The organism is Paracoccus thiocyanatus, assembly GCF_900156255.1.
Lineage (GTDB): Bacteria > Pseudomonadota > Alphaproteobacteria > Rhodobacterales > Rhodobacteraceae > Paracoccus > Paracoccus thiocyanatus.
On record NZ_FTMK01000008.1, the window covers coordinates 1 to 54,917 of the forward strand.

Annotated in this window: 56 protein-coding genes and 1 tRNA gene (1 of these 57 running past the window's edge); 41 read left to right on the top strand and 16 right to left on the bottom strand. The window is 68.1% G+C overall.

Features of this window, described 5'->3' with window-relative positions:
* The 3 genes from F3H32_RS07705 to F3H32_RS17860 all read right to left on the bottom strand — a co-directional run.
* The coding region (locus F3H32_RS07705) for a transposase (protein ID WP_149765335.1) at nucleotides 1–256 on the bottom strand (256 nt) is incomplete at its 3' end.
* Nucleotides 257–411: 155 nt separating this feature from the next.
* Nucleotides 412–726: a hypothetical protein gene (locus F3H32_RS07710; protein ID WP_149765336.1), complete on the bottom strand. Its 315-nt coding sequence runs from the start codon at nucleotides 724–726 to the stop codon at nucleotides 412–414.
* Complete coding sequence (locus tag F3H32_RS17860; RefSeq protein ID WP_223191379.1) at nucleotides 723–971, bottom strand: rod-binding protein; 249 nt, start codon at nucleotides 969–971, stop codon at nucleotides 723–725. The genes F3H32_RS07710 and F3H32_RS17860 overlap by 4 nt, the downstream gene beginning before the upstream one ends.
* Nucleotides 972–1,091: 120 nt before the next feature.
* Here F3H32_RS17860 and fliK point away from each other — a divergent pair, with 120 nt between their 5' ends.
* A complete protein-coding gene (gene fliK / locus F3H32_RS07720) occupies nucleotides 1,092–2,240 on the top strand; it encodes a flagellar hook-length control protein FliK (RefSeq protein ID WP_149765337.1) in 1,149 nt (382 codons plus the stop codon).
* Between the two features lie 16 nt (nucleotides 2,241–2,256).
* The gene (locus F3H32_RS07725) at nucleotides 2,257–2,910 is read left to right on the top strand and encodes a flagellar hook capping FlgD N-terminal domain-containing protein (protein WP_223191380.1); all 654 of its coding nucleotides are present in this window, start codon (nucleotides 2,257–2,259) and stop codon (nucleotides 2,908–2,910) included.
* A 51-nt stretch (nucleotides 2,911–2,961) separates the two neighbouring features.
* Here F3H32_RS07725 and F3H32_RS07730 read toward each other — a convergent pair whose 3' ends face one another.
* The 3 genes from F3H32_RS07730 to F3H32_RS07740 are packed head-to-tail and all read right to left on the bottom strand — an operon-like array spanning nucleotide 2,962 to nucleotide 5,356.
* Nucleotides 2,962–4,302, bottom strand: a complete 1,341-nt coding sequence (locus F3H32_RS07730) for an ATP-binding protein (RefSeq protein ID WP_149765338.1) — start codon at nucleotides 4,300–4,302, stop codon at nucleotides 2,962–2,964.
* Complete coding sequence (locus F3H32_RS07735; protein ID WP_149765339.1) at nucleotides 4,299–4,961, bottom strand: response regulator transcription factor; 663 nt, start codon at nucleotides 4,959–4,961, stop codon at nucleotides 4,299–4,301. The genes F3H32_RS07730 and F3H32_RS07735 overlap by 4 nt, the downstream gene beginning before the upstream one ends.
* Nucleotides 4,958–5,356 (bottom strand): hypothetical protein, encoded by a 399-nt coding sequence (locus F3H32_RS07740; protein WP_149765340.1) that lies wholly within the window; start codon nucleotides 5,354–5,356, stop codon nucleotides 4,958–4,960. Before F3H32_RS07740 ends, F3H32_RS07735 begins: the two co-directional genes overlap by 4 nt.
* A 128-nt stretch (nucleotides 5,357–5,484) precedes the next feature.
* On the opposite strand from F3H32_RS07740, the gene F3H32_RS07745 reads away from it, so the two are divergent.
* The 7 genes from F3H32_RS07745 (at nucleotide 5,485) to F3H32_RS07775 (ending at nucleotide 15,233) form a co-directional block, all read left to right on the top strand.
* Nucleotides 5,485–6,369 (top strand): hypothetical protein, encoded by an 885-nt coding sequence (locus F3H32_RS07745; RefSeq protein ID WP_149765341.1) that lies wholly within the window; start codon nucleotides 5,485–5,487, stop codon nucleotides 6,367–6,369.
* Nucleotides 6,370–6,554: 185 nt separating this feature from the next.
* The gene (locus F3H32_RS07750) at nucleotides 6,555–8,135 is read left to right on the top strand and encodes a glucan biosynthesis protein (protein WP_149765342.1); all 1,581 of its coding nucleotides are present in this window, start codon (nucleotides 6,555–6,557) and stop codon (nucleotides 8,133–8,135) included.
* A 5-nt stretch (nucleotides 8,136–8,140) separates the two neighbouring features.
* A complete protein-coding gene (gene mdoH, locus F3H32_RS07755) occupies nucleotides 8,141–10,309 on the top strand; it encodes a glucans biosynthesis glucosyltransferase MdoH (protein ID WP_223191381.1) in 2,169 nt (722 codons plus the stop codon).
* The gene (locus F3H32_RS07760; RefSeq protein WP_149765344.1) at nucleotides 10,306–11,439 is read left to right on the top strand and encodes an OpgC domain-containing protein; all 1,134 of its coding nucleotides are present in this window, start codon (nucleotides 10,306–10,308) and stop codon (nucleotides 11,437–11,439) included. The genes mdoH and F3H32_RS07760 overlap by 4 nt, the downstream gene beginning before the upstream one ends.
* 66 nt (nucleotides 11,440–11,505) lie before the next feature.
* Nucleotides 11,506–13,173, top strand: coding sequence for a formate--tetrahydrofolate ligase (locus F3H32_RS07765; protein ID WP_149765345.1), 1,668 nt, complete (start codon nucleotides 11,506–11,508; stop codon nucleotides 13,171–13,173).
* Nucleotides 13,174–13,176: 3 nt separating this feature from the next.
* Nucleotides 13,177–13,779, top strand: coding sequence for a nicotinate-nucleotide adenylyltransferase (locus F3H32_RS07770; protein ID WP_149765346.1), 603 nt, complete (start codon nucleotides 13,177–13,179; stop codon nucleotides 13,777–13,779).
* A complete protein-coding gene (locus F3H32_RS07775; protein ID WP_149765347.1) occupies nucleotides 13,779–15,233 on the top strand; it encodes a D-alanyl-D-alanine carboxypeptidase in 1,455 nt (484 codons plus the stop codon). Before F3H32_RS07770 ends, F3H32_RS07775 begins: the two co-directional genes overlap by 1 nt.
* Here F3H32_RS07775 and F3H32_RS07780 read toward each other — a convergent pair.
* Nucleotides 15,230–15,652 (bottom strand): tellurite resistance TerB family protein, encoded by a 423-nt coding sequence (locus F3H32_RS07780; RefSeq protein WP_115756497.1) that lies wholly within the window; start codon nucleotides 15,650–15,652, stop codon nucleotides 15,230–15,232. The two genes, F3H32_RS07775 and F3H32_RS07780, sit on opposite strands and share 4 nt — an antisense overlap.
* A gap of 91 nt (nucleotides 15,653–15,743) precedes the next feature.
* Here F3H32_RS07780 and F3H32_RS07785 point away from each other — a divergent pair, with 91 nt between their 5' ends.
* Both F3H32_RS07785 and F3H32_RS07790 read left to right on the top strand, forming a co-directional pair.
* A complete protein-coding gene (locus tag F3H32_RS07785) occupies nucleotides 15,744–17,336 on the top strand; it encodes a lysine--tRNA ligase (protein WP_149765348.1) in 1,593 nt (530 codons plus the stop codon).
* A 144-nt stretch (nucleotides 17,337–17,480) separates the two neighbouring features.
* A complete protein-coding gene (locus F3H32_RS07790) occupies nucleotides 17,481–19,775 on the top strand; it encodes a glycosyl hydrolase family 28-related protein (RefSeq protein WP_149765349.1) in 2,295 nt (764 codons plus the stop codon).
* A 36-nt stretch (nucleotides 19,776–19,811) separates the two neighbouring features.
* Here F3H32_RS07790 and F3H32_RS07795 read toward each other — a convergent pair whose 3' ends face one another.
* Nucleotides 19,812–20,297 (bottom strand): HugZ family pyridoxamine 5'-phosphate oxidase, encoded by a 486-nt coding sequence (locus F3H32_RS07795; RefSeq protein ID WP_149765350.1) that lies wholly within the window; start codon nucleotides 20,295–20,297, stop codon nucleotides 19,812–19,814.
* A 108-nt stretch (nucleotides 20,298–20,405) separates the two neighbouring features.
* Here F3H32_RS07795 and cobU point away from each other — a divergent pair, with 108 nt between their 5' ends.
* From cobU to F3H32_RS07820, 5 genes are all read left to right on the top strand, one after another.
* Entirely contained in the window at nucleotides 20,406–20,939 is a 534-nt protein-coding gene (gene cobU / locus F3H32_RS07800; protein WP_149765351.1) for a bifunctional adenosylcobinamide kinase/adenosylcobinamide-phosphate guanylyltransferase, read from the top strand.
* Entirely contained in the window at nucleotides 20,936–21,892 is a 957-nt protein-coding gene (gene cobT / locus F3H32_RS07805) for a nicotinate-nucleotide--dimethylbenzimidazole phosphoribosyltransferase (RefSeq protein ID WP_188128620.1), read from the top strand. Before cobU ends, cobT begins: the two co-directional genes overlap by 4 nt.
* The gene (locus F3H32_RS07810; protein WP_149765352.1) at nucleotides 21,885–22,652 is read left to right on the top strand and encodes an adenosylcobinamide-GDP ribazoletransferase; all 768 of its coding nucleotides are present in this window, start codon (nucleotides 21,885–21,887) and stop codon (nucleotides 22,650–22,652) included. Before cobT ends, F3H32_RS07810 begins: the two co-directional genes overlap by 8 nt.
* 101 nt (nucleotides 22,653–22,753) lie before the next feature.
* A complete protein-coding gene (locus tag F3H32_RS07815; RefSeq protein ID WP_149765353.1) occupies nucleotides 22,754–23,377 on the top strand; it encodes a TRAP transporter small permease subunit in 624 nt (207 codons plus the stop codon).
* Entirely contained in the window at nucleotides 23,374–25,176 is a 1,803-nt protein-coding gene (locus F3H32_RS07820) for a TRAP transporter large permease (protein WP_149765354.1), read from the top strand. The genes F3H32_RS07815 and F3H32_RS07820 overlap by 4 nt, the downstream gene beginning before the upstream one ends.
* Before the next feature lie 63 nt (nucleotides 25,177–25,239).
* Here F3H32_RS07820 and F3H32_RS07825 read toward each other — a convergent pair whose 3' ends face one another.
* Entirely contained in the window at nucleotides 25,240–26,364 is a 1,125-nt protein-coding gene (locus F3H32_RS07825; RefSeq protein WP_149765355.1) for a TRAP transporter substrate-binding protein, read from the bottom strand.
* A 246-nt stretch (nucleotides 26,365–26,610) separates the two neighbouring features.
* On the opposite strand from F3H32_RS07825, the gene nrdR reads away from it, so the two are divergent.
* Both nrdR and ribD read left to right on the top strand, forming a co-directional pair.
* Nucleotides 26,611–27,075 carry a transcriptional regulator NrdR gene (gene nrdR / locus F3H32_RS07830; protein ID WP_149765356.1) on the top strand — a complete coding sequence of 155 codons (465 nt, stop codon included), beginning with the start codon at nucleotides 26,611–26,613 and terminating at the stop codon, nucleotides 27,073–27,075.
* Nucleotides 27,072–28,067, top strand: a complete 996-nt coding sequence (gene ribD / locus F3H32_RS07835) for a bifunctional diaminohydroxyphosphoribosylaminopyrimidine deaminase/5-amino-6-(5-phosphoribosylamino)uracil reductase RibD (RefSeq protein WP_394349613.1) — start codon at nucleotides 27,072–27,074, stop codon at nucleotides 28,065–28,067. Before nrdR ends, ribD begins: the two co-directional genes overlap by 4 nt.
* On the opposite strand, the gene F3H32_RS07840 is transcribed toward ribD, so the two are convergent.
* The 3 genes from F3H32_RS07840 to F3H32_RS07850 all read right to left on the bottom strand — a co-directional run bounded on the left by F3H32_RS07840 (nucleotide 28,064) and on the right by F3H32_RS07850 (nucleotide 32,650).
* A complete protein-coding gene (locus tag F3H32_RS07840; protein WP_149765357.1) occupies nucleotides 28,064–30,055 on the bottom strand; it encodes a capsular polysaccharide biosynthesis protein in 1,992 nt (663 codons plus the stop codon). The two genes, ribD and F3H32_RS07840, sit on opposite strands and share 4 nt — an antisense overlap.
* 4 nt (nucleotides 30,056–30,059) lie before the next feature.
* Nucleotides 30,060–31,163, bottom strand: a complete 1,104-nt coding sequence (locus F3H32_RS07845; protein WP_394349615.1) for a polysaccharide biosynthesis/export family protein — start codon at nucleotides 31,161–31,163, stop codon at nucleotides 30,060–30,062.
* A 170-nt stretch (nucleotides 31,164–31,333) separates the two neighbouring features.
* Nucleotides 31,334–32,650: a capsule biosynthesis protein gene (locus F3H32_RS07850; RefSeq protein WP_115757036.1), complete on the bottom strand. Its 1,317-nt coding sequence runs from the start codon at nucleotides 32,648–32,650 to the stop codon at nucleotides 31,334–31,336.
* A 332-nt stretch (nucleotides 32,651–32,982) separates the two neighbouring features.
* Between F3H32_RS07850 and F3H32_RS07855 the strand changes: the two genes are divergently transcribed.
* The 7 genes from F3H32_RS07855 to F3H32_RS07890 all read left to right on the top strand — a co-directional run bounded on the left by F3H32_RS07855 (nucleotide 32,983) and on the right by F3H32_RS07890 (nucleotide 38,514).
* Entirely contained in the window at nucleotides 32,983–33,576 is a 594-nt protein-coding gene (locus F3H32_RS07855; protein ID WP_149765358.1) for a riboflavin synthase, read from the top strand.
* A gap of 225 nt (nucleotides 33,577–33,801) precedes the next feature.
* Nucleotides 33,802–34,920, top strand: coding sequence for a 3,4-dihydroxy-2-butanone-4-phosphate synthase (gene ribB / locus F3H32_RS07865; protein WP_115757031.1), 1,119 nt, complete (start codon nucleotides 33,802–33,804; stop codon nucleotides 34,918–34,920).
* A gap of 4 nt (nucleotides 34,921–34,924) precedes the next feature.
* Entirely contained in the window at nucleotides 34,925–35,473 is a 549-nt protein-coding gene (locus tag F3H32_RS07870; protein ID WP_149765360.1) for a 6,7-dimethyl-8-ribityllumazine synthase, read from the top strand.
* Nucleotides 35,470–35,970 carry a transcription antitermination factor NusB gene (nusB, locus tag F3H32_RS07875; protein WP_149765361.1) on the top strand — a complete coding sequence of 167 codons (501 nt, stop codon included), beginning with the start codon at nucleotides 35,470–35,472 and terminating at the stop codon, nucleotides 35,968–35,970. The genes F3H32_RS07870 and nusB overlap by 4 nt, the downstream gene beginning before the upstream one ends.
* Before the next feature lie 111 nt (nucleotides 35,971–36,081).
* The gene (locus F3H32_RS07880) at nucleotides 36,082–36,387 is read left to right on the top strand and encodes a hypothetical protein (protein WP_149765362.1); all 306 of its coding nucleotides are present in this window, start codon (nucleotides 36,082–36,084) and stop codon (nucleotides 36,385–36,387) included.
* A gap of 425 nt (nucleotides 36,388–36,812) precedes the next feature.
* Nucleotides 36,813–37,712: a DUF481 domain-containing protein gene (locus F3H32_RS07885; RefSeq protein ID WP_115757306.1), complete on the top strand. Its 900-nt coding sequence runs from the start codon at nucleotides 36,813–36,815 to the stop codon at nucleotides 37,710–37,712.
* A gap of 331 nt (nucleotides 37,713–38,043) precedes the next feature.
* Complete coding sequence (locus F3H32_RS07890) at nucleotides 38,044–38,514, top strand: MmcB family DNA repair protein (protein ID WP_394349614.1); 471 nt, start codon at nucleotides 38,044–38,046, stop codon at nucleotides 38,512–38,514.
* Here F3H32_RS07890 and F3H32_RS07895 read toward each other — a convergent pair.
* A complete protein-coding gene (locus F3H32_RS07895) occupies nucleotides 38,495–38,722 on the bottom strand; it encodes a DUF6324 family protein (RefSeq protein ID WP_115757298.1) in 228 nt (75 codons plus the stop codon). The genes F3H32_RS07890 and F3H32_RS07895 overlap by 20 nt on opposite strands.
* Before the next feature lie 114 nt (nucleotides 38,723–38,836).
* Between F3H32_RS07895 and F3H32_RS07900 the strand changes: the two genes are divergently transcribed.
* Nucleotides 38,837–38,913, top strand: a tRNA-His gene (locus tag F3H32_RS07900).
* Nucleotides 38,914–38,936: 23 nt separating this feature from the next.
* Nucleotides 38,937–39,944, top strand: coding sequence for a tRNA dihydrouridine(20/20a) synthase DusA (dusA, locus tag F3H32_RS07905; RefSeq protein ID WP_149765364.1), 1,008 nt, complete (start codon nucleotides 38,937–38,939; stop codon nucleotides 39,942–39,944).
* Here the strand turns inward: dusA and F3H32_RS07910 are convergent.
* Together F3H32_RS07910 and mazG are read right to left on the bottom strand one after the other, a co-directional pair.
* Entirely contained in the window at nucleotides 39,928–40,854 is a 927-nt protein-coding gene (locus F3H32_RS07910) for a phosphotransferase (protein ID WP_223191383.1), read from the bottom strand. The genes dusA and F3H32_RS07910 overlap by 17 nt on opposite strands.
* Nucleotides 40,838–41,677 carry a nucleoside triphosphate pyrophosphohydrolase gene (gene mazG / locus F3H32_RS07915; RefSeq protein WP_149765365.1) on the bottom strand — a complete coding sequence of 280 codons (840 nt, stop codon included), beginning with the start codon at nucleotides 41,675–41,677 and terminating at the stop codon, nucleotides 40,838–40,840. Before mazG ends, F3H32_RS07910 begins: the two co-directional genes overlap by 17 nt.
* Before the next feature lie 338 nt (nucleotides 41,678–42,015).
* On the opposite strand from mazG, the gene yajC reads away from it, so the two are divergent.
* The 11 genes from yajC to F3H32_RS07970 all read left to right on the top strand — a co-directional run bounded on the left by yajC (nucleotide 42,016) and on the right by F3H32_RS07970 (nucleotide 50,394).
* Nucleotides 42,016–42,348, top strand: a complete 333-nt coding sequence (gene yajC / locus F3H32_RS07920; RefSeq protein ID WP_149765366.1) for a preprotein translocase subunit YajC — start codon at nucleotides 42,016–42,018, stop codon at nucleotides 42,346–42,348.
* A 15-nt stretch (nucleotides 42,349–42,363) separates the two neighbouring features.
* Nucleotides 42,364–44,028: a protein translocase subunit SecD gene (gene secD, locus F3H32_RS07925; protein ID WP_149765367.1), complete on the top strand. Its 1,665-nt coding sequence runs from the start codon at nucleotides 42,364–42,366 to the stop codon at nucleotides 44,026–44,028.
* 12 nt (nucleotides 44,029–44,040) lie between these two features.
* Nucleotides 44,041–45,033: a protein translocase subunit SecF gene (secF, locus tag F3H32_RS07930; protein ID WP_149765368.1), complete on the top strand. Its 993-nt coding sequence runs from the start codon at nucleotides 44,041–44,043 to the stop codon at nucleotides 45,031–45,033.
* Nucleotides 45,033–45,389, top strand: coding sequence for an Mth938-like domain-containing protein (locus tag F3H32_RS07935; RefSeq protein WP_149765369.1), 357 nt, complete (start codon nucleotides 45,033–45,035; stop codon nucleotides 45,387–45,389). The genes secF and F3H32_RS07935 overlap by 1 nt, the downstream gene beginning before the upstream one ends.
* Nucleotides 45,386–46,018 (top strand): heme ABC exporter ATP-binding protein CcmA, encoded by a 633-nt coding sequence (gene ccmA, locus F3H32_RS07940; protein ID WP_149765370.1) that lies wholly within the window; start codon nucleotides 45,386–45,388, stop codon nucleotides 46,016–46,018. The genes F3H32_RS07935 and ccmA overlap by 4 nt, the downstream gene beginning before the upstream one ends.
* Before the next feature lie 40 nt (nucleotides 46,019–46,058).
* Complete coding sequence (ccmB, locus tag F3H32_RS07945) at nucleotides 46,059–46,715, top strand: heme exporter protein CcmB (RefSeq protein WP_149765371.1); 657 nt, start codon at nucleotides 46,059–46,061, stop codon at nucleotides 46,713–46,715.
* 52 nt (nucleotides 46,716–46,767) lie between these two features.
* A complete protein-coding gene (locus F3H32_RS07950) occupies nucleotides 46,768–47,493 on the top strand; it encodes a heme ABC transporter permease (protein WP_115755809.1) in 726 nt (241 codons plus the stop codon).
* Nucleotides 47,490–47,633 carry a heme exporter protein CcmD gene (gene ccmD / locus F3H32_RS07955; protein ID WP_149765372.1) on the top strand — a complete coding sequence of 48 codons (144 nt, stop codon included), beginning with the start codon at nucleotides 47,490–47,492 and terminating at the stop codon, nucleotides 47,631–47,633. The genes F3H32_RS07950 and ccmD overlap by 4 nt, the downstream gene beginning before the upstream one ends.
* Before the next feature lie 13 nt (nucleotides 47,634–47,646).
* The gene (locus F3H32_RS07960; protein WP_149765452.1) at nucleotides 47,647–48,165 is read left to right on the top strand and encodes a DsbE family thiol:disulfide interchange protein; all 519 of its coding nucleotides are present in this window, start codon (nucleotides 47,647–47,649) and stop codon (nucleotides 48,163–48,165) included.
* 190 nt (nucleotides 48,166–48,355) lie between these two features.
* Nucleotides 48,356–49,459 carry a histidinol-phosphate transaminase gene (hisC, locus tag F3H32_RS07965; RefSeq protein WP_149765373.1) on the top strand — a complete coding sequence of 368 codons (1,104 nt, stop codon included), beginning with the start codon at nucleotides 48,356–48,358 and terminating at the stop codon, nucleotides 49,457–49,459.
* Entirely contained in the window at nucleotides 49,459–50,394 is a 936-nt protein-coding gene (locus F3H32_RS07970) for a prephenate/arogenate dehydrogenase family protein (protein ID WP_149765374.1), read from the top strand. The genes hisC and F3H32_RS07970 overlap by 1 nt, the downstream gene beginning before the upstream one ends.
* Before the next feature lie 11 nt (nucleotides 50,395–50,405).
* Here the strand turns inward: F3H32_RS07970 and F3H32_RS07975 are convergent, their stop codons facing one another.
* Nucleotides 50,406–51,431 carry a DUF2125 domain-containing protein gene (locus tag F3H32_RS07975; RefSeq protein ID WP_149765375.1) on the bottom strand — a complete coding sequence of 342 codons (1,026 nt, stop codon included), beginning with the start codon at nucleotides 51,429–51,431 and terminating at the stop codon, nucleotides 50,406–50,408.
* A gap of 92 nt (nucleotides 51,432–51,523) precedes the next feature.
* Here F3H32_RS07975 and F3H32_RS07980 point away from each other — a divergent pair, with 92 nt between their 5' ends.
* From F3H32_RS07980 to F3H32_RS07990, 3 genes are all read left to right on the top strand, one after another.
* Complete coding sequence (locus F3H32_RS07980; RefSeq protein ID WP_149765376.1) at nucleotides 51,524–52,081, top strand: gamma-glutamylcyclotransferase; 558 nt, start codon at nucleotides 51,524–51,526, stop codon at nucleotides 52,079–52,081.
* A gap of 80 nt (nucleotides 52,082–52,161) precedes the next feature.
* Nucleotides 52,162–53,754: a hypothetical protein gene (locus F3H32_RS07985; protein ID WP_149765377.1), complete on the top strand. Its 1,593-nt coding sequence runs from the start codon at nucleotides 52,162–52,164 to the stop codon at nucleotides 53,752–53,754.
* Nucleotides 53,744–54,917: the 5' portion of a peptidoglycan -binding protein gene (locus tag F3H32_RS07990; RefSeq protein WP_149765378.1), read on the top strand. It continues 218 nt past the right edge of the window; only the first 1,174 of its 1,392 coding nucleotides appear in the window; it begins with the start codon at nucleotides 53,744–53,746; its stop codon lies off the right edge, out of view. Before F3H32_RS07985 ends, F3H32_RS07990 begins: the two co-directional genes overlap by 11 nt.

Consider the following 54,917-nt stretch of genomic DNA (forward strand, 5'->3'; position numbering starts at 1 on the left):
CGAAGAACGGCAAGGCCGCCACGCTTTCGGGCACCACCAAATTACCTTTGCGTATCTGCTTGCGCCAATCGTAAATCTGCCAGCGGGTCGTGCCGTGCTTGCGCGCAGTATCTGCGACCGTCACCCCGGGCATCATGCTCTCCGCCGCGATCCGCGCCCGCTCTGCCTTCGTCCGCCGCCGACGACCGCTTGGCCCCCCGATCACCTCAAGCCGCGAGACCCCGACGCCTATAGAGCCGTCCAATTGGACGCCCATTTTGCCGTCTCTCTCCAAATCCAAAACCTCCGCCGCACATGTGCGTGGAGAATGAAGGCATCAACTCAAAAATGGCAGGAGGGGATCGGCGTCGCGCTTACAAATAAACTCCTGCTCCGGGGTTGTTGGCAATCATGGAGTGTCAGCAATTTTATTCAAAACCTTCCTTCATGCTGGTTTCGGATGGCATTCCCAACCCGGCGGCCGCGTTCATCATAGGTCTCTAGACGGCGCGACAGTGACGCGATTTCAACGAGTTGTCGCTTTGCCGCTGCGACGCCTTCGCTAGCGGCGCTGGCCAATGCCTGAATGTCGTGCAAGGCATTCTCGCATTTCTGCGCGCATGCCGAGTCGAGGCCCGACCTTTCCAGGATCTTTTCGAATTTCTGAATTTTCTGCAAGGCTGCGTCGGCGCGCAATGCAATAAGCTCGGCCTTTGCCTGCTTTAGCAGGGACAGCGGCGGGGTCATCCGCGCACCTTGCGGGCTGGCTGAAGTCCAAGGTCGATTCGCTCGGCAATGGCTTGCGCGTAAGCATCATTGAGCATGCTGGCGAACTGCGTTTCGCCCGCGCCGCCGCCGAACTCGCCCACAGCAGCGGTCGATCCGGCGTATTTTAACATCTCGGAAAGAAATGCCTGTTCCAGACCATCGACCGGACTTTTTCCCAACAAACGTGGGGCGCTGGCCGCTGTTGTTGCTTGTATCCGCTCCAAGTTCCGCTCCTCAAAACTAAAATTTTCTACAGAACGCGACTTTACGGCTCAGAGGTAAATATTTGGTAATCTTGCTGTGACAATGTGCAGGTGGCTCTGGATCAAGACCGAGGTGAGCGAGTGGAGACGGAATTGGTATGGAGGCATGCAGGCGTGGCGGCCAAAGAGGTGGCCAACAGCAAGCTGGCAAAGCCGACTCCGCAAGATGTTGCGGCTTTCGGCCTATTGGTCGACGGGCCGCTGAACCAGGTCCTGGGACGCGCGGAAGAAGAATCGCCGGCGAAGGGCGAAGCCGAGGATGTGCCGGAATCGGACGGTCCCGACGAGCTACAGGTCGATGCGCACCCAGCGGCTATCGAGGAAAGACCCGAGAGTCGGAAGCAACCGGAAGGCGAGGCCGAACTGCTGCCCGCGGCCGCGCCTCATGTAAGTCGCGACAGCATGGAATCGCAGTCAGACGAAGTGCGTGACGCCCCGCCGCGGACCGTGCTTTCTGATTATGATCCGGTTCGCATTTCCTTCAAGAAGGCGGAGGAGGGTCCGTTATTTCCAGCTGAAGTGGACGGGTTGTTGCTGGGTGATGATCTTGGGGAGCAGGAAGAACCGAAAGCGGATTATCGCGGAGCTTCAACCCCAAGCGATGCCCAGGGTGAACAACCGGAAGGCAAGAGGGTTCGGGCAGGTGCCGAAGATCCCGCGGAAATTCCCGTGCTTACTGGCCGCCCGACATTGGCTGCCCAGGACGAATCGCTGAACGGCATTACGGGCGAGCTTTCGTTTCAATCCGCGGCATTAACTGAGGTCGGCGGCCGCGATCTTCAGCCGCAGGGGGGCCGTGACCAGGCACAAGTCTTTCATATGGCCGAGCTGGAGCCGCATCGGGTTCTGCGCCAACTTGCTGTCAGGATCACCCCCGGCGAGGCTGGGCCCATCGAGATTATGCTGGACCCCGTGGAGTTGGGGAAGGTGCGGATCGTCATATCGGCGGGGGAAACCCCGACCGTGGCGGTTCTGGCCGAGCGGCCCGAGACCTTTGATTTTCTGAAACGCCATGCGGAGTTATTGGAAAAGGAGCTTCGCCATGCCGGATTTGAAGGAGCAGATGTTTCGTTTTTCGACGACGACAAGGAACGACGACGCCAGGCGTTTCTGCCGGGGAAAGGCGCGATTCGGGCGATCGACCTTGAAACATCTTCGCAGTCTGTCCCGCTTAAACGCGCCATGGCGACCGAGGCGGCCGTGACTGGTGGTATCGATATAAGGATATAGGAACGATATGGTGAGCATGAACACAGCGCCGGCCGTGAATGTTGCGGCTGCGGCCATGGGGCAGGGCGCCTATTCCTCTGCCGAGGCGGCATCGACAAGCCAGTTCGAGGTCTTTTTGAAGATGCTGACGACCCAGATCAAGAACCAGGATCCGCTGAATCCAATGGAAAGCACCGAGTTCGCGGTCCAGCTTGCAACTTTCTCGGGGGTCGAGCAGCAGGTGCAGACCAACGCGCTGCTGGCGAACTTGCTGAACAACATCAATGGTGGCGAATTGGGGCAACTGTCGAACTGGATCGGCCGGGAGGTGCGCAGCAGCGCCCCGGTTTGGTTCGAGGACGCGCCCCTGACCTTGGCGGTGGAAAACAACGGCGGGCCGGCGACGCTGGTCACGCGGGATGCTTCGGGAAATGCCGTCCTTCGGCAGGATGTCGGGACATTTTCCGGCGAGATGACATGGACTGGCATGAAGGACAATGGCAGCCGGCTGCCTGGCGGCTTCTACAGCTTCCAGATCGAGGAAACCGGAAGCGATGGAGGCATCACCACCCGAAATGTGGAAGCCTATAGCCGTGTGGTCGGGGTCGAATTGAAGCCGGCGGGGGCCGAATTGCTGGTCAGCGGCGGCGGCCTGCTGGCCGCCAGCGAAGTCACCGCCCTGCGAGAGTAGGCCAGGATGACTTTGCCCTCCATGCCGTTCCCAAGCTTGGGTCGCGCCGTTTCAGCGCCCGCGCCCAGCCGGCGATACCGCTGCCGGAAGCCGCAGCCTGGCCCTCAGCCCGCCCAGTGCCGCGCGTTCCAGCGCCAGATCTCCGCCGTGCAGCGCGGCCAGATCCGTGACGATGGCAAGGCCCAAGCCGGTGCCCGGCGGGCCGGTTTCATCAAGCCGGGCGCCGCGGGTCCGCGCCAGCGCATGATCCTGATCCGACACGCCGGGGCCGTCATCCTCGATCAGGATCCGCAGCTCTTCCCCAGCGGTTCGGACGGTGATGCGGATTCGGGTAGCGGCCCATTTCACCGCGTTCTCGACCAGATTGCCGATCATCTCTTCAAGATCCTGGCGCTCACCGGCAAAGGCGGCATCGGCGTCGGCGCTGATCTCGACCGCAAGGGCGGAGTCGCGGATCGGTCCCCGCAACACCAGCAGGATGTCCTGGATCACCGATTCGACCGGGGTGCGCTGGCCCAAAAGCCGCGGCGCGGCCGAGCTGCGGGCGCGGCGCAGATGCCAGCCAATCTGGCGGTCCATGCGCGCGATCAACTCATGGCCCGGATGTTCGGGCGGCAGCGCATTGTCCAGCGCGGCCAGCGGTGTCTTCAGCGAATGCGCCAGATTGCCCACATGGTCGCGTGCGCGGCCAAGAACAGCGCGGTTCTGTTCCAGCAGCGCGTTGATCTCGGTCGCCACGGGCCGCAGTTCGGCGACGGCGGGCAGAGGCAATGCCTCTGCCTGGCCGTCCCGGATGCGGCGCAGGTCGCGGCCCAGCCGGTCAAGGCTGCGCAGCCCCGCCGCCACTTGCAGCATGCTGGCCGCCGCCAGCGCCACCCCCAGCACCGCAAGCGAGACGGCGAGCGGCCGTCGCAGGCGCGCCATTGCGTCGTCGATCTCGGCCCGCGGCGCGGTCACGGCGACCGCCAGGTCCGAAGCCGAACCCGGCAGGGTAAAGCTATGCCGGGTCACGCGCAGCGGCTCGCCCGCCGGGCCAAGGCCGGCCCCGCCCTGAAAATCGGCATCGGGCGGGTTCAACAGGTTGTCAAAGAGCGAGGGGGATTTTGCTGCCACCTGGCCATCTTGGGTCAACTGCCAGAACCAGCCGGAAAGCGGCATCTGAAAGCGCGGATCGGTCGGGGCGGGACCGGCGACCAGTTGGCCGTCGGCGTCGATGGTGGCGCCGGCGATCAGCGCATCGGCCACGGCGCCGGTTTCGGCGTCGAAGCGGCCGGTGATGAAATCTTCCAGGATCGCGGCAATCGCCAGATATCCCGCCGCCAGCGCAACACCCGTAAGCAGGGCCGCCAGCCCGATCAGACGGGCGCGGATCGAATCGCGCGGCAGGATCACGCGGCGGTCCTTAGCACATAGCCCTCGCCGCGCCGGGTCTCGATCAGCCCCTCGCCGATCTTCTTGCGCAGCCGGCCGATCACCACCTCGATCGACTTGAAATCGCGGTCGGCCGCGGCATCATAAAGATGATCGGACAATTCGCTGCGGCTGATCACGCGGTTCTGGTGATGGATCAGATAGGCAAGGATGCGGGTTTCGAACGCTGTCAGCCGAAGCGCCAGCCCATTGCGGGTGATGATGCCAAGCTGGGTGTCGAGCCGCAGGGGACCCGCCTTGATCACCGCCTGGGCGTGGCCGGCGGCGCGGCGCACCAGGGTCTGGGCGCGGATCACCACCTCTTCCAGGCGAAAGGGCTTGACTGCGTAATCATCGGCACCGGCGCGAAAGCCCGCCACCTTGTCGGTCCAGTCGCCGCGCGCGGTCAGGATCAGCACCGGCATGGTCGCGCCGCCCTCGCGCCAGCGCGTCAGGACCTCGATCCCCGGCATTCCGGGCAGGCCGAGGTCCAGGATCGCCAGGTCATAGGTTTCGGTCGAGCCGAGGAACTCGCCCTGCCGGCCATCCGCGGCCACGTCGCAGGTAAAGCCGCCGTCGCGCAGGGCGGCGGCCAGTTGCGAGGACAGGGTCGGGTCATCCTCGACGATCAGGCATCTCATGGCTTGGCCTCTTTCCTGCGGGCATCGGTCAATCCGGCGCCGGCCACTTCGAGGAAGGCGCCGCTATGCGCGTCCAGCCGGATCAGCAGCACGTCGCGCCGCGGCGTCAACAGGCGCAGTTCCTGCACGAGGATCGCGCCGCGCGCGCGTTCTGCCGGAGTGGGCGGAACGATGCGCGCGGCGATCAGCCGGCCGCGAAACCGTTCCGCGACGATCTGGGCTGCCCGTTTCAGCGGCAGGATGCGGAAATCCTGCCGCTGGAGGCTTTCGAATTCCGCCGACCAGTCCTCGGGCCATGGCGCGTCCCGGCCCGGCCGCGGCCCGTCGCCCCAGGCGGGCACGCCCAGGGCCAGCGCCGCCAGCAGCGGCAGGGATATGATGCGCAGACGGTCCATGACATTGCTGTAATGAGGGAAATCCAAACGAATGCCAAACGGATCGTTGGCCTTTGGTTGGAGCGGCGGGGCCTATTACCGATTCGTCCGGGGCCGCTGTGCATGCCCCAAGAAGGAAGGAACCAGAGATGAGCAGAAAACTCTCGACCTCGATCGCACTTTCCGCCCTGCTGGCTGCGGTCTCGATCCCGGCTTTCGCCCAGGATGCGGCCCCGCCCCCCGCCGCCGAGGCCCAGGCACAGCCCCAGGCCCCGGCCCCGGTCGCGCTGCCGCAGGCGCTGAAGGACGCGGGCCTGAGCGATGTGACAAGCAAGCGCGGCCCGCGCGGCACGACGCGGCTTTTCGGCAAGCTGGCCGATGGCGCGCAGATCGACGCCATGCTGGACGACAAGGGCCAGTTGCGTGGCGTGCGGGCGCGTGGCGACGCCCCCTTGCCGGCCGGGCTGGTCGATGCGCTGGTGCCGCAGGCCGTCCGCGACAGCGCGGTATTTGGCGAACTGGGCCAACTCCAGGCGGTATTTTCGGGCGAGCGCGGGGTGATGCTGGCCGGCCAGGATGGCGACAAGGCCAAGGTCCGCGCTGCCTTTGCCCAGGATGGCACGCTGCTGCGCTTTGGTCGGGGCGACACCGACCGCGGCGATGGCTGGCAGGGCAAGCGCCAGCATGAGCGCGGCGACAAGGGCCGCGACCACCACCGCGGCGCCGACCGGCGCGACGGCCATCGCGGCTGGGACGACGGCCGGGGTCCGGGCCCGCGCGGCGACCGCGGCGCGCCGGGCCGCGACATGCCGCCGCCCCCGCCGCCGGCCGAAGCCGCGCCGCAGCGCCAGGGCGCGGTGCAGCTTGACCGGGGCGAGATGCGCATGGCGCTGACCTCGGCCGGCTACAGCAGCATCGGCGAGATCTCCGCCGACGGCCCGCGCGTCATGGCGCAGGCCGTGAACCCCGAAGGGGAGCCGGTGGTCGTCGAACTGGATCCGAAGGGTCGGGTCATGCGGGAAATCAACCGCTGATCAGCCTGCCGATCCCGCGGGCTGCGGCGGCTTTCGGCCGGCGCGGCCCCTTGCGGGGGCTCTTTTCGATCAACTCTCGGCAAGACCCTGCCTTCCGGCGCGAAAAGGCTTGCCTGATGCGCGCGGCAATGCGAAATCCCCTCGGAATTTCCGGGCTTTCCTGCCCGATATATTGGGGTCGATCTATGCATCGTCGCGAATTTGTCATCTCTGCCGGCGTGGCCATGACGGCCGCCGGCGCGCTGTCATCCCCGTTGGGGGCGGCCTGGGCGCAGGACCCCCCCCAAGCCTTGCCGCAAGCCGCCGACGTGCCGGCCGCCGGGGCGGAGGCCAAGCCGTTTGGCTTCGAGGACGTGGCGGACATGGCCAGGGACCTGGCCGCCAAGCCCTATGAATATCGCGATGCCGAACTGATCGGCAGTTTCGGCAACCTGACCTATGACCAATATCGCGGCATCCGCTTTCGGCGCGACCGCGATCCCTGGGCCGGCAGCAGCGATTTTGCGCTGGACCTGCTGCCCCCCGGCGCCATCTTCCACGAGCCGGTGGATATCAGCCTGGTCGACGAGGGCGTGGTGATCCCCGTGCGGTTCGATCCGCATATGTTCGACTTCGATCCCGCGCAGTTCCCCGACGGCGTCGATTACGAGACGCTGGGCAATATGGGCTGGTCGGGCTTTCGCATTCGCGCGCCGCTGAACCGGCCCGACGTGCTGGACGAAATCGCGGTCTTCCAGGGCGCCAGCTATTTCCGCGCCGTGTCGCGCGGCACGCTTTACGGCCTTTCGGCCCGCGGGCTTGCCATCGGCACCGGCAGCGCCGAGGGCGAGGAGTTCCCGCTGTTCCGCGGCTTCTGGATCCACAAGCCCGGCCCGCAGGAACGTTCGGTGCTGATCCACGCGCTTTTGGACAGCCGCTCGGTCTCGGGCGCGTTCGAGTTCCGCATCACCCCCGGCGCGGAAACGGTCTTTGATACCCGTGTCTCGCTGTTTCCGCGCCAAGAGATGCGCAACGCCGGCATCGCGCCGCTGACCTCGATGTATTGGTTCGGTCCGACCGACCGTTCGCGCGTGGATGATTACCGGCCGGCCGTGCATGACAGTGACGGGCTTCAGATGCTGACCGGCAGCGAGCAGCGGCTTTGGCGGGTGCTGTCGGGGCATGGCACCTTGCAGGTCTCGGCTTTCGCGGACAATGATCCGCTGGGCTTTGGCCTGGCGCAGCGGGCGCGGGATTTCGAATCCTACAAGGATGCCGAGGCGCGCTATGAAAGGCGGCCCTCGGCCTGGATCGCGCCGCAGGACGGCTGGGGCAAGGGCGCGGTCACGCTGATCGAGATCCCGGTCGAGAACGAGTTCAACGACAATATCGTCTCGTTCTGGCAGCCGGCCGAGCCGCTGGCCGCGGGCAATCGCTACGACTTCAACTATATCCTGTCCTTCGCGGGCGAAGTCCCCGACAGCGCGCCGATTTCGCGGGTGGTCGAGACGATGTCGGGCAAGGCGATCAACAATCCCAACGCCCGGACCTATATGATCGACTTCGATCTTGGGCTGTTCGGCTCCGAGGATCCGGTGCCGCAACTGCGCGCCTCGGCCGGGCGGATCGGGCACAGCTACCTGCTGCGCCTGCCCGAGCAGGGCCGGATGCGGCTGGCCTTTGAATACCTTCCCGAGGGCGCCAAGCTGGCGGATCTGTCGGCGGTGCTGAACGGGCCGAACGGCCCGCTAAGCGAGACCTGGATCGCCCGCTGGACGCGCGAGTAGGCATCGTGAGCGCGCCCACCAGCCAGCCGGGCGGGCTTTCGCCCAGCGAGCCGCGCTTTCCGCCGCTTTCGGCCGAGGATGGCTGGGACGGGGCGGACGGCCGGCGCATCCCGCCGGGCCCGGCCGCCCCGCCCGAGGCGCCGCTGGACATGCCCGAACAGGATTTCCGCGCCCGTCCGCCGCTTGGTCCCGACAGCCGCTGGCCCGGCCTGGGCACCATCGCCGCGCGCCTGACCGCGTTCGGCGGCGCGGCGGCGATCGGCTGGCTGGGCTGGCGGCAGATGGTGCTGACCTTCGGCGCCAACACGACCTTGCTGCAATCGGTGCTGCTGGTGCTTTTCGCACTGACCTTCACCTGGGTCGGGTTTTCCTTTACCTCCATGATCTCGGGTCTTTTCGCCCGGCGGCTGCGCAGCCCGGACGGCCCGAACCAGGCCAGGATCGCCGTGGTCATGCCGGTCTATCACGAAAGGGCGGCGGCCACGGCGGGGCTTTTGGCGGCCCTGGCGCGCGACCTTCACCGCCAGGGTTTGGGAGAGCGGGCCGAGATCTTCGTGCTGTCCGACAGCTATGAGCCGCGCGCCGTCTTCAACGAGATGGCGGCGATCAGCCGGTTGCGCGACATATCGCCCGTGCCGGTCTGGTATCGGCGCCGCAACAGCAACAAGGGCCGCAAGGCCGGCAATGTCGGCGATTTCGTCCGCCGCTGGGGCGGGCGCTATGACCAGATGGTGGTGCTGGATGCCGACAGCGTGCTGGGCGCGGCGACGATCAAGGCGCTTTCGGCGCGGATGGCGGCCGACCCGGCGGTCGGGCTGATCCAGACCATGCCGATGCTGGTGGGTGGGCAGACCATCTTTGCCCGCCTGACGCAATTCGCCGGCCGCATCTATGGCCCGGCGGTCGCGCGCGGCGTTGCGGCCTGGTCCGGCGACAGCGGCAATTTCTGGGGCCATAACGCCATCATCCGCGTCAGCGCCTTTGCGCAATGCTGCGGCCTGCCGGAACTGCCGGGCAAGCCGCCCTTTGGCGGCACGATCCTGAGCCACGATTTCGTCGAGGCCGCGCTTTTGCGCCGCGCCGGCTGGAAAGTGCGGCTGGACCACGACCTGCGCCAAAGCTTCGAGGGATGCCCGCCGACGCTTCTGGACATGGCCGTGCGCGAGCGCCGCTGGGCCCAGGGCAACCTGCAACATGCGCGGCTGATCTTTTCGCGCGGCTTCGCCTGGATCAGCCGGGCGCATTTCGTCATCGGCATCCTGGGCTTCCTGATGTCGCCGATCTGGCTGATGATGATCCTGGTGGGGCTGGCGCTGTCGGCCAATGTGCTGCTGTCGCGGCCGGATTATTTCCCGCAGACCTACCAGTTGTTCCCGACCTGGCCGGTCTTCGACCCGGTGCGGATGCTGTGGCTGTTCGTCGCCGCCATGGCCTTTCTGCTGGTGCCCAAGTTCATCGCCGTCCTGCGCGCCTGGCTGCGGCCCCTGGCCAAGGATTCGGGCGGGAATGTGCGGCTTCTGGCCTCGGCCGTGTTCGAGATCGTGCTTTCGGCCCTGATCGCCCCGGTGCAGATGCTGATCCAGACCCGGCAGATCATCGAGATCCTGCGCGGTCGCGATTCCGGCTGGGAGGCGCAGGTCCGCGCCGGCCAGGTCCCGCCCTGGGGGGTGATCCTGCGCCGCCACGCGATCCATGTCGCGGCCGGCCTGGCGACGCTGGTGGTGCTGGCCTTTCTGGCGCCCTGGCAGTTGGTCTGGCTGTCGCCGATCCTGGCCGGGCTGATCCTGTCGCCGCTGACCTCGCGCTGGTCGGCCAGCCCGGTCTTTGGCCGCTGGGCCCGCCGGCAGGGCCTGCTTGTCACCCCCGAAGAGCGCCACCCCCCCGAGGTGCTGGCCGCCGCCAACGCGCTGGATTTCCGCATCGCCGGCAACCTGCCGCGCCTGGGGCTGGAGGTTCTGGGCCGCGATGCCGCGCTGCGGGCGCGGCTGCTGGCGCTGTTGCCGGAAAACCCCCGCGGCCCGGCCGAGGAACGGCTGGACGCCATCTCGGCCGAGGCCAAGATCGGCCATGCCGTCTCGCAGGAACAGGCGCTGCGCTTTCTTGGCCCGGCCGAGCAGCTGGCGCTGATTGAAAACCGCGCCCTGATCGAAGCCTTTGCGAAGCTGCCGCAATGACGCGCATCGCCGCTTTGGACATGCTGCGCGGCTATGCGCTGGTCTGCATCATGCTGGACCATATGCCGATCGGGCTTTTGCGCAATGTGACGCTGACGAATTTCGCCGTCTTCGACGCGGCCGAACTGTTCGTGCTGCTGTCGGGCTTTCTGGTCGGCATGGTCTGGGTCAAGGTCGAGGCGCGCCAGGGTCGCCGCGCCGCGCAGATCCGCTTTCTGCGCCGCGCCGCGCAGGTCTGGCTGGCGCTGATTGCCGGGGCGATCCTGCTGGCGCTGTTCTCGGCCCTGCTGTTCAAGCTGCACATGAACCACACCGCCGTCTGGTTCCAATATGCGCGCTGGATCGTCGAACATCCCATCGGCTATGTCGCCACCGTGGCGCTGATGTGGATGCAGCCCAACCTGCTGGACGTGCTGGCGCTTTACGTGCTGCTGATCGCCACCGTGCCGCTGGCGCTGCCCATCATGCTGCGCTGGCCCTGGCTGGGCCTGGGGGTCTCGGTGGTGGTCTGGATCTTTGCCCAGCCGCTGAACGCGCTGATCCCGAACCAGCGGCCGGGGCCGGGGCTGCTGTTCAATCCCTTTGGCTGGCAGTTGCTGTTCTTTGCCGGCGTCGCCATGGGCGCCTTTCGCGACCAATTCATGCCGGTGCTGCGGCGGCGCGCGGCGTTGCTCACCTGGATTTCGGCGGGGGTGTTGCTGTTTGGCCTGGTGATCGTGCTGGCCTGGAAGATCGGCGCGCCGGCCAAGCCGGTCAGCCAGTTCCTGCGCCAGATCACCGGCGGCATCGACAAATGGTCGCTGGATTTCATGCGCTTCATCGCCATCATCGCGGCAAGCTGGATCGTGGCGGTGCCCCTGGCGCGGCCGTTCGCCTGGATGGCCGCCACCCGGCCGGGCGAGGCGCTGGCCGAGATCGGGCGCGGCGGGCTGTTTTCCTTTGTCGTCTGCGTGATGCTGTCGATCTGGGGCGATGCGCTGGACATGACGGTCGCGCCGGGCCCCGCCAATTTCTGGTGGCGGCTGGCGATCGACATTTGGCTGATCGTGGCCTTCTGGGCCATTGCGGCGGTCTGGATGCGGCGCGACATGTGGTTGCCGCCGCTTCGGGCGCGGCTTGGGCTGGGCTAGCGCGCGGCGGGGCTTGCCTCGGGCGGTGCAAGCCGCTCAACTGGCCCGGCCAACCAAGGAGGGATCATGAAATCGGACATCCAGATCGCCCGCGAGGCGCGCAAGCTGCCCATCGCGCAGATCGCCGGCCGCCTGGGCCTGGCCGAGGCCGATTTCCTGCCCTATGGCCGCGACAAGGCGAAGATCGCCCATGAAACCATTGCCGGGCTGGCCGGGCGGCCGCAGGGCCGGCTGATCCTGGTCACGGCGATCAACCCGACGCCCGCGGGCGAAGGCAAGACCACGACCACCGTCGGCCTGGGCGACGCGTTGAACCGCATCGGCAAGCGGGCGACGGTCTGCATCCGCGAAGCCTCGCTGGGGCCGAATTTCGGCATGAAGGGCGGGGCCGCGGGTGGCGGCCATGCGCAGATCGTGCCGATGGAAGACATGAACCTGCATTTCACCGGCGATTTCCATGCCGTGACCAGCGCGCACAACCTGCTGGCGGCGATGGTCGACAACCATATCCACTGGGGCAACGCGCTGCGCATCGACCCGCGCCGGGTGACGTGGCGGCGGGTGATGGACATGAACGACCGGGTGCTGCGCCAAGTGGTGGTGGCGCTTGGCGGGCCGGCCAACGGCGTGCCGCGGGAATGCGGCTTTGACATCACCGTCGCCTCCGAGGTGATGGCGATCCTGTGCCTGGCCTCGGACCTGGCCGATTTGCAGGCGCGGCTAGGCCGCATCGTCATCGGCCAGACCTTCGGCCGCCAGCCGGTGACGGCGCGCGACCTGGGCGCCGACGGCGCGATGACCGTGCTTTTGCGCGATGCCTTGCAGCCGAACCTGGTGCAGACGCTGGAAAACAACCCGGCGCTGGTCCATGGCGGGCCCTTTGCCAATATCGCGCATGGCTGCAATTCGGTCATGGCGACGCGCACGGCGCTGGCGCTGTCGGACTATGTCGTGACCGAGGCGGGCTTTGGCGCCGACCTGGGGGCCGAGAAGTTCCTGAACATCAAGTGCCGCTTGGCCGGGCTGCAACCCGATGCGGCGGTCCTGGTGGCGACGGTGCGGGCGCTCAAGATGAACGGCGGTGTCGCCCGCGCCGACCTGGGGGCCGAGAATGTCGCGGCGCTGCGGGCGGGCTGCGCGAACCTGGGCCGCCATATCGACAATCTGCGCCGCTTCGGCCTGCCGGTGGTGGTGGCGATCAACCATTTCTCGGGCGATAGCGCCGCCGAAATTGCCGCGCTGGTCGATTACTGTCGTGAGCATGGCGTCCAGGCGGTGCTGTGCCGGCACTGGGCCGAGGGCGGCCGCGGCGCCGAGGACCTGGCGCGCGCCGTGGTCGCGCTGGCCGAGCAAGGCGCGGATTTCGCCCCGCTTTACCCCGACGACATGCCCCTGGCCGAGAAGATCGAGACGGTCTGCAAGCGCATCTATCGCGCCGATGGGGTCGAGTTCCTGCCCCATATCCGGGAACGGCTTGGCGAATGGCAGGCGGCCGGCCACGGTCATCTGCCCGTCTGCATGGCCAAGACGCAATATTCCTTTTCCGCCAACCCGGCCGCGCTTGGCGCGCCCGAGGGCTTTACCATCCCGGTGCGCGAGGTGCGGCTGGCGGCCGGCGCGGGCTTCGTGGTGGCGATCTGCGGCGATATCATGACCATGCCCGGCCTGCCGCGCGATCCGGCGGCGCTGCGGGTGGGGCTGGACTGTGACGGTAACGTGCAGGGCCTGTTCTAGCCGATGCGCGCCGGCTTTCCCATCGCGCCGCCCGGCACGACCGTCGGGCTGCTGGGCGGTTCCTTCGATCCCGCGCATGAAGGTCATGTGCATATCACCGAGGCGGCGCTAAACCGCTTTGGCCTTGACCGGATCTGGTGGCTGGTCAGCCCCGGCAACCCGCTGAAGCCGCACGGGCCGGCGCCGCTGGCGCAGCGCATCGGCCGCGCGCGGCGCCTCATGCGCGACCCCAGGGTCCAGATCACCGGGATCGAGGCGCAATTGGGCACCCGCATGACCCGCGACACCATCGCCGCGCTGCAACGGCTTTACCCCGGCGTGCGCTTCGTCTGGCTGATGGGGGCCGACAACCTGGCGCAGTTCGACCGCTGGGACCGCTGGCGCGACATTGCCGCCCGCGTGCCGATCGGGGTGATCGCGCGGCCCGGCTGGCGGATGCCGGCGCGGTTTTCGCGCGCGGCGCGGCTGCTGTGGCGCGCGCGCCTGCCCGAGTCGCGGGCGCGTGAACTGGCCCGGTCTGGGCCGCCGGCCTGGGCGATGATAAACCTGCCGCTGAACAAGCTGAGTTCCAGCGCCATTCGCGCGCTGGGGCCGAAAGGACGCTGATGAACGGATGGACGCGGCGCGGCTTCGTGGCGGGGCTGGGGCTGTTGGCTCTGGCGCCCGGCATGGCCGCGGCCCAGCAACGGCCGGCGGCGCGCCCCGCGGGCTTCGACCCCGATGCGCTGATTGCCGCCGCGGGCCTGGGCGGGGCGGTGGCCTATGCGGTGATCGACCCGGCCTCGGGGCAGGTGCTGGCCGAGCGGGGGGCCGACCGGCCCATGGCGCCCGCCAGCACGCTCAAGGCAGTGACGGCGCTTTACGCGCTGGACCGGCTGGGCGAGGGGCATCGCTTTGCGACCCGCGTCATCCGCGCCGGCAATACGCTGATCCTGGCGGGCGGCGGCGATCCGGTGCTGGATACCGACGCGCTGGACGAACTGGCCGCCGCCGCGGTCGCCGATGAACAGGCCGCGGGCCGCCCGGCGCCGACCGCATTCGCTGTCTGGGGCGGGGCGCTGCCGCGCATCGGCCGGCTGGACCCGGCGCAGGACGTGCATCTGCCCTATAATCCCTCGATCTCGGGGATGATGCTGAACTTCAACCGCGTGCATCTGGACTGGCGGCAAGGCGAACAGGGGTATCGGCTGTCCTTGCAGGCGCGGGGCCGCAAGCTGTCGCCGCGCGCCTATACCGCCTCCATCGCCGCCGTGGACCGGGGACTGCCGCTTTTCACCTATGAGGCGGGCAAGCTGGAAAGCTGGACCATCGCCCGGCGCAGCCTGGGCAAGGCCGGCAGCCGCTGGCTGCCCGTCCGCCGCCCCGAGCTTTACGCCGGCGACGTGTTCCAGACGCTGTGCCGGGCCCGCGGCCTGGCCTTGCCCAAGCCCGAGGTGATCGAGATCCTGCCCGAGGGGGCCGAGATCGCCCGCCATGACAGCCCCGACCTGCGCCGGATCGTCCGGGACATGCTGGAATATTCGACCAACCTGACCGCCGAGGCGATCGGCCTGGCCGCCAGCGGTGCGGGCGATGTGGCCGCCTCGGCCGCGGCCATGGCCGACTGGCTGCGCGCTCAGGGCGTCGGCGGCGATTTCGCCTTTCACGACCATTCCGGCCTGTCGGCGCAGAACCGGGTCAGCGCCGGGATGCTGGCCAGGCTGATGGCCGGGCCGGGCCAGACCCGCGATCTGCGCGCGCTGATGAAGCTGATCCCGCTACGGGATGCCGCCGGCAAGCGCAAGGACAGCGCCACCGCCATCAAGGCCAAGACCGGGACGCTGAACTTCGTCTCGAACCTGGCGGGCTATGCGCAGGGCGCGGCGGGGCGGGAACTGGCCTTTGCCATCCTGACCGCCGACGAGCCCCGCCGCGCCGCCAGCGAGGGCCGGGAACTGCCCCAGGGCGTCATGGCCTGGACCAAACGCTCCAAGCGCCTGCAACAGGCGCTGATCGAGGGCTGGCTGGCGGAATACACCGCCCCGGCCCCCCTTGCGGCGGTCGAGGGGGTGGGGCCTTAAAGCACGCGGTGCCGGGCGCGGGCGGCCAGTTCGATGGCGGCGGCGTGCAGGCGGTCGATGTCCAACTGGTCGCGGATCTCGGCCAGCATCTCGGCCTCGATCTCGCCCAGCCGCCCGTCGGATGCGGCAACGTCGCAGGCCAGCACATAGGCGGTATCGAACAGCTTGTCCGGCAGCGACGCGCGCACCAGCCCAAACAGGGCGTCCAGCCCGTCCTCTTCCTCGAAGAGCGTCACCACCGTCTGCAAGACGGCACGCACGCGGTCGATGTCATAGGATGCAAAGACCGGCGTGTGGTCCACCGCACGTTCGATGGCGACCAGTTCCGCCGTGCGCGGGTTCTGGTCGGAAGCCGAGACCGCCACCATGACCGCGACCAGCGCGTCGCAGGGCGAGAACGAGGGCAGGTTGTCGGGCATGGCATTTCTCTCCGTCGCTTTGCCGGGGTCATTATTGACCAAACCGCCGCGTTTCAATACGGGGAAAAGCCTGTGAAATGGAGAAAACCCGATGACCGCCCTGCGTGACGCCGCGATGAAATCCAAGGCCTGGCCCTTTGAGGAGGCCCGCCGCGTGCTGAAACGCTATGAAAAGAAGGACCCGGAAAAGGGCTATGTCCTGTTCGAGACCGGCTACGGCCCCTCGGGCCTGCCCCATATCGGCACCTTCGGCGAGGTGGCGCGCACGACGATGATCCGCCGCGCGTTCCAGATCATCTCGGACATCCCCACGCGGCTGTTCTGCTTTTCCGACGACATGGACGGGATGCGCAAGGTGCCCGACAACGTCCCCCAACAGGACATGCTGCGCCAGCACCTGCAAGAGCCCCTGACCACGGTGCCCGACCCCTTCGGCCAATATGACAGCTTCGGCGGGCACAATAACGCCATGCTGCGCCGGTTCCTGGACACTTTCGGCTTCGAATACGAATTCATCAGCGCGACCGAGTTCTACAAGTCGGGCCAGTTCGACGAGACGCTGCTGCTGGCCGCGGAACGCTATGACGCCATCATGGAGGTGATGCTGGCCAGCTTGCGCGAAGAACGCCAGCAGACCTATTCCTGCTTCCTGCCGATCAGCCCCAAGACCGGCAAGGTGCTTTACGTGCCGATCAAGCATGTCGACGCCAAGGCCGGCACCATCACCTTCGACGACGAGGATGGGCAGGAACTGACCCTGCCCGTCACCGGCGGCCAGGTAAAGCTGCAATGGAAGCCCGATTTCGGCGCCCGCTGGGCGGCGCTGGACGTGGATTTCGAGATGTATGGCAAGGATCATTCCACCAACACCCCGATCTATGACGGCATCTGCAAGATCCTGGGCGGGCGGCCGCCCGAGCATTTCACCTATGAACTGTTCCTGGACCAGCACGGCCAGAAGATCAGCAAGTCCAAGGGCAATGGCCTGTCGATCGACGAATGGCTGACCTATGCCGCGACCGACAGCCTGTCCTATTTCATGTTCCAGAAGCCCAAGACGGCGAAGCGGATGTATTTCGACGTCATCCCCAAGGCGGTGGACGAATACCACCAGCAGTTGCGCGCCTATCCCGGCCAGACGGTCGAGCAGCAACTGGCCAACCCGGTCTGGCACATCCATGGCGGCGAGGTTCCGGCCAGCGACATGGTGGTGCCGTTCCAGATGCTTCTGAACCTGGCCTCGGTCGCGGGCGCCAAGGACAAGGAGGGGCTTTGGGGCTTCATCCGCCGCTATGCGCCCGACGCCAGCCCCGAGACCAACCCGGCGCTGGACCAGGCCGCCGCCTTTGCCCTGCGCTACTTCAACGATTTCGTGGCGCCGACCCGCAGCTTCCGCGCGCCCACGGAAATCGAGCGCCGGGCGATGGAGGATCTGGCCGGGCGGCTGGCGGCATGGGACCAGCCCGCGGATGCCGAGGCCTTGCAGACCATGGTCTTCGCCATCGGCCGCGATCACGGGTTCGAGCCGATGAAGGACTGGTTCCAGGCGCTTTACCAGGTGCTGTTGGGCGCCGACCAGGGACCGCGCTTCGGCGGCTTCATCGCGCTTTACGGCCTGGCTGAAACCCGCGCCCTGATCGAGCGGGCGCTGGCCGGAGAACTGACCCAAGCGCCCCGCGCCTGACCCGCAAGGCGAAATCACCGTTGCGCGCGGCCCCGTTGCCGCGCGCGCATGGTTAAGGATCGGTTAACGCGGCATTGCCAAATTCCTGCTGGACCGCGCGGGCAACAATCGCCCCGCATGTTCGAGAAACAGGAGAGTATTGGCATGACCATCGCGATTATCGGCAACCAGTCGTTGATGCCGCGCGCCTTCCGGCTGGGCCTGGGTCAGTGGTCCCGGACCGATGGCCGCGCGGGGTCGCCGACCTGGGCGGGGGCGGCGAACGCGGCCATCGTCCCCGCGGACGAGGATTTCGGCAGTTGCCTGGAAATCCTCAAGCAGGAAAGCGTCACCTCGATCCGCTACATGCAGCGTACGCCGGTCAATCCGGGCAGCTATCTGCGCGTCTCGGCGCGGGTCAAGGCCATCGCCGGCAACCTGCCGCAGGTCCGCATCGCCGCCTTTGCCGGCAATGCCGCCGGCAACAACGTGGCGGGCGTGCCGCAGACAGGCCCCTCGGTCACGCTGCCTGGCTATGGCCAGGTGGTCGAGGTCGCGGCCATCGTCGGCACCGGCCGGCGCGACGGCGTCGACATGGCCTGGGGACGCGCCGCCACCTTCGGGCATTTCGGACTGGACCTGACCGGCGACAACAACGGCTCGATCCGTATCGAAAGCATCGTGATCGAGGACGTGACCGCAGCCTTCGTGCCTGGGATGCTGGACTGGGTCGATGTGCGCGATTTCGGCGCCATGGGCGACGGGACCACCGACGACCGCGGCGCCTTCATCGCCGCCGACCAGGCCGCTGCGGGACGCCAGATCCTGGTCCCCGAGGGCAGCTATCGCATCGGCTCGGACCTTAGCCTGGCCGCGGCGGTGCGTTTCGTCGGCACCCTGACCATGCCGCGCAATGCGCGGCTGGCGCTGACCCGCAGCTTCGACTTTCCGACCTATGCCGCCGCCTTTGGCGACGAGACCGAGGGGATGAAGCGCACGCTTCAGGCGCTGCTGGGCTTTACCGACCATGCGGTGCTGGACCTGTGCGGCCGCAACGTGCATCTGGTCGAGCCGATCAGCATTTCGGCCGCGGTGCCGGGCATGACCAGCTTTGCCAACCGCCGGGTGATCGCCAATGGCCAGGTCAGCATCGTGCCGGGGCCGGCTTGGGACACGCGGGTGGTCACATCCGCCGCGACCTATGACCCGGCGCAGGCGGCAACGCTGTCGGGCGTCGCCAATATCGCCAATATCGAACTGGGCGCGCGCGTCAGCGGCAACGGCGTGGGGCGCGAGGTCTATGTGCTGGCCCGCAACCTGGGCGCCGGCACGCTGACCTTGTCGCAGCCGCTTTATGGCGGGGCAGGGACGCGAAACTACACGTTCAGCCGCTATCGCTATGCCTTCGATTTCTCGGACATGGAGCATCTTAGCCGCTTCAACTTCGACGATGTCGAGTTCCTGCTGGAGGGCAATGCCAGCGGCGTCATGCTGGCCCAGACCGGCAACATGAACTGTTTCCGCGACTGCTATTTCACCCGGCCCAGGGATCGCGGCATCACCTCGATCGGCACGGCCTGCCAGGGGATGCTGGTGGACCGCTGCGAGTTCCTGTCCAACGAGATGGGCGACCTGGCGCAGAACCGCACCACCGTCGCGCTGAACGTCAACAACAACGACAGCAAGATCCGCCACAGCCGCTTTATCCGCTTCGCGCATTTCGCGGTGATGAATGGCGGCGGCCACATGATCGAGGGAAACCACTGGTTCCAGGGCGACAATGCCCAGAACGGCGTGCGCTTCGGCGGGCTGGTGCTGACCCAGACCAATGTGCAGGCGACCGTGACCGGCAATTACATCGACAATTGCTCGATCGAATGGACGAACGAGCATGACCCCTATCCGAATTTCGACGGCGGCGAATATTCCTTTGGCGGGCTGACTATTACCGGAAATACCTTCCTGGCCTCGAATACGACGCCGGGATTTACCTGGCTGGCGGTCAAGCCCTATGGCAGCGGGCATTTCATCCACGGCCTGGCGGTGATGGGCAACGTCTTCAAGTCGCTCAACAACAAGATCACCCGGATCGAAAGGGTGGACACCAGCTTTGCCGACCTGAACTATCAGCGGATGCGCAACATCCAGTTCCAGGGCAACATGTTCAATGGCGTGGATACCTATGTCGCCAATCCGGTCGACATCTCGCACAGCCAGGCCAGCGCCTCGAACCGCTGGCTGGTGACGGTAAGCCAGGCGCTGCCCTTCAACGGCTGGGTGCGCAACGTCCAGTCGATCATCGCCACCAGCCAGATCACCACGGCCGCCAACGCCCGCGTGTCCGAGATGCCCTGGGTGCAGACCGCGCTGGGCGCGACCCGGCAGCAGGTGGCGCTGAACTGGGGCTCGGCGGTGCGCGGCTCGGTCAGCTTGCGGTTGCGCATGGACAATCCCGACTGACGCCTGCCCCATGCGCCTGCCCGTGCCCCCGGCGGATCAGTCCGCCGGGGGTTTCAGCATGTCGGCCGCGGTCAGCCGGAAGGCCTGGCCGAAACCGGCATTCAGCAGGCCCGAAACCGGCTCGATGCGCCAGAAGCGGAAATCAGGCAGGTCCAGATAGACCCTGGCCTTGGGATCGCGAAGCAGCCAGCGGGCGCTGCGGTCCTTGTCGCGCGGGGCGGGGATGGCGCGGCCCAGGATCGACAGGCGGGCATGGGTCATGGCGTCGCCCTTGGCGGCATCGGCGGCGATCAGCAGCCCGGCGCGCGGGTCCGCCCCCAGCGCGCGGCTATGCGCAGCCAGCCCCGACAGCAGCGCCAGCGGCGCGCCATCCGCATCGGTTTGCAGCGCGATGCGCGTGACAAGGGGGGCGCCCGTTTCGGGGTCCAGCGTGCCCAGGCTGGCATGGCGCGCGCCTGCCAGCAATTGCCGGGCCAGGGCGCGGGCTTCGTCGGTGGTTTCGCGAATCGGGTCGATCTTCATGGCCCCATGCTGTGCCGCCGCCCGCCCGGCAGGCAAGCCGAAACCCGTTGGGCGGCAGCGGCGTTTTTCCGGCTTTCACCGCGCCCGCCCTTGTGAAACAAGACGGCCATGAACAGCCAGCCGCGCATCACCCTGGTCACGGGCGGCGCCCGTTCGGGCAAGTCCGCTTTGGCCGAAACCCTGGCCGCCCGGCATCCGGGCCCGCGCCTCTATATCGCCACGGCCCAGGCCTGGGACGACGAAATGACGCAGCGGATCGGCCTGCACCGCGACCGCCGCGGCGCGGCCTGGCAAACGGTCGAAGAACCCCTGGACCTGGCGGGGGCGCTGCGGCGCACCGACGGGCAGGGGGTGCGGCTGGTCGATTGCCTGACGCTGTGGCTGTCCAACCTGATGGCCGCCGGGGACAAGCCCGCGCAGCAGGTTCCGGCGCTTTGCGAGGCGCTTGGGGCGCAGCAAAGCCCGGTGGTGCTGGTGACGAACGAATTGGGGCTGGGCATCGTGCCCGAAAACGCGCTGGCCCGCCGCTTTCGCGACGAACATGGCTGGATGAACCAGGCCGCCGCCGCCGCCGCCGACGAGGTCTGGATGGCCGTCAGCGGCCTGCCCCTGTGCCTGAAACCGCAACGAGGGATACCGTGAAAGAGTTCGATCAAACCGCCGCCCAAGCCGCCCGCGACCGCCAGGACCAGTTGACCAAGCCCCCCGGCTCGCTGGGCCGGCTTGAGGAACTGGCGGTGTTCATGGCCGGCTGGCAGGGGCGTGAACGCCCGGTGATCGGGCGCGCGCAGGCGCTGGTCTTTGCCGGCAATCACGGCGTCACCGCGCAGGGCGTGAACCCCTTTCCGGTCGAGGTGACGGCCCGGATGGTCGAGAATTTCCAGAACGGCGGCGCGGCGATCAACCAGCTTTGCCGGCTGGCGGGGGCCGAGTTGCAGGTGATCGCGCTGGATCTCGACCGGCCGACCGGCGACTTTACCCAAGGCATGGCGATGGAGGTGGCCGATCTGGTCGCGGCTATCCAGACCGGCAAGGACGCGGTGGACGGCCAGGCCGACGTGATCGTGCTGGGCGAGATGGGGATCGGCAATTCCACGGTCGCGGCGACCCTGGCGGCGGCGACCTTTGGCGGCACGGCCGAGGATTGGGTCGGCCCCGGCACCGGCGCCGACGACGACACGCTGGCGCGCAAGCGCCGCGCCGTCGAGGCAGGGCTTGCGCGGCACAAGGGCGCGGCGACGGCGGCCTCGATCCTGGGCGCTTATGGCGGGCGCGAACAGGCGGCGATCTGCGGCGCGGTGATCCGCGCGCGCGAACTGGGCATCCCGGTGATCCTGGACGGGTTCATCTGCTCGGCGGCCGCCGGGGTGCTGCTGGTCAACGACCGCCAGGCGCTGGACCATTGCCTGATCGGCCATGCCAGCGCCGAGCCGGGCCACCGCCGCCTGATCGCGGCCATGGGGAAAAACCCGGTGGTGACGCTGGACATGCGGCTGGGCGAGGGCTCGGGCGCGGCAGTCGCGCTTCTGGTCCTGCGCGCGGCGCTGGAATGCCATAACGGCATGGCGACCTTTGCCGAGGCTGGGATTGGCTAGGGTCTGGGCACAGGCGGCGCTGGCGCTGGTCTGGCTGACCCGGCTGCCACTGGGCCGGTTCCTGCCCGCCGCGCCGCCGCCTCTGGCGCAGGCGGCCTGGGCCTTTCCGCTGGCGGGGCTGGTCGTCGGGCTGGCCGGGGCTGCGGTGCTGGCCCTGGGCGTCCTGACCGGATTGCCCGCCGCGGGTGCGGCGCTGCTGGCGGTCGGCGCCACGATCCTGGCGACCGGCGGGCTGCACGAGGACGGGCTGGCCGACCTTGCCGACGGCACGGGCGGCGCGACGCGCGAAAAGCGGCTGGAGATCATGCGCGATTCCCGGATCGGCAGCTATGGCGTGCTGGCGCTGGTCCTGGCGGTCGGGCTGCGCGCGGCCGTCATCGCGGCGCTGTTCGGCCAACCCTGGCTGGCCGCGGCGGGGATGGTGGGCCTGGCCGCGGCATCGCGGGCCGGGATGGCGGCGGGGCTGCGGCTGATGCCGCCGGCGCGGGCCGGGGGGCTGGGCCATGCGGCCGGGCGGCCGTCGCGGGCGGGGACGGCCTGGGCGCTGGCCCTGGGCGCGGCGGCGCTGGCCTGGCCGGCGCTGTGCCTGCCGCATCCGGTCACGGGCTGGCTTGCGCTGGCCGCGGCCGTGGCGGCGGCGCAGCTTTGGCTGGCGCGCGGCGCCATGCGCGGGCTTGGCGGACAGACCGGCGACGTGCTGGGCGCCATGCAGCAGACAGGAGAGCTGGCCGGGCTGGTGGCGCTGGTGGCGCTGGCCTAGCGTCGCGACGTCGCGTCGCTTTTTCTTGACGGGTTCGGGCGGCTAACTCATACGGGACGCCCACAGCGACAGGTCTGGGATCAGGTCAAGGAGGTTTCCACATGGGCGCCCTGCTGGGGCTTTCTCGCGGCATTGATCGCGTCAACTCGGCCATCGGCCGAAGCGCAAGCTGGCTGATCCTTGCCGCGGTGCTGGTCAGTGCCGGGAACGCCATCATCCGCAAGGCGCTGAGCGTTTCGTCGAATGCCTGGCTGGAACTGCAATGGTATCTTTACGGCGCGGCCTTCCTGGGTGCTGCCGCCTATACGCTGCGGGAAAACGAGCATATCCGCATCGACATCCTTTATGGCATCTGGTCGCGCCGGCGCCAGCACTGGATCGACCTTATCGGGCATGTCTTCTTCCTGATGCCTTTCACGGCGGTGATGCTGTGGTATCTCTATCCTTGGGCCATGCGCTCGTGGCAAAGCGGCGAGGGGTCGACCAATGCCGGCGGCCTGGTCCTGTGGCCGGCCAAGATGCTGCTGCTGGCGGGCTTTGCCATGCTGTTCTTGCAGGGCATTTCCGAAATCATCAAGAAAATCGCGGTCATGCGCGGGCTGATCGACGATCCGGCCCCCTTCGTTCCGGCCCATGACGCGGCGGCGCAGGAAAGCCGCATCCTGGTGCGCGACATGAGCGCCGAACCCGCGGACGACGACCGGGGCGGAGAGACGCGCAAATGATGATCTTCATCGCGCAGAACATGGCGCCGATCATGTTCGCCTCGCTGGTGGTGTTTTTGCTTTTCGGCTATCCGGTGGCTTTTGCGCTGGCGGCCAACGGGCTTTTCTTCTTTGTCATCGGCGTCGAGCTGGCGCCGCTGTCGGGGGGCGTCATCAGCCTGGACTGGCCGCTGCTGGGCACGCTTCCCAACCGCATGTGGCAGCAGATGTCCAACGACACCATGCTGGCCATTCCCTTTTTTACCTTCATGGGCATCGTGCTGGAGAAATCCGGCATGGCCGAGGATCTTTTGGATACGATAGGCCAGCTTTTCGGCCCGATCCGCGGCGGGCTGGCCTATGCGGTGATCCTGGTCGGTGCGCTGCTGGCCGCGACGACGGGGGTTGTCGCCGCCTCGGTCATCGCCATGGGGCTGATCTCGCTGCCGATCATGCTGCGCTATGGCTATGACCGCCGGGTGGCCAGTGGGGTGATCGCCAGTTCGGGGACATTGGCGCAGATCGTCCCGCCCTCGCTGGTGCTGATCGTGCTGGCCGACCAGCTGACGGTCGATATCGGCTCGATCTATGCGGGGGCGTTGCTGCCATCGCTGGTCCTGGCGGGCAGCTACGCGGCTTTCGTCTTTGTGCTGTCGCTGGTGCGGCCCGATTTCGTCCCCGCCCTGCCGCCGCAGGCGCGGACGCTGGGCTCGGGCGTGGCCTCGTTGCTGGTGGTGGTGGCGATTGCCGGGGTTGCGGCTTTTGCGGCCTTCCGTTGGCTGCACCCGATGATCGGCAGCGATGCAGACATCCTGGGCGTGATGCTGGGGGCGGCCCTGGCCTATGTGCTGGCGCTGGCCGACCGCTATCTGAAACTGGGGCTGATGTCGCATCTGGCCCAGCAGGTGGTGATCGTGCTGATCCCGCCGCTGGCGCTGATCTTCCTGGTGCTGGGCACGATCTTCCTGGGCATCGCCGCCCCGACCGAGGGCGGGGCCATGGGCGCGGCCGGCGCGCTGATCCTGGCCATCGCCAAGAAGCGCATGACCTGGAGCCTGTTGCGGCAGGCGCTGGAGAACACCGCGCGGCTTTCGGCCTTTGTGATGTTCATCATCATGGGTGCGCGCGTGTTTTCGCTGACCTTCTATGGCGTGAACGGCCATCTGTGGATCGAGCATCTGCTGGTTTCCCTGCCGGGCGGCGAGATGGGCTTTGTCTTCTTCGTGTCGGTGCTGGTGTTTTTCCTGGCGTTCTTCCTGGATTACTTCGAACTGGCCTTTATCATCGTGCCCTTGCTGGTGATGCCGGCCAAGGCCATTGGCATCGACCTGGTGTGGTTCGGGGTCATCCTGGCGCTGGTCATGCAGACGTCGTTCATGCACCCGCCCTTTGGTTTCTCGCTGCATTTCCTGCGCTCGGTCGCGCCGCGCCGGCCCTATGCCGACAGCGTGACGGGGCGGCAGATGCAGCCCGTGACCACCGGCCAGATCTATGCCGGGGCGATCCCCTTCATGCTGATCCAGTTGGCGATGGCGGTGGCGGTGGCCTTGTTCCCGTCCCTGGTCACGGATGCGAAACCCGAACGCCCGGCGGCCCAGACCAGCTTCGAATTGCCCAGCCTGGGCGGCACCCTGCCGCCGCCTGGCCCGCCTGCCGGCTTGGGCGCGCCTGCCGGCTTGGACGCGCCTGCGGGCTTGGGCGACGTGACGGGCGGCTTGCCCGGCCTTGCCGCGCCGCCGGGATTGGCACCCACGGTTCAGCCCCCCGCCCCGGCGATCGCGCCGGCGGGCGAGTTGCCGGGGCTGGATCCCCCGACCTGACAAAAAAGGCCCCCGGTTGTCCGGGGGCCTTTGCCTTGGTCCTGATCGTCCGCCGGGCAGGCGTTACAGCCGTTTTTGCCCGTTCAACTGCATCATGAAATAGTCGTACTGGAAATCGACTAGCTGCGTATAGGTGTAATGCTCCGAGCGGAAGGCGCTGATCGAATCCCACAGCTTCTTGAACCACTCGTGCTTTTCCGCCATCTCGGCATAGATCTCGTTGGCGGCATCAAATGCGGCCGACATGATCTCGGGCGAAAAGGTGCGCAACTGGGCCCCCTCTTGCACCAGCCGCATCAGCGCCTTGGGGTTGTTCCAGTCATAGATGGCCAGCATTTCCTGGTCGGCGGCGCGGCAGCAATTGCGCAGGATCGCCTGGTAATGCTTGGGCAGCGCCTCGAATTTTTCCTTGCTGAAGAAGAAATGCACCGTCGGCGCGCCTTCCCAGAAGCCCGGCGAGTAATAATAGGGCGCGACCTTGACGAAGCCCAGCTTCTCGTCATCGAAGGGGCCGGTAAACTCGACCGCGTCCAGAGTGCCCTTTTCCAGCGCCGGATAGATGTCGCCGCCCGCAAGCTGCTGGGGCACGACGCCCAGGCGTTCCAGCACATAGCCCGCAAAGCCGCCGACGCGGAACTTCAGCCCCTTTAGGTCGTCCAGCGTGTTGATTTCCTTGCGATACCAGCCGCCCATCTGGACGCCGGTATTGCCGCCCGGAAAACCGACAAGGCCATGCCCAGCCAGGAATTCGTTGTAAAGATCGACCCCGCCGCCGGCATAGTTCCAGGCATTCATGCCGCGATAGTTCAACGAGAAAGGAATGGCCGAACCCACCGCCCAGGCCGGATCCTTGCCCCAATAGTAATAGCCGACGGTATGGGCGGCCTCGACCGTGCCCTCCATCACCGCATCGGCAGCCTGAAGCCCGCCGACGATCTCGCCCGCGGCAAAATGCTGGATGCGGAACTTGCCATCCGTTGCCTCGGCCAGCGCATTGGTCAGATAGATGCCGGTATTGTGCAGCGCCTCGGTCGATTTCGGAAAGGACGTGGTCATGCGCCAGGTGATCTCGGGCATTTCCTGGGCAATGGCCGGGGCGGCAAGGGCGGCCCCGGCAGCCGCGGTGGCGCCGCCGACCGTGGCGCGGGTCAGAAAGGCGCGCCGGCCGAACTGGTTGGTTGTCTTCATGGGATCCTCCGCTTGGATAGGCCATTTTCTCGCGGCCGCTGGTCGAGCGGAATGTCGCATGCGGCCGATACCCTGTCGAGACGCCGCAGGCCGATTTTTGTCCCCGGCGCACCCGCTTGCGCAATTGCCGCAGCCCGTGGCAGGCCGGCCGGGCCATGGCCGATCTTGTGGTCGGCGCAATGGGCTACCCAAGCGATTTGGGCTTGCCTATACTGACAGCGGTCCGGGGCTTTGGGGGAACAAGGGATGCGCTGTCCTTTCTGTGGAAATGTCGATACGCAGGTCAAGGATTCGCGTCCGGCCGAAGACAACGTGGCCATCCGCCGCCGCCGGTTCTGCCCGGCCTGCGGCGGGCGCTTCACCACCTATGAGCGGGTACAGTTGCGCGATCTGGTGGTGGTCAAGTCCAGCGGCCGGCGCGAGAATTTCGACCGGACCAAGCTGGAACGCTCGATCCGCATCGCCATGCAGAAGCGGCCGATCGACCCCGAGCGCATCGACCAGATGATTTCCGGGATCGTGCGGCGGCTGGAAAGCATGGGCGATACCGACATTCCGTCAAAGGTCATCGGCGAGATCGTGATGGAGACGCTGGCGCGGATCGACGCCGTCGCCTATGTCCGCTTTGCCAGCGTTTACAAGAATTTCCAGGCGGCGGACGATTTCGACAAATTCGTCTCGGAATTGCGGCCGGGCCTGGTCGAAGAGTGAGCGACCGGCGCCACATGCGCCATGCGCTGGCGCTGGCGCGGCGGGGCCTGGGCAATGTCTGGCCCAATCCGGCGGTGGGCTGCGTGCTGGTGCGTTGCGGCGCCGTCGTGGGCCGCGGCTGGACCCAGCCGGGCGGCCGCCCCCATGCCGAGGCGATGGCGCTGGCGCAGGCCGGCGAAGCGGCGCGCGGCGCCACCGCCTATGTCACGCTGGAGCCCTGCGCCCATCACGGCAAGACCCCGCCCTGCGCCGAGGCGCTGGTCCGTGCCGGCGTCGCCCGTGTCGTGACCGCCCTGACCGATCCCGACCCCCGCGTGGCCGGGCGCGGCCATGCCATCCTGCGCCCCGCCGGGATCGAGGTCGCCGAAGGCATCTGCGAGGCCGAGGCGCGCGAGGTCCAGCGCGGCTTCCTCAGCCGCATCCAGCAGGGCCGGCCGACGCTGACGCTGAAACTGGCCGCCAGCTTTGACGGCCGCATCGCCACCGGATCGGGCGAAAGCCAGTGGATCACCGGCGCGCCGGCGCGCCGCCATGTGCAGGCCCTGCGCCTTTGCCATGATGCGGTGATGGTCGGGGGCGAAACGGCGCGCGCCGACCGGCCGGGGCTGAACCTGCGCGGCCTGGGGCCGGTGCGGCAGCCGGTGCGCATCGTCGTCTCAACGCGCCCGCTGCCCGATCTGCCGGCCGAGGGGACCGGGCATGGGCCGCTTTGGCAGGTTGCGGGGCGGCCCGAGGATTTCATGGTCGAACTGGGCGCGCGCGGCCTGACCCGCGTGCTGTGCGAAGGCGGCGGGGTTCTGGCGGCAAGCCTGTTGCGGGCGGGGCTGGTTGACCAGTTGATCGGCTATAGCGCCGGGCTGGTCCTGGGCGGCGACGGCCGGGCCGGGATCGGCGCGCTGGGGCTGGCCCGGCTGGCCGATGCGCCGCGTTTCCGCCTGGTCGAGACGCGGCGGATCGGCCCCGATGTCATGCATCGCTGGCTGCGCGACTAGCGCCGCCACAGCCAGGCATGGCCCGATAGCAGGCCCTGCGCCTTGGCCAGCCAGCGCAAGGCCGGGCCACCGGCGGCGAATGCCGGGTCGCGCAGCCGGTCCACGGCGATCTCGGGCGGGCAGGGCAGGCGGCTGACCGGGTCGAAATAGCGCGGATAGGCGATCAGCGCCGAATGCACCAGCAGCGCCAGGTCGGCCCGCACCTGCCGCCGCGCCGGCACCGGGCCCAAGTCGCGCGTCAGCCCCCAGCCGGCATAGAAGGGCGCGCCCAGCGTCGTCACCGGCAGACCGCGGAGCAGCGCCTCGAATCCCAGGGTCGAGGTCATGGTCCAGACCTCGTCGACCTGCGCCATCAGCGCATCGGCCGCGCTATTGCGGGCGACCACATCGGCCAGCCGCTCCAACGCCGCGGGGGCGATCAGGCCGGGCCGCAGCCCGGCTTCGACATCGGGATGCGGCTTGTAGACCAGCACCGCATCGGGATTTTCGGCCCGCGCGCGTTCCAGCAGGGCCAGGTTGGTGCGCTCGGCCCCCGCGCCCAGGCGGATCGAGGCGTCGTCCTCGACTTGGCCGGGCACCAGGATGCGACGGCCCGGCGGCAGCGCGGGCGGCGGGCCGGCAAGGTTGTATTTGGTGATCCCGGCCTGGACCAGCAGGCGGGCCAGGCGCAGCGCACGGTCGCGCCCGCCGGGGGGCAGGGGCTCGGCCATCAGCAGCTCGAACCGGCTTTCGCGGCCGGGGTCGTAATAGATGCCCAGGTCGTCGGCGACCAGCGACAGCGGCGGCACCAGCGCCGCCCCCAGCCCGCGAGAGCGGATGAAGCCGTCCTCGATCCGCAGCGCGCGGGGGACCTGATCGGCGCGGCCTGCCCAGGCCATGGTCACGCCCGGCCCCGGCCGGGCCGTGAACCGCACCCCCCGGCCGCTGCCGAAGAACCGCGCCGCAAAGGGGCGCTTCCACAGCCGGAAACCATGGGCCAGGTGGCCGGCATGGTCCTGGCGCCAGGCGCGGGCCTCGGCCTCGATCTGCGCAAGCGCGCCCTCGAAATCGGTCAGCCGGTCGCGGCAGGGATCATACCAGACCGGCGCCAGCAGGTGGCTGGCGGCGAAAAGCTGCTCGATACTGGCCGGGCGGCGGCGCGGGATCGGCTGCTGGTCGTCGGACAGGCCCCAGCCGGCATGAAAGGGGCGGCCAAAGACGCGCGGCCGGTGCCCGGCCAGCATCGCCTCGTAGCCGAGCTGCGAGGTCCAGGCATAGACCCGCGCCGCGCCCGCAAGCAGCGCCCAGGGCGACACGGCGCTGTCGCAAAAGACCTCGCCCCGGCGCAGGTCCTGAGGGGCGAAATGGCCGGGGCGCAGACCGCGCGCGGTTTCGGGATGGCTGCGGATGACCAGCGGCAGGCCGGGATTTTCGTCGCGCGCCGCGGCCAGCATGGCCAGAAACTCCGCCCGGCCCGCCCCGCGCAGCGAGGCGTCGCCGCGCGTCTGGTCGATGACCAGCACGTAGCCGGCGGGGGGCGGCGCCACCTGCGGCAGATGCGCATTGTATTTCGACAGGTCCGCCGCGATCAGCCGGGCGATCCCCTGCCGCGCCCGGTCCAGATGCGCCTGGGTGCCGGGCGCATGCACCAGTGTTTCGATCAGCGAGGGGGCATCGGCATCGAAATGCAGCCCCACCGGGTCGATCAGCAGCCCGACCGGCCCGCGCTGGGCCACCGCCCCCCGCGCCCGCCCCGGCAGGACCGAGCGCAGCGCGGCATCCTCGACCCGCAGCAGCCGGGCACCGCGGCGGGCGGCCAGCGCCTTGCCGCGCCAGGCGGTCGGGCTGTCGCCCCAGACGCCGACATGATCGCCGGCGCCGGGCAGGCCGATGCGCAGCGACCAGCCGGCCAGTTGCAGGATGCGGCGCAGGCGCGGCTGGGTCAGGAAGCCGCCATTGCATATGAAAAGCCGCCGGGAATCCCCGGCGGCATCGTCATTCTGCGCCACGGCCTTACCGGAAGGCGCTGTCTACCGAGCCGACCTCGGTCGCGGTGCCCAGGATCGACTGCAAGGTCTTGCGCCATTGCACGAAGGGCGCCTCGGTCACATAGACGGTGTCGCCGTCGCGGATGACGAAATCGCGGGCCAGGAACATGCCATCGGGCTTGGTCAGGTCCAGGACATAGGCGACCCGCTGGTTGCCCTGGATATCGCCACGGCCCAGCACGGCGCGCGCCACCGCCGGCGGCTCGTCGCGCAGCACGAAGACACCCTTGGGATCGGCCAGCGCGGTGCTAAGCCCGCCGACCATCGCCACCGCCTCGATGGCGTTGATCTGTTCGTTGCCCAAGGGCACCTTGGTCTGGCCGCCAAGCGCGCCCAGGGCGGTAAAGCTGCGCTCGTCCTCTTCGACCAGGATGACGTCGCCGGGGCGCAGCGCGATGTCGTTGCGGGCGTTGGAATACAGGTCGCGCAGCCAGACCTTGCCGCTGGCATTGCCGCGCTTGACCGTGACCACGGCGATCTCGGGCTCGATCGAGACGCCGCCCGAACGCGACAGCATCGCCGAAAGCGTGCGCGTGGGCCGCTCGATCGCATAGACGCCCTGGGCGTTGACCTTGCCCATGACCGAAACGGTGGCGCCGTCGCCGGCGACGCGCGTGACCATGACCTGCGGATCGGGGGTCTGGGTTTCCAGCTTCTGGGTGATGATGCGGCGCAATTCCTCGGGGCTGTTGCCCGCGGCCAGAACCCGGCCGGCATAGGGCACGAAGATATAGCCCTGGCTGTCCACCTGCAATTCGGTCAACTGGGTCGAGCTGGACCCCATCGAGGCCAGAAGCCCGTCATCGACGTTTTCCCAGATCGACAGGCCCAGCACGTCGCCGGGGCGGATATCATCGGCCGCGACCGTGCCCGCGGCCTGGAAATCGGCCGAGAAACCATAGGCGGCGGTAAAGTTCGCGGCGCGGTTCACCCGGTCGTCGACCTGCACGATATGGGTGCTGCCGCCTTTCTCGACCGAGCCGGACATGATCTGGCCCTTGGTCGGACCCGACCGAGGCAGGCCGCAGGCGGAAACGAGCAGCGCCGCCCCCAGCATCGCGACCTGCATCAGGCGCGTCGCACGGCTGCGACGGGTTGCGCGCGCGCCGGTCAGCCGAGGGGAAAAAATTGCATGGGTCAAACTGTTACTCCTGTCCTCTCGCGCGATTCCCGGATCGCAGGCGGCCTTTTGGCGGCACGTTAGCGTAGCGTCCAGGGCTTTTCCAGATTTTTGCCCGATCAATCGTCCTTGCCGCCCATCTGTTGCCGATGCCGGCCGCGCCCGGCGAAAAGCGCCTGATAGGGATCTTCGGGCGCCAGGATCATGTCCACGACGATGCGCAGCGCATGGGCGCGCGAGCGCGCGGCGTAGAAACCGCCAGGCACCTGGCTGCTTTCCAGCAGGAAATCGCGATAGCGGCGATAGGCCAGCGCATGCGGCGGGCGCGGTTCGCGCAGGAAATCGTCCAGGTCCTGGTCCGAGACAAGGCCGGGCTTGTCGAAGACCGCGCGCCCCATCGCCTTGACCGGCAGACCCCGCCACAGCGCCTGCTGGGCGGCGGTCGAGTTCACCGTCACCGCCGCATGGGCCTGGTTCAAAAGCCGCGCCAGCTTGCCGCCGCGCACGAAATAGACCCGATGCTCGATACCCAGTTCGCGGGCCTTGGCGCGGATGGCCTGGCGGATGCCGCCGCGCCCATCCTCCAGCGGATGCGCCTTGAAGACGATGCGGTGGTGGCAGGGGGCCGAGTTGGCAAAGGCTTCCAGGACCTCGTCGGTGAACTGGGACATGCGGGAATAGCGCGAATGGGCGACGAAATTCGAATCATGTTCCAACTGCATCAGCACCAGGACATAGGGAAAGCCGCCGCGCCGCACCGCGCCCGCCTCGCGCATCCGGGCCAGCGCATCGAAGGGCGTCAGCACGAAACGGCGCAGGTTCAGCCGGAATTCCTGGAACACGCCGATCTGGCGATGGGTGCGATAGCCCGGATAGCGGCGGTTCGCCACCAGGACCAGGAAATGGTAAAGCGCGCCATAGAACTTGTGCTGGCGCATGTCGCCCCAGCGCGCCGGCGGGCGGTGCATCTCGGCGATGCGGTTGCGCAGCGCATTGCGCATCTCGCGCACGGGGATGCGCATCAGCGCCGAATGGCCGTTCGAGCCGCCGCGTTCATAGGTGATCCAGAACGGGCGCAGATAGCCTTCCTCGAAGACATGCAGCACCAGGTCGTGGCGCTGCGCCGCCTTGCGCGCCACGTCATGGACCGGGCGCACATCGCCGTAAAGCACGATATCGGTCACGCGCTTTTCGACGATGATGCGTTCCAGATGGTCGGACCAGTCCTGGGGGCCGGTGCCGTGGCGGATGAAGCGCGCCTTGTCGGACCAGAAGAATTCGTCGCCGGCGTTGAAGCCCACGCGCCAGACCTGGGCGCCCGCCTCGCGCAGGATCCGCCCGATGCGGTCGAAGAACGGGCCATGCGGTCCTTGCAGCATCAGGAACACCCGCCGAGGCGCGGGCAGCGCCGCCGTGGCGGCGACCGGGGCAAGCATCGGGGTGGCGGCGGGCTGGGGGCCCGCTTGCTCTGGGACCGCGGCCTGGGGCGGCGCGGCGGTCAAGGTGGCGCGCAGATCGCGAATCTGGCGATGTCCGGTCATGGGGTTTCGCATGGGGGCCCTGGTGGCTGCTTCAGACAGGAAATGGGCTTTTCGCTTCAGGCGGGACCCTGCCACCGAGGTATATCCATCCCTTTGCACGAAACCGCCGCCCCTGTCACGAGGCTTTCCCGATTCTGCCTTAACAACGTGGCGGCGCTGTTGCGGCTTTGCTTGAAGATCGCGCGCCAAGGCTCTAGTTCTCGGGCAACCGGGAAAAGGGGGCGTTCATGTTCACCGGCATCATTACCGATATCGGCAAGGTGTCGCGCGTCGAGATGCGCGGCGACATGCGGGCGCGGATTTCCTGCGGCTACGACATGGCGGGGGTGGATCTGGGCGCCTCGATCGCCTGCGACGGCATCTGCCTGACCGTGGTGGAAAAGGGTGCGGACTGGTTTGACGTGGACATCTCGGCCGAGACCGTCTCCAAGACCAATATCGGCGCGAACGGCTGGGCGGCCGGCAGGCGGCTGAACCTGGAACGCGCGCTGCGCGTCGGCGACGAACTGGGCGGGCATATCGTGTCGGGCCATGTCGACGGCGTCGCCGTGATCGAGGCGACGCGCGACGAAGGCGGCAGCACCCGCATCACCCTGCGCGCGCCGGGGGGGCTGGCGCGGTTCATTGCGCCCAAGGGATCGGTGGCGCTGAACGGCACCTCGCTGACCGTGAACGAGGTTCAGGGCGACCGCTTCGGCGTGAACGTGATCCCCCATACCCAGGCCGCGACCACCTGGGGCGACGCGCGGCCGGGCGACCAGGTGAACCTGGAAATCGACACGCTGGCGCGCTATGTCGCGCGGCTGGCCGAGGCGGGGTGATGGCCGGGATCGGCCCCTGCCGCGGCGTTCGCGCCCGGCGGCTTGCGCCCTGTCCAGGCCACGCGCCGGGGCTTGCGCCGGGCGGCACGGCGGTGCAGATCGGGGCGGTCCCGCCTGGCGGCGCCATGCCGGCGGCCGGCATGGCCGGGCCGGTGCGGGACATGACGATGACGGGCAGGCCGGCGGATGTCGCCGACGGCGGGCCATTCTTTGCAGGAGCGGCGGATGCACTATGACAAGCCAGGACCGGTCGAGCGCGACTGGTCCGACGCGATCTCTTCCACCGAGGAGATCATCAACGAGGCCCGCAACGGCCGCATGTTCATCCTGGTCGACCACGAGGACCGCGAGAACGAGGGCGATCTGGTCATCCCCGCGCAGATGGCCACCCCCGAGGCGGTCAACTTCATGGCCACCCATGGCCGCGGGCTGATCTGCCTGGCCCTGCCCGGCGCGCGCGTCGACGCGCTGGGGCTGCAACTGATGAGCCCCAAGAACTCCAGCCGGCACGAGACCGCCTTTACCATGTCGATCGAGGCGCGCGAGGGCGTGACCACCGGCATCTCGGCCCATGACCGCGCCCATACGGTCGCGGTGGCCATCGACCCCGGCAAGGGGCCGGCCGACATCGCCACCCCCGGCCATGTGTTTCCGCTGCGCGCCCGCGACGGCGGCGTGCTGGTGCGTGCCGGCCATACCGAGGCGGCGGTCGACCTGGCGCGGCTGGCCGGGCTGAACGCCTCGGGCGTGATCTGCGAGATCATGAACGAGGATGGCAGCATGGCGCGGCTGCCCGACCTGATCGCCTTTGCGCAAAAGCACGGGCTGAAGATCGGCACCATCAGCGACCTGATCGCCTATCGCCGCCGCCACGACAACCTGATCGCCGAACGCGGCCAGCGCGCCGTGCATTCGGTCCATGGCGGCGACTGGATGATGCGCATCTTTGCCGACGAGACGACGGGGGCCGAGCATATCGTGCTGACCAAGGGCGATTTGACCGCGCCCGGCCCGGTCCCGGTGCGCATGCATGTGCTGGACCCGCTGCACGACGTGCTGGGCATCGGCCGCGAAGCCGCCGGCACGCTGGGCGCCGCCATGCGCCTGATCGCCGAAGAGGGCAGGGGGGTCGTGGTGCTGTTTCGCGACCTGGAGCCGCGCTTGCCGCGCCAGGACGAAGTATCTTCGCATGTGCTGCGCCAATACGGGCTGGGGGCGCAGATCCTTTCGACGCTGGGGCTGACGGAACTGGTGGTGCTGTCCAATTCCGCGCCGGTCAAGGCGGTCGGGCTTGACGCCTACGGGCTTTCGATCCATTCCACCCGCTCGATTCCCAAAGAGTGACGAAATGGCCGCCAGCATCCAACATGACCAATTGCCGCTGCCCCGGATCCAGGGCGGCGCGCGCCTGCTGATCGTGGTGGCGCCCTATTACCGCCAGATCGCCGACGGGCTGATCGCCGGCGCGCGCGACGCGGCCGAAGCCGCCGGCGCCACCGTCGATCTGGTCGAGATGCCCGGCGCGCTGGAAATTCCCGGCGCCATCGCCCAGGCCGCCAGCCGCGGCCTTTACGACGGTTATGTGGCCCTGGGCTGCGTGATCCGCGGCGAGACGACGCATTACGACACCGTGTGCAACGACAGCTCGCGCGGGCTGACGCTGCTGGGCCTGCAAGGGCATTGCATCGGCAACGGCATCCTGACGGTCGAGAATTACGCGCAGGCCGAAGTCCGCGCCGACCCGCAGGGCCAGAACAAGGGCGGCGGCGCGGCTGCTGCGGCGCTGCACCTGGTCGCGTTCAAGCGCCGCTGCGAGGCGGCCGCGCCGCGCAGCAAGGCGCTGCCCCAGGGGGCCATCCGCCTGGCGGGCGAAATCGACGGGCCGGCCGGCGCATGAGCAACCAGGGCGACAACAGCCGCCGCGACGGCGACCGGCAGGCGCGGCAGGCCCGCGCCGCGGCCGCGCGGCTTTACGCGGTCCAGGCGCTGTTCCAGATGGAGGCGTCGGGACATTCCGCCGACCGCGTCCAGCGCGAATTCCTGAACTGGCGCATCGGCCGCGAGGACGAGGATGACGACATGGTCTCGGTCGAGGCGGACCAGGTGCTGTTCTCGCGCATCGTCGACGATGCCGTGACCTGGCAGTCCAGGATCGACCAGATGACCGACCGCGCCCTGGTGGCGAAATGGCCCATCGCCCGCATCGACCCGGTGCTGCGCTCGGTCTTTCGTGCGGCGGGGGCAGAGCTGGTGACGCCCAGAACCCCGCCCAGGGTGGTCATCACCGAATATGTTCGCCTGGCCCAGGCGTTTTTCGCCGAAGGGCGCGAGTCGAAATTCGTCAACGCGGTGCTGGACCACATGGCGCGCGAGGCCCGGCCCGACGCCTTTTAAGCCGCGCCCGTGGCCCGAGGCATTCTGCCGCGCAGGGGGGTGCCATTTTTTCTTCGGGTTTTTCTGCGATCCGCGCTAGAATGACCGCGTTCAGCAATTCCGGGGAAGATCATGCCGCAACTCGTCCGGCTGTATATCGTCAGCATCGCCATCGGCTTTCTGCTGGCGCTGGTCTTTACGGCGTTGCTGCTGGCGCTTGACGTCGCCTCGCTGCGGCATCTGGTGACGGCCACGCGCGGCGGCTGGATCGCGGTGCTGATGCTGGTCGTCTTTCACACCATCCTTTTTTCGGGGGTGCAGTTCGGCATTCGCGTCATGCTGATGGCGCGCGGCGGCGGCCCCCGCGGCGGCTTGCGGCAGCGGATTCGCCCCCATTCCCGGCCCGCCTTGGCCCCGGCCGCATCCCGCAGCCGCTAAGCCTGGCGCCGCGCCGTCACAGGCGTGGCGTTTTTGCCCGGATACTGTGGACGTTTCGCAACATTTTCATCGCTTCACGGGCCTTGGCGTAGCGCCTGTTTTTTAGGCAGGCAATTTTTCGCCGGGCGATGTTTCCGAAGCTTCATCCATCGTGAGCGATGTGGTGTCCAATTACCAATTGACCACAGGTCGGAAATTTCCGGCCGGGCAGAGTGCCAAAAAAGTTTCATCACATTTTTGCATGCTCCGTTTTCCGCCGATCGGCGGGTTCCCGTCGAATCTCACGTTTTTGCGATTCCGGGCGCTGTTTTTCCGCCCTCTTTATCGGGCGGGCCACGCGTTCTACCTCTGACCCAGCAGAGATGCTCGTGGCATCGGAGAACCCGCGCCACGGACACGCAACGGTTCGGAAAAGGACTGAAATGATGAAAACGCTTGCTTACCTTGCCGGTGCTACGGTGCTGGCCGCCGCATTCTCGGCGCCCGCCTTCGCGCAATCCGAAATCGCCGCGGGGGCGAACGCCACCGGAATCACCGAAGTCAACGAACAGATGCGCGATGTCGAGGACGCGGTGCGCGACGATTTCGACCGCTCGTCCGACGCCTACCGCTTCGGCAACCCCGATCAGCGCCAGGGCACCTTCGGTTCGGTCGCGCTGACCTATGCCGGCCGCACCGGCAACAATGAAAACCAGGATTTCAGCCTGTCGGGCCGCATCTCCAACAACCAGGGTGCGTTCTCGCAATCGGTCGGCATCCTGCTGGAATATGGCGAGGATGACGACGGCGATACCGATACCGAAAAGACCTATGTCATCTATGACGGCCTTTATAACATCAACGACCGCTTCTATGCCTTTGCCCTGGGCCGCCTGGCGACCGACGGGCTGGCGGGTGACTTCGAGGCGGACCCGGATGACCAGGAAGGCAGGCTGAAGCGCGACGCCTTCCTCGGCGTGGGTCCGGGCTATCGGATCATCAACAACGACACCACCGCCTGGCGCGTGCAGGCCGGCGTCGGCGTGCGCTACACCAAAAAGGTGGACACGCTTGATGACGATCCCGACCTTTATACCTCGGACACGGAAGTCGGCTACATCCTGTCGTCGCGGTTCTATCACCGCATCAGCGACACCTTCTTCCTGACCAACGACACCGACTACCTGACCTCGGACAGCAACGACACGGCCACCAACGAACTGGGCCTGAACTTCAAGATGTCCGAAGCGCTTGCGACCCGCGTGTCCTACAAGACCGAATATGTCTCGGACCGCGCGATCCGCACCGACAACACGCTGGGCGTGTCGCTGGTCTACGGCTTCTAAGACCAACCCCTCCTCTCTCTCTCATGGGCGGCCTTCGGGTCGCCCTTTTTTTCAAGGCGGGGCAGGGGATGGGGGAAAGGTGGCGGGAACCGCAGCGACCGTGGCAGCGCAGGTTTCCCCGAAAGCCTGGATGTCCAGGTGGGAACCGGATAACGGGACCAGGGCCCCGACAGAGCCAGCCCCCTCGGTGAAGTTATAGGCCAGTGAGAAAAATGGCCGCACACGAGAAGAGCAGAAACCCGCCAGCCCCTAGATAGGGCGGCCGCCCGGCTGCTGCAAGGGTGGCGCGGGGCTTGCAAGATGTTTCCGTTTCGTTCATGGTGGCGGCATGATGAGCGCCGACCTGCCCGACGATATCCTGCCCGCCTTGCCGGGCCAGCGGCTGGCGCGGGGGGTGGCGCGGATGCTGGCGGGGCTGGGCCATGCCGCGCTGCCGGAATTCGTGCCCAGCGGCGGGTTGCGGGTGGATGTCATTTCCGTCACGCCCAAGGGCGAAATCTGGGTCGTGGAATGCAAAAGCTGCCGGGCCGATTTCGTGTCGGACCGCAAGTGGCAGGGCTATCTGGAGTTCTGCGACCGCTTCTTCTGGGCGGTGGACGCGGATTTTCCCGAAGGCCTGCTGCCCGAGGGCTCGGGCCTGATCCGCGCCGATAGCTGGGGGGCCGAACTGGTGCGCATGGCGCCCGAATCGCGGCTGGCCGGCGCGCGGCGCAGCCGGCTTTTGCGCGACATCGCCCGCGTCTCGACCGCGCGGCTGCTGGCGCTGACCGACCCGATGGGGATCAGCGGCGGGGCTTCCTGACGCCCTTGCCGGGTTTCGCCGGGCTGCCCATGGCGCGCGCGGCTTCGGCGGCGGCCAGCAGTTCCTCGGCGATTTCCTCGGCCTCCTCGGGGTCGAAATCCAGCGGCAGGTCGATATTCTCGCCCTCGACATAGATCCTGACCATGCCGCGGTCGGTCGGGCCGATCTGAAGATTGGCGGCGGTGTCGCTTTGACTGTTGATGCTCATGCTGGCTCTCCTGGCGCTTGGCCGTTGGATCGGTTGTTTTTCCTTAACCCGCATGTGAAAAACCGGCAAGACGGGCTTGCACAGGCGTCGGGCTGGGGCTAGATACCCGCCAGTGCCGCCTTAGCTCAGTTGGTTAGAGCGCTAGATTGTGGATCTAGAGGTCCCCCGTTCGAGCCGGGGAGGCGGTACCACCGCAATCAGGCAGTCGGAACCCATGGCCACGGTCCAGAACAATGGCATCGCGGATGCGGCGCGGCTATCCGTCGCGCCGATGATGGATTGGACCGACAGCCTGTGCCGGCGGATCCACCGGCTGCTGTCGCGCCGCGCGCTGCTTTATACCGAGATGGTGACGGCCCCGGCGCTGGTTTTCGGCGACCGGGCGAAACTGCTGGATTTCGACGCGGGCGAACATCCGCTGGCGCTGCAACTGGGCGGCTCGGACCCGGCGCAACTGGCCCAGGCCGCGCGGATCGGCGCCGATTGGGGCTATGACGAGATCAACCTGAACGTCGGCTGCCCCAGCGACCGGGTGCAATCGGGCTGTTTCGGCGCGGTGCTGATGACCCGGCCGGAACTGGTCGCCGAATGTGTCGCGGCCATGATCGCGGCCAGCCCGGTCGAGGTCACGGTGAAATGCCGCATCGGCGTGGACGATCAGGACCCCCAGGCGGTGCTGCCCGATTTCCTGCGCCTCATGCGCGACGTGGGCGTGCGCCGCATGACCATCCACGCGCGCAAAGCCTGGCTTCAGGGCCTGTCCCCGCGCGAGAATCGCGAGATCCCGCCGCTGGACTATCCGTTGGTGCATCGCATGAAGCGCGAATTCCCCGACCTGCACCTGTCGATCAACGGCGGCATCGCCTCGCTCGACGCCGCGCGCGATCACCTGGGGGCGATGGACGGGGTTATGGTCGGGCGCGCCGCCTATCACCAGCCCTGGGATATCCTGGGGCAGGCCGACCGGCTTTGGGATCAGGAGCCGCGCTTTACCGATCCGCTGGAGGCGGCGCGGGCGCTGCGCGACCTGGTCGATGCGCATCTGGCAGCGGGCGGGCGGCTGCATCAGGCGACGCGGCATATGCTGGGCCTGTTTCACGGCCGACCCGGCGCGCGCGGCTGGCGCCGGCAATTGTCCGAGGGCGCATCGCGCGCCCGCGACCGGGCCGAGGCGCTGGCGGTCTATGACGCCGCGCTGGCCGAGGTCATGGCGCCGGCGTGACCGCGCCCTTGTCCTTGGCCCAGGCCCGCATCGCCCGCACCAGCGCCCGCCGCCGCCCCGGCTGGCGCGCACTGTCCAGGTAATAGGCCAGCATCAGGTCCCCGATCAGAAAGCGCAGGATCGACAGTTGATCCTGCGCCAGCAGGCCCGGAACCCCGGTTAGCGCCTGCCAGTCGGCCAGGGCGATGCCGTCCCGCGTCCGTGCCGGCGGCCGCCTGCGCCGGCTTTCCAGCCAGACCAGCAGCCGCGCCATGTCGCGGGCCAGCGCCATCTCAGTCGCGCCCTGCATGTCGATGGCGGTCAGCCGCAGCGCGCCGGGGCGGGGTTCGTCGGCGAACAGGTTGTCGGGCGTCAGGTCGCCATGGCACAGCCCGCGCTCGACCGCGGCGCCGCGCAGGGGAACGGCCTCGGCCCGCATCAGCCGCAGATGCTCGGTGACAAGGCCGCGGTCGATCCAGCGTCCCGAGGCGGCGGCGATCCGCGCCTCGATCCCGTCCAGCCAGAAGCGCGGGCCGAACGTGCCGCGGGCGCGGGTCGCCGCGGCCAGTCGGCGCAGCCAGGCGCCGATGCGGGCGACCAGCGCGGTGCGTTCCGCCGCGCCCGCCGCGGCCAGCAGATGCGCGATGGGCCGGCCCGGCGCCGGCGCGGTGATCAGTATCCCCAGTTCGGGCAAGGCCAGCAGCGGCGGCGCCACGGCATCCAGGTCCTGTCCCAGCGCTTGGGCCGCCTGATGCAGCCGCGCCTGCGCCCGCGCCACGCTGGCCGCCGGATCGGGGCCGCGGAACTGTTTCAGCCAGGCCGGGCGGCCATCCAGCCGGATCTGCATGACCAGCCGGTCGGGACGGTCGCGGACCAGCCGAAGCGGTTCGATCCCCGGCAGCCCGGCCAGCGCGTCAGCCGCGCTCGGCAAGCTTGGCCTTGTCCCACAGCGCGTCCATCTCGGCCAGGTCGCTGTCCTCGGGGCTGCGGCCCTGGGCGGCCAAGGCGGCCTCGATGAAGCGGAAGCGGCGGGTGAACTTGGCATTGGCCAGCCGCAGCGCCTCTTCGGGGTCGATTTCCAGATGCCGGGCCAGATTCGCCATCACGAACATCAGGTCGCCGAATTCCTCGGTCAAATGCGCGTGATCGCGGCTGTCCCTGGCCTCGACCAGTTCGCGTGTCTCCTCGGCGATCTTGTCCAGCACCTGCGCCGGGCCGGGCCAGTCGAAGCCGACGCGCGCGGCGCGGTTTTGCAGCTTGATCGCGCGGGTCAGCGCCGGCAGGCCAAGCGCCACCCCGTCCAGCACGCCGCGTTCCGCCTTGGCGGCGCGTTCGCGGGCCTTGATCGCCTCCCAGTCGCGGACCTGCTGGGCAGCGGACTTGTCGCGGGATTCGTCGCCGAAGATATGCGGGTGGCGGTCGATCATCTTGTCCGAGATCCTGGCCACCACATCGGCGAAATCGAACATCCCCGCCTCGTCAGCCATCTGCGCGTGGAAAACCACCTGAAGCAGCAGGTCGCCCAATTCGCCGGGCAATTCGTCCCAGGCCTGGCGCGCGACGGCATCGGCGACCTCATGCGCCTCTTCGATGGTATAGGGCGCGATCGAGGCGAAATCCTGTTCGATGTCCCAGGGGCAGCCGGTCTGCGGATCGCGCAGCGCCGCCATGATCGCCAGCAGGCGGCGGATGCCGGTGCGGTCCAGGCCGGGCTCGGTTTCGGCCAGCAGGGGATGGGTTGTGTCTTGCGCCATGGGCGCCTCCTGCGGTTCGGATGCTTGCCGTTTGCTGCCACAGCCCGCCGCCCGAGTCCACGCCGCCTTTGGCCGGCGCCGCCAAGGGGGGCTTTGCCCCCAGCGCGTTCCGCGCTTCCCCCAGGATATTTGGGCACGAAAGAAGCCGGGGCAAAAAGCCGGCCGGCTTCTTTCGTGCCGAAATATCCCGGGGGGATCCGAAGGACGGGGGCAGAGCCCCCTGCAACGGCGAAGCGGGCGCGGCGCAGGCTTTCTTGCCATCGCTTTGAGCCGCGGATAGGGTGCGCGCCAGTTCCGCCGGGGGATCGCCCGGATAACGACAGCACAGGGATAGACCAATGTTCGTGACCCCCGCCTATGCCCAAGCCGCCGGAGGCGCTTCCGGCGCCGCAGGACTTGCCTCGTTCCTGCCGCTCGTCCTGATCTTCGTCATCATGTATTTCCTGATGATCCGGCCGCAGCAAAAGCGCGTCAAGGAACATCGCGCCATGGTCGAGGCGCTGAAAAAGGGCGATGAGATCGTCACCCAGGGCGGCCTGGTCGGCAAGGTCACATCCGTTCGCGACAATGAGCTGGAGGTCGAGATCGCCCCCGGCGTCAAGGTCCGCGTCATCCGCTCGACCGTGACCGGCCTGGTGAACCGCACCCAGCCCGTCGCCGCCAACAGCTAAGGCCGCAATCCCGCCATGCTGGACATCCCCTTCTGGAAGCGTCTGCTGATCCTGGGCCTTGTCGCCCTGGGCCTGCTGTTTGCCATGCCGAACCTGTTCTACAGCCGGGTCGAGCAGCATAACGACGCCATCACCGCCGCCGAACGCAATGGTTTCGAATCCCAGGAAGAGGCCGTGGCCCGCGCCGGTTGGCCGGACTGGCTGCCCTCGGGGCTGGTCAATCTGGGCCTGGACCTGCGCGGCGGGGCCCATCTGCTGGGCGAGGTTCATGTCCAGGATGTCTACAAGGCGCGGATGGAGGCGCTTTGGCCCGAACTGCGCGACGCGCTGGCGGCGCAGCGCGAGGTGCTGGGCGCCGTTCGCCGCGTCCAGGCGCCCGAAGGCCAGCTTGCGGTCGAGATCGGCAATCCCGACCAGATGGCCCGCGCGGTCGAAATCGCCCGCGGCCTGGCCGTTCCCGTCACCTCGCTGACCGGGGCGGGGCAAAGCGACCTGGCGATCTCGGCCGGCGGCAACCGGCTTACCGTGCAACTTTCGGATGCGGAAAAGGCCGCGACCGATGACCGCACCGTCCAGCAATCGCTGGAGATCATCCGCCGCCGCATCGACGAGGTCGGCACCCGCGAGCCGACGATCATCCGCCAGGGCAAGGACCGCATCCTGATCCAGGTGCCCGGCATCGGCTCGGCCGAGGAATTGAAGCAGCTTATCGGCACCACGGCCAAGCTGACCTTCAACCCGGTGATCGGCCGCGGCGCCGACGCCGATGCGCGGCCGGGTCCCGGCAACGTGCTGCTGCCCTCGATGGACGAGCCCGGCGTCTTTTACGTGATCGAGGAAAGCCCGGTCGTCACCGGCGAGGACCTGACCGACGCCCGGCCCAGCTTTGACCAGAACGGCGCAGCCGCGGTCGATTTCCGTTTCGGTCCTTCGGGGGCCAAGCGGTTCGGGGCCTATACCTCGGCCAATATCGGCCAGCCCTTTGCGATCGTGCTGGACGATCAGGTGATCTCGGCCCCGGTGATCCGGCAGGCCATCACCACCGGCTCGGGCCAGATCTCGGGGGCGATGGATGTCGAGGAATCGACCCGCCTGGCGGTGCTGCTGCGCGCCGGCGCCCTGCCGGCCGAGATGACCTTCCTGGAAGAACGCACCATCGGCCCGGAACTGGGCCAGGATTCCATCGACGCGGGCCGGCTCAGTTCGATCATCGCCACGGTCGCCGTGGTGGCCTATATGATCGCAAGCTATGGGCTGTTCGGGGTCTTTGCCTCGGTCGCGGTGACCGCCAACGTCATCCTGATCCTGTCGGTCATGTCGATGATGGGGGCGACGCTGACCCTGCCGGGCATCGCCGGCATCGTGCTGACCGTCGGCACCGCGGTCGATGCCAACGTCATCATCTATGAGCGCATCCGCGAGGAGCTGCGCGCCGGCAAGCGCATCGTCAAGGCCATCGACGACGGCTTCGGCGAGGCAATGTCGGCGATCATCGACGCGAACGTGACCAGTTTCATCGCCGCCATGGTGATGTTCTTCCTGGGCTCGGGCCCGGTCAAGGGCTTCGCGGTCACGCTGACCATCGGGCTTGTGACCTCGGTCTTCACCGCGATCTACCTGACGCGGCTGCTGATCGTGTTCTGGCTGGAATGGCGCAAGCCCAAAGAACTGATCTTGTAAGGGAGCAGGATAATGGCATTTCGTCTGAAACTCGTTCCCGACGGCACCAGGATCGACTTTTTCCGCTGGCAGTGGCTGACCTTCGGCATCTCGGCCGTGGCCATGGTCGCCTCGGTGGTCCTGGTGCTGGTGATGGGGCTGAACTTCGGCATCGACTTCAAGGGCGGCACCACCATCCGCACCGAAAGCCCCACCGCCTTCGAGGTGAGCGACTATCGCCAGGCGCTGAGCGAACTTGACCTGGGCGATGTCTCGATCACCGAGGTTTTCGACCCCAGCTTCGGCGAAACCAAGCACGTCGCGATGATCCGCATCGGCACCACCCAGGAAACCGGCTCGGTCACGCCCGAGCAGTTGAACCAGGTCGAGGCGGCGCTGCATACCGTCGATCCGCAGGTGGTGTTCGCCGCGGTCGAATCGGTCGGCCCCAAGGTCTCGGGCGAGCTGATCAAGTCCGCCTTCTACGCCGTGGGCGCGGCGACGCTGGGCATCATGGCCTATATCTGGCTGCGCTTCGAATGGCAGTTCGCGCTGGGTGCGGTGATCGCGCTGATCCATGACGTGCTGCTGACGGTCGGGCTGTTTTCGTTGTTCCAGCTACGATTCGACCTGACCACCATCGCGGCGCTGCTGACCACGCTGGGCTTTTCGGTGAACGATACTGTGGTGGTCTTTGACCGCCTGCGCGAAAGCCTGATCAAGTTCAAGACGATGCCGCTGATCGACGTCATGAACCTGACGGTGAACGAGACGCTGTCGCGCACCATCATGACCGCCGTGACCACCGGCATCGCATTGACCGCCATGCTGATATTCGGCGGCGACGTGATCCGCGATTTCGTCATCGCCATGCTGTGGGGCGTGGTGGTGGGCTGCTATTCCACCATCTATGTCGCCAAGAACATCGTGCTGTGGCTGGGCGTCAAGCGCGACTGGTCCAAGCCCGATCCCAAGGAAAAGGCGCCCGGCGAAGATATTCCCGCAGCCTTTCGGGACGCGCCCTGATGCCCAGCATGGTGCCGACCGAATTTTCCGGGGCCCAGCCGGTCGACGGCTACGGTCCGGGCTTCTTTCGCGTCGGCGGCACCGTGCATCAGGGCGCGGTCATCGTGACCGGCGGGGGCGTGCAGCCTTGGGGCGGGCTGGGCGACCGCGACCCCCTGCTGGCGCTGGCCGGTCGGGTGGATGTGCTGTTCCTGGGCCTGGGCGCCGAGGTCGCCTTTCCCCCGCGCGACCTGACCGCGGCACTGGAAGAGATGGGCGTGATGGCCGAGCCGATGACCTCGCCCTCGGCGGCGCGCAGCTATAACGTCGCGCTGTCGGAAGGCCGGCGCGTGGCCTGCGCGCTGCTACCCATATGAGCTTGCTGGCGGTTCGCGACCTGGCGGTGGCGCGCGGCGGGCTGCGCGCGGTCGAGGGCGTCCACTTCGCGCTGGCGCCCGGTGCGGCGCTGGTGCTGCGCGGGCCGAACGGCATCGGCAAGACCACGCTGCTGCGCACGCTGGCCGGATTGCAGCCCGCGGTGGCCGGGGTGATCGAGGCCGCGGCCGATTCCATGGCCTATGCCGGCCATTCCGACGGGCTGAAACCCGCCCTGTCCGCGGCCGAGAACCTGCGCTTCTGGGCCGAGATCTTTGGCGGCCGGGATATCGAGGCCGCACTGGCGGCGATGAACCTGCGCGACCTGGCCGCGCGCCCGGCCCATGCGCTTTCGGCCGGGCAAAAGCGGCGGCTGGGACTGGCGCGGCTGATGGTGACGGGGCGTCCGGTCTGGCTGCTGGACGAGCCGACCGTTTCGCTTGACCGCGATTCGGTGGCGCTGTTCGCGGCCATGCTGCGCGCCCATCTGGACCGGGGCGGCGCTGCGGTCATCGCAACCCATATCGACCTGGGCCTGCACGAGGCCGAGATCCTGGAACTCGGCCCCTTCCGCGCCGGCCGGGTGCCGTCGCAGTCGCGGCCGGCCGGTTTCAACGAGGCATTCGGATGAAAGTCGCGCCCCAGGGGAACAAGCGGATGAGGATGGGCAAATGTGGGCGCTGCTGATCCGGGACCTGCGGCTGGCCACCCGCTCGGGCGGCGGATTCGGCCTGGCGCTGGCGTTTTTCCTGATCGTCTGCACGCTGGTGCCCTTTGGCGTCGGCCCCGAGGGGGGCCAGCTTTCGCGCATCGCGCCCGGCATCCTGTGGGTGGGGGCGCTGCTGTCCTGCCTTTTGTCGCTAGACCGCATCTTTGCCCTGGATTTCGAGGATGGCAGCCTGGACCTGCTGGCCACCGCCCCCCTGCCGCTGGAAGGTGCGGTCGCGGTCAAGGCCCTGGCGCATTGGCTGGTGACGGGCCTGCCGCTGGCGCTGTCGGCGCCGGTCTTTGCGCTGCTGCTGCACCTGCCGGGGCCGGCCTATCCCTGGCTGGTCGCCTCGTTGGTGCTGGGCACGCCGGCTTTGTCGATGCTGGGCGCATTTGGCGCGGCGGTGACGGTCGGGCTGCGCCGGGGCGGGCTGCTCATGTCGCTTTTGGTGCTGCCGCTTTACGTGCCGACGCTGATTTTCGGGGCCGAGGCCGTGCGGCGCGGTGCCGCAGGGGCCGATCCGGTGACGCCTTTGGTCTTTCTTGCGGCGGTTACGCTGTCCACATTGGCGCTGACGCCCTTTGCCGCGGCGGCGGCGCTGCGCGTCAATCTGCGGTGAATGGGACCACTGGCCACTTGAGCGGGCGGCCTGCCCGATTTAGGAAGCAAACATGTCGATCTGGGAATATGCGAACCCCGTCAAATTCATGCGCACCTCTGGCGCCGTCCTGCCCTGGGTGGTCGCCGCGGCGGCGCTTGCCACCGTGGGCGGCCTGGTCTGGGGGTTCCTGACGCCCGAGGATTACAAGCAGGGTTCGACCGTCAAGATCGTCTTCCTGCATGTGCCCGCGGCGCTGATGGCGATCAATATCTGGCTGATGATGCTGGTCGCCTCGCTCATCTGGCTGGTCCGCCGCCACCATGTCAGCGCGCTGGCCGCCAAGGCGGCGGCGCCGGTCGGCGCGGTGATGACGCTGATCGCGCTGATCACCGGCGCGATCTGGGGCCAGCCGATGTGGGGCACCTGGTGGGAATGGGATCCGCGCCTGACCTCGTTCCTGATCCTGTTCCTGTTCTACCTGGGCTATATGGCGCTGTGGGAGGCGGTCGAGAATCCCGACAGCGCCGCCGACCTGACCGGGGTGCTGTGCCTTGTGGGCTCGGTCTTTGCGATCCTGTCGCGCTATGCGGTGAATTTCTGGAACCAGGGGCTGCACCAGGGCGCCTCGCTGTCCGTGGCGCCGGGAGAGCGGATGTCGGCGATCTATCGCTATCCGCTTTACCTGTCGATGCTGGGCTTTTTTCTGCTGTTTCTGGCGCTGCTCTTGATCCGCACCCGGACCGAGATCCGTCGCCGCCGTCTGGCCGCATTGCTGGCAAGGGAGAATCGTGCATGACCGAACTTGGCAAATATGCCGGAACCGTATTGGCCGCCTATGGCGCCAGCCTGGTGCTGCTGGCGGGCATCGTCGTCCAGACCGTGCTGGCCAATTCCCGCGCCCGCCGCGCGCTTCAGGAGCATGAGCGCCGTGGCTAGGCTTTCCCCGATGATGCTGGCGCCGGTCGCGGTGTTTGCCGGCTTTGCCGCCCTGGCCGGCTGGGCCTTGATGCGCAACGATCCCGACACGCTGCCTTCGACCATGATCGGCCGAGAGGCGCCGGCGGTCGGCGACACCACCCTGCCCGGCAAGGTGCAGCTGACCGACGACATGCTGCGCCAGCCGGGGGTGAAGCTGGTGAATTTCTGGGCCAGCTGGTGCCCGCCCTGCCGGGCCGAGCATCCGACCCTGACCGAACTGTCCGGGCGGCTGCCGGTCTATGGCGTGGATCTCAAGGACCCCGAGGGGGCGGCGATGGGTTTCCTGTCCGGCCATGGCGACCCGTTTGCGGCGCTGGCCACCGATCCGCGCGGCAGGACCGCCATCGAATGGGGCGTGACCGCCCCGCCCGAGACCTTTATCATCGACGGCACGGGTCGCGTCCTTTATCGCCATGTCGGCCCGCTGGTGCGCGAGGATTACACCGAGCGGTTCCTGCCCGAACTGGAAAAGGCGCTGGCGGCCGAGTGACGGCGCCGCCGGCCGGGCCGCAGCCCGGCATGGGTATTTTCGGAACGAAGAAGCCAGGAGTATCCGGCCGCGTCCGGGCATTCCGCAGCGTCGCCGGAGTATTTGGAAAACGGTGAAAGCGGCCGGGCTGACGAGGCTTTCCAAGCCTTGCGCCGGGCGCTAAGACGGCCGGGCTTGCAAGAGGGCCGCCATGTCGCAGAACCAGACGACCATCGCTCCGCAACCCGGCATTATGGAGATCGCGCTTTACGAAGGCGGGGCCTCGAAGGTGGCGGGGGTCGAGAATGTCGTGAAGCTTTCCTCGAACGAAAACCCCTTCGGGCCGTCGGAAAAGGCCCGCGAGGCGGTGGTCCGGGCCGCCCATGGCCTGCATCGCTATCCCAATACCGACCATGCCGGGCTGCGCGCCGCCATCGCCGAGGTGCATGGGCTGGACCCTGAGCGGATCATCTGCGGCGTGGGTTCCGACGAGATCATCCATTTCCTGTGCCAGGCCTATGCCGGGCCGGGGACCGAGGTGCTGTTCACCGAGCATGGTTTCCTGATGTATCGCATTTCGGCCCATGCGGCCGGGGCCACCCCGGTCGAGGTGGCCGAGCGCGACCGGGTCACGGATGTGGATGCGCTGATTGCCGGGGCGACCCCGCGCACGCGGCTGATCTTTGTCGCCAATCCCAACAACCCGACCGGCACCATGATCGGCCTGCCGGAATTGGAGCGGCTGGCCCGCGCCGTGCCGCAGGCGATCCTGGTGGTCGATGCGGCCTATGCCGAATATGTCGAGGATTACGACGGCGGCGCCGAGCTGGCGAGCCGGCTGTCCAACGTGTTCATGACCCGGACATTTTCCAAGATCTATGGGCTTGGGGGCTTGCGCGTCGGCTGGGGTTACGGCCCGCGCGAGATCGTCGATGTGCTGAACCGCATCCGCGGCCCCTTCAACCTGTCCAATGTGGCGCTGGAAGGCGCCGAGGCCGCCATGCGCGACCGCGAGCATATCGCCCGCTGCCAGGCCGAGAATGCCCGCATGCGCGCCTGGCTGGCCGAGGCGCTGGCCGAGAAGGGCGTGCCTTCGGACACGTCATGCGCGAATTTCATCCTGGCGCGCCTTGCCGATGCCGAGACGGCCGGGGCCTGCGATGAATACCTCAAGGCGCAGGGGCTGATCGTGCGACGGGTCGGCGGCTACGGCCTGCCGCAATGCCTGCGCATCACCGTGGGCGACGAGGCATCCTGCCGGCGGGTGGCGCATGTCATCGGCCAGTTCATGGCCGAACGCGCGGGCAGCCGCTGATGGCGGTGATCTATGATCGCGTGGCGCTGATCGGGCTGGGGCTGATCGCCGGCTCGATGGCGCTGGCCATGCGCGAGGCGGGGCTGGCGCGCAAGGTGGTGGGCCATGCCCGCAGCCCCGACACCCGCGCGGTGGCGCGCGAGATCGGGCTGGTCGACCGCGTGGCAGAAACGGCGGCTGAGGCGGTCGAGGGCGCCGATCTGGTGGTGCTGGCGGTGCCGGTCGGCGCCATGGGCGCGGTCGCGGCCGAGATCGCGCCGCATCTGAAGCCGGGCGCGACCGTGACCGATGTCGGTTCGGTCAAGCAGGCGGTGATCGAGGCGGTGGCGCCGCATGTCCCGGCGGGCGTGCATTTCATCCCCGGCCATCCGCTGGCCGGGACCGAGCATTCCGGCCCGCGTTCGGGCTTTGCCGCGCTGTTTCGCAATCGCTGGTGGCTGCTGACCCCGATCGAGGGCGGCGATCCGGCGGCGGTCGAGCGGCTGTCGGCGCTGATCCGCGCCATGGGTGCCAATGTCGAGGCGATGGATGCCGCCCATCACGACCTGGTGCTGGCGGTGACCAGCCATACGCCGCACCTGATCGCCTATACGATGGTGGGGGTGGCCGATCACCTCAAGCGCGTCACCGAAAGCGAGGTCATCAAGTATTCGGCGGCGGGCTTTCGCGATTTCACCCGCATCGCCGCGTCGGACCCGGTGATGTGGCGCGACGTGTTCTTGCAGAACAAGGAGGCGGTGCTGGACATCCTGGGCCGCTTTACCGAGGAGCTTTTCGTGCTGCAACGCGCCATCCGCATGGGCGACGGCGCGCATCTGCACGATTATTTCACCCGTACGCGGGCGATTCGGCGCGGTATCATCGAGGCCGGACAGGACACCGCCGCCCCGGATTTCGGCCGCAGCCCGGCGGCGGGCGAAACGCCCAAACCCTAGCGGCGCGGGCCCTAGCGCCGCGGGAAGGCCGGCGCCGGGCCCAGCACCATGGGGCCAAGGCTGGTCCTGCCATCGGCAAAGCTGAGCGGCAGGCGCAACTCCCCCTTGGCCGCGGGGGGCGGCACGGGGTGGCCCTCCTGTTCGGGCAGCGGCAGGTCCGAGATGTTTCCAAGCAGCGTGCCCGCCAGCGTCACCACCTTGGGCGAGATCAGCCGGGCCTTGGCCGCGGCCTGCAAAAGCGGCTGCGCATCGGCGGTATAGACCACGATCCGACCCTGGGCGCGGCCCTGGGCGTCAGCCTCGACCCGGCCCAGAAGACGGGCTTGCAGCGCCCCAAGCCGTATTTCCGCCCGGTCCAGGCGCAGTCCGACCGGCTGCGGCGCCTGGTTGGACGCCGGTGCCAGGGGCCGGGGCAGGGCATCCAGCCAGATCCGGCCCGCCGCGGTCATGCTGAGCCGCCCCGGCAGCGGCAGCGCGCCCAGCAGGCCCGGTTCCAGATCGTCAAGGTTCAGGTCCAGGTCATAGGCCGCGGCCGCATCGGGCGGCGCATCCGCCCCCAGCGCCGCGCGTTCCGCATCGGCTTGCAGCCCCTTTGCCAGTTCCGCGCCCCCAAGCGTCAGGCGGCCGGCGCTGACGCCGGCCGAGGCCAGGCCAAGCCCGCTTAGCGGCTGAAGGCGCAGCCGCGCCATGGCATCGGCAAGTCCCAGTTCCAGCGGGTCCAGCCCGGCGTCCGCCCCTCCAGGGTGCAGCACCGCATGCGGCGGCAAGGCCAGCCGCAGCGTGGTCGGGCGGAACGGCGCAAGCCAAAGCTCGGCCTGCGGCAATTCGACGCGCCCTTGCCCCACCTGCAACCCCAGCGCCAGGGCCCGCACCCCGATCCGCCCCGGTTCGCGCAATGGCTGCGCCGCGGCAAGCGCGACCATCGGCTGGCGGTCGGCGATCCGGCGCATCTGTTGGGCCAGCAGGCTTTCGCCGCCAAGCCACAGCCCCCCCAGCAGCAGGAGCAGAAGCAGGAATAGGGCAAGCAGTCGGCGCATCCGGGCCTCGCGATCCTTGTGGCGTCTTGGAACGCCGATCCTGCTGTCCTAAGTTTTTCCTGACCGAATTATCTAGGGCGCCGGGGTAAAGAATGGGTGAACGGCCGGAGCATTGGGTTTTCGCCTATGGCTCGCTGATGTGGGATCCGGGTTTTCCCGTGGCCGAGATGGCGCCTGCGACGCTGGACGGCTATGCGCGCAGCTTCTGCCTGCGCTCGATCATCTATCGCGGCACCAGCGAAGCGCCGGGGCTGGTGCTGGGCCTGCATGCCGAAGCCGGGGCGCATTGCCGGGGCCTGGCGCTGCGCGTGGCCGCGCCCGACTGGCCGCGGTCCCTGGCCGGCCTGCGGGCGCGAGAGCTCAGCACCAACGCCTATGCCGAACTGTCCCTGCCGCTGCTGCTGGCGGACGGGCGCCGGGTCGATGCCCTTGCCTATGTGATCCGGCCCGACCATGACCAATATGCCGGCCTGCTGGAACTGCACGAACAGGCCCGCATCATTGCCCAGGCCCAGGGCGGGCGCGGTCCCAATGCCGATTACCTGTTCAACACCGCCCGGCACCTGGCGCAGATGGGGATCGAGGACCGGGCGATGGATGAATTGGCGCGGCTGGTGCGGGGGCGGCTGGGCGGCACTGGCGCGGGATAGCCGGTCCGGCTTGCAACGACGCTTGGCAGGGGCGGACGGCGCCTCTACAGTCGGCTGCGCAAGCAGCAAGGGGGTCGAACTTGTCCCGAACCGACGCCGAACCGTCCGAAGGTCCGCCCGCTGCGGCGGAAGGCCGCCGTTCCCGTGCCGCCCGGCTGGCGGTGACGCGTCAGGCCGGGCCGGGCGGGGCCGGCCCCTCGCAGCCGCAGTTCTCGCAGCCGGTGCGGCAGGTGCTGCTGATGCTGATCGTTCTGGTGCTGGTCGTGGCCGGGGGCTGGTTCGCCTATGGCCGCATCCTGTCGATCTTTCACTCGAACGAATATTTGAACGGGCTGATCCTGGCCGTCTTTGTCATGGGCGTGCTGGGCTGTTTCTGGCAGGTCGCGGAACTGGTCAAGTCGGTTAGCTGGATCGAGCGTTTCGCCGCCCGCCGCCGCAATGCCGCCGAACGCGGCGTAAGCGGACCCGAGCCGGCCGGTCCCGACGACGCGCCGCGCCTGCTGGCGCCCTTGGCCGCGCTTCTGGGCCAGCGCGGGCCGGTGGGGGGGGCGATCTCGACCGAATCGTCGCGCTCGATGCTGGAATCGGTGGCGACGCGGATCGACGAGGCGCGCGATATCACCCGCTACCTGGCCAACCTGCTGATCTTTCTTGGCCTTTTGGGGACGTTCTACGGGCTTGCGACGACTGTGCCCGCCGTGGTGGACACGATCCGCGCGCTGTCCCCTAAGGAGGGCGAGACCGGGATCGAGGTGTTCAACAAGCTGATGACCGGGCTGGAATCGCAGCTTGGCGGCATGGCGACGGCCTTTTCCAGTTCCCTGCTGGGCCTGGCCGGGTCGCTGGTGGTCGGGCTTTTGGAACTGTTCGTAGCCCATGGCCAGAACCGCTTTTATCGCGAGCTTGAAGAATGGATGTCGGGCTTTACCCGCATCGGCCTGGGCGGCGACGGCCAGGGCCTGGGAGAGGCGGCGCTGGCCGGCTTTATCGAACGGGTCGAGACGCAACTGGCCGGCCTGCAAGCGTTCTACGCCAGCCGCGACGATCTTCGCGACCAAGAGGCCGCCGCGGCCGACCAGCGTTCGCTGGCCTTGGCGCAGGGGGTGGAGCGGCTGGCCGATATGCTCGGCTCGGACCGCGACCGGCTGGCCCAGGCGCTGGCCGGCGAACGGGACGCCGTGGGGCTGGCCTTGGCCGGGGTGGAACGGGCGATCGACGGCCTGGCCGAACGCCGCGACCCGGACCTGGCGGCGGCGCTGGATCGGATCCGCGAGGGCCAGGAGCGGCTGGCCGCCATGCCGCCGCCGCTTGGCGCCGAGTTCGCGGGCCTGCAAGAGGCGTTGGAGCGGCTGGCCGATGGGCAGTCCCGGCTGGTCGCCCTGGCCGAAGCCCCCGCCGATGCCGCCCCGCAAGCGGGGCTGGTCCAGGCGCTGGAACGGCTGGCCGATGGCCAGGACCGGCTTCTGGATCTGGGCGCGCAGCGGCCGGTCGCCGCCGCTGCGGCCGGCGACGATCCAGAAGCGCGGATGCGGCTGCGTTCCATCGACGTGCAGCTTGGCCGGCTGGTCGAGGAGACCGCCAGCGGCCGCGACGGGTTGATCGCCGAATTGCGCGGCGATCTTGCGGCGCTGACCCGCGCCATTCGCAGCCTGGAGCGGGGCTATGGGGCTTAGCCGGGGCGGCGGCAACCGCTTTTCCGCGACGATCTGGCCGGGATTCGTCGATGCGATGACCGCGCTATTGATGGTCATGATGTTCGTGCTGACCATCTTTCTGCTGGTGCAGTCGGTGCTGCGCGACCAGATCACCACCCAGGACAGCGAGCTGGACCAGCTTGGCCAGCAGGTGGCCGAGCTTTCGGATGCGCTGTCCACCTCGCAGGCGCAGGCGGCCTCGCTCGACCGCGACCTGGCGGCCGAGCGCGAGCGGCTGCGGCGGTCCGAACAGGCCGTGGCGGCAGCGCGGGGCGAAATCGACGCCCAGGCCGAGGCGGCGCGGCTGGCCGCCGCCCGGCGCGAGGCGCTGGAGGCTCTGATCGGCGACCTGCGGCGGCAGAACACCGAAACGCAGCAGCAGTTGGACGAGACCGAGGCCGCGCGGCTGGCCGATGCCGCCGCAGCCCAGGCGCTGCGCGAGCGGCTGGAAAGGTCGGGGGCGGAACTGGACGCCGCCACCCTGGAACTGGAGGCGGCGCGCAAGCAGGCCGAGGACACCCTGACCCTGCTGGCCGCGGCCGAGGCCGCCAAGCAGGAACTGGGAGAGCAGGCCAAGGCCCAGGCTGGCGAGGCCGAGAAACAGGCCGCGCTGCTGGCCCTTGCCCGGAAAACCCTTTCCGAGCAAGAGGCGTTGTCGGCCGAGGATCAGCGGCGGCTGGCGGCGCTGAACCAGCAGGTGGCGCGGCTGAACGACCAGCTTGGCAGCCTGCGCGCCGTGCTGGATGCCGCCGGTGACGAGCGCCGCGAAGCCGACCTGCGCGCCGAGGATCTGGGCCGGCAGCTGAACGTCGCCCTGCTGCGCGCCGCCGAAGAAGAGCGCAAGCGTCGGGCGCTGGAAGAAGAGGCGCGGACCAAGGCCGAGGCCGAGGCCAAGGACCTGGCGCGCTATCGGTCCGAGTTCTTTGGGCGGCTGTCGCAGATCCTGGAGGGCCGCGAGGGCGTGCAGGTGGTGGGCGACCGCTTCGTGTTTTCGTCCGAGGTGCTGTTTGCGCCGGGCGAGGCGGTGCTGTCGGATGCGGGCCGCACCCAGATCGCCCGTGTCGCGGGCATGCTGAACGAAATCTCGGCCGATATCCCGCCGCAGATCGGCTGGATGATCCGCGTCGACGGCCATACCGACA

Excerpts from the sequence above, each read along its gene's own strand:
- F3H32_RS07710 (WP_149765336.1), bottom strand. The coding sequence starts at position 726 with ATGACCCCGCCGCTGTCCCTGCTAAAGCAGGCAAAGGCCGAGCTTATT.
- F3H32_RS07725 (WP_223191380.1), top strand. The coding sequence starts at position 2,257 with ATGAACACAGCGCCGGCCGTGAATGTTGCGGCTGCGGCCATGGGGCAG.
- F3H32_RS07735 (WP_149765339.1), bottom strand. The coding sequence starts at position 4,961 with ATGAGATGCCTGATCGTCGAGGATGACCCGACCCTGTCCTCGCAACTG.
- F3H32_RS07740 (WP_149765340.1), bottom strand. The coding sequence starts at position 5,356 with ATGGACCGTCTGCGCATCATATCCCTGCCGCTGCTGGCGGCGCTGGCC.
- F3H32_RS07745 (WP_149765341.1), top strand. The coding sequence starts at position 5,485 with ATGAGCAGAAAACTCTCGACCTCGATCGCACTTTCCGCCCTGCTGGCT.
- F3H32_RS07750 (WP_149765342.1), top strand. The coding sequence starts at position 6,555 with ATGCATCGTCGCGAATTTGTCATCTCTGCCGGCGTGGCCATGACGGCC.
- F3H32_RS07760 (WP_149765344.1), top strand. The coding sequence starts at position 10,306 with ATGACGCGCATCGCCGCTTTGGACATGCTGCGCGGCTATGCGCTGGTC.
- F3H32_RS07765 (WP_149765345.1), top strand. The coding sequence starts at position 11,506 with ATGAAATCGGACATCCAGATCGCCCGCGAGGCGCGCAAGCTGCCCATC.
- F3H32_RS07770 (WP_149765346.1), top strand. The coding sequence starts at position 13,177 with ATGCGCGCCGGCTTTCCCATCGCGCCGCCCGGCACGACCGTCGGGCTG.
- F3H32_RS07775 (WP_149765347.1), top strand. The coding sequence starts at position 13,779 with ATGAACGGATGGACGCGGCGCGGCTTCGTGGCGGGGCTGGGGCTGTTG.
- F3H32_RS07780 (WP_115756497.1), bottom strand. The coding sequence starts at position 15,652 with ATGCCCGACAACCTGCCCTCGTTCTCGCCCTGCGACGCGCTGGTCGCG.
- F3H32_RS07785 (WP_149765348.1), top strand. The coding sequence starts at position 15,744 with ATGACCGCCCTGCGTGACGCCGCGATGAAATCCAAGGCCTGGCCCTTT.
- F3H32_RS07790 (WP_149765349.1), top strand. The coding sequence starts at position 17,481 with ATGACCATCGCGATTATCGGCAACCAGTCGTTGATGCCGCGCGCCTTC.
- F3H32_RS07795 (WP_149765350.1), bottom strand. The coding sequence starts at position 20,297 with ATGAAGATCGACCCGATTCGCGAAACCACCGACGAAGCCCGCGCCCTG.
- cobU (WP_149765351.1), top strand. The coding sequence starts at position 20,406 with ATGAACAGCCAGCCGCGCATCACCCTGGTCACGGGCGGCGCCCGTTCG.
- F3H32_RS07815 (WP_149765353.1), top strand. The coding sequence starts at position 22,754 with ATGGGCGCCCTGCTGGGGCTTTCTCGCGGCATTGATCGCGTCAACTCG.
- F3H32_RS07820 (WP_149765354.1), top strand. The coding sequence starts at position 23,374 with ATGATGATCTTCATCGCGCAGAACATGGCGCCGATCATGTTCGCCTCG.
- F3H32_RS07825 (WP_149765355.1), bottom strand. The coding sequence starts at position 26,364 with ATGAAGACAACCAACCAGTTCGGCCGGCGCGCCTTTCTGACCCGCGCC.
- nrdR (WP_149765356.1), top strand. The coding sequence starts at position 26,611 with ATGCGCTGTCCTTTCTGTGGAAATGTCGATACGCAGGTCAAGGATTCG.
- F3H32_RS07845 (WP_394349615.1), bottom strand. The coding sequence starts at position 31,163 with ATGCAGGTCGCGATGCTGGGGGCGGCGCTGCTCGTTTCCGCCTGCGGC.
- F3H32_RS07850 (WP_115757036.1), bottom strand. The coding sequence starts at position 32,650 with ATGCTTGCCCCGGTCGCCGCCACGGCGGCGCTGCCCGCGCCTCGGCGG.
- F3H32_RS07855 (WP_149765358.1), top strand. The coding sequence starts at position 32,983 with ATGTTCACCGGCATCATTACCGATATCGGCAAGGTGTCGCGCGTCGAG.
- ribB (WP_115757031.1), top strand. The coding sequence starts at position 33,802 with ATGCACTATGACAAGCCAGGACCGGTCGAGCGCGACTGGTCCGACGCG.
- F3H32_RS07870 (WP_149765360.1), top strand. The coding sequence starts at position 34,925 with ATGGCCGCCAGCATCCAACATGACCAATTGCCGCTGCCCCGGATCCAG.
- nusB (WP_149765361.1), top strand. The coding sequence starts at position 35,470 with ATGAGCAACCAGGGCGACAACAGCCGCCGCGACGGCGACCGGCAGGCG.
- F3H32_RS07880 (WP_149765362.1), top strand. The coding sequence starts at position 36,082 with ATGCCGCAACTCGTCCGGCTGTATATCGTCAGCATCGCCATCGGCTTT.
- F3H32_RS07885 (WP_115757306.1), top strand. The coding sequence starts at position 36,813 with ATGAAAACGCTTGCTTACCTTGCCGGTGCTACGGTGCTGGCCGCCGCA.
- F3H32_RS07890 (WP_394349614.1), top strand. The coding sequence starts at position 38,044 with ATGAGCGCCGACCTGCCCGACGATATCCTGCCCGCCTTGCCGGGCCAG.
- F3H32_RS07895 (WP_115757298.1), bottom strand. The coding sequence starts at position 38,722 with ATGAGCATCAACAGTCAAAGCGACACCGCCGCCAATCTTCAGATCGGC.
- dusA (WP_149765364.1), top strand. The coding sequence starts at position 38,937 with ATGGCCACGGTCCAGAACAATGGCATCGCGGATGCGGCGCGGCTATCC.
- mazG (WP_149765365.1), bottom strand. The coding sequence starts at position 41,677 with ATGGCGCAAGACACAACCCATCCCCTGCTGGCCGAAACCGAGCCCGGC.
- yajC (WP_149765366.1), top strand. The coding sequence starts at position 42,016 with ATGTTCGTGACCCCCGCCTATGCCCAAGCCGCCGGAGGCGCTTCCGGC.
- secD (WP_149765367.1), top strand. The coding sequence starts at position 42,364 with ATGCTGGACATCCCCTTCTGGAAGCGTCTGCTGATCCTGGGCCTTGTC.
- secF (WP_149765368.1), top strand. The coding sequence starts at position 44,041 with ATGGCATTTCGTCTGAAACTCGTTCCCGACGGCACCAGGATCGACTTT.
- F3H32_RS07935 (WP_149765369.1), top strand. The coding sequence starts at position 45,033 with ATGCCCAGCATGGTGCCGACCGAATTTTCCGGGGCCCAGCCGGTCGAC.
- ccmA (WP_149765370.1), top strand. The coding sequence starts at position 45,386 with ATGAGCTTGCTGGCGGTTCGCGACCTGGCGGTGGCGCGCGGCGGGCTG.
- ccmB (WP_149765371.1), top strand. The coding sequence starts at position 46,059 with ATGTGGGCGCTGCTGATCCGGGACCTGCGGCTGGCCACCCGCTCGGGC.
- F3H32_RS07950 (WP_115755809.1), top strand. The coding sequence starts at position 46,768 with ATGTCGATCTGGGAATATGCGAACCCCGTCAAATTCATGCGCACCTCT.
- ccmD (WP_149765372.1), top strand. The coding sequence starts at position 47,490 with ATGACCGAACTTGGCAAATATGCCGGAACCGTATTGGCCGCCTATGGC.
- F3H32_RS07960 (WP_149765452.1), top strand. The coding sequence starts at position 47,647 with ATGCTGGCGCCGGTCGCGGTGTTTGCCGGCTTTGCCGCCCTGGCCGGC.
- hisC (WP_149765373.1), top strand. The coding sequence starts at position 48,356 with ATGTCGCAGAACCAGACGACCATCGCTCCGCAACCCGGCATTATGGAG.
- F3H32_RS07970 (WP_149765374.1), top strand. The coding sequence starts at position 49,459 with ATGGCGGTGATCTATGATCGCGTGGCGCTGATCGGGCTGGGGCTGATC.
- F3H32_RS07975 (WP_149765375.1), bottom strand. The coding sequence starts at position 51,431 with ATGCGCCGACTGCTTGCCCTATTCCTGCTTCTGCTCCTGCTGCTGGGG.
- F3H32_RS07980 (WP_149765376.1), top strand. The coding sequence starts at position 51,524 with ATGGGTGAACGGCCGGAGCATTGGGTTTTCGCCTATGGCTCGCTGATG.